The organism is Microcoleus sp. MON1_C1, assembly GCF_036701945.1.
In the GTDB taxonomy this organism is placed as follows: Bacteria; Cyanobacteriota; Cyanobacteriia; order Cyanobacteriales; family Microcoleaceae; genus Microcoleus.
The window spans coordinates 1-45,088 of the sequence record NZ_JAUBRO010000053.1 but is presented as its reverse complement, the minus strand read 5'-3'; the positions used below and the strand labels follow the sequence as shown (position 1 = coordinate 45,088).

Annotated in this window: 36 protein-coding genes and 1 tRNA gene; 17 read left to right on the top strand and 20 right to left on the bottom strand. The window is 44.6% G+C overall.

Translation table 11 applies throughout. The features are described 5' to 3' along the window. Window positions 1–364 precede the first annotated feature (364 nt). Window positions 365–1,318: a 7,8-didemethyl-8-hydroxy-5-deazariboflavin synthase subunit CofG gene (cofG, locus tag QUA62_RS24065; RefSeq protein WP_333407271.1), complete on the top strand. Its 954-nt coding sequence runs from the start codon at window positions 365–367 to the stop codon at window positions 1,316–1,318. A gap of 144 nt (window positions 1,319–1,462) precedes the next feature. Here cofG and QUA62_RS24060 read toward each other — a convergent pair whose 3' ends face one another. The 3 genes from QUA62_RS24060 to cpdA form a co-directional block, all read right to left on the bottom strand. Next, the gene (locus QUA62_RS24060; protein WP_333407270.1) at window positions 1,463–2,239 is read right to left on the bottom strand and encodes an SDR family NAD(P)-dependent oxidoreductase; all 777 of its coding nucleotides are present in this window, start codon (window positions 2,237–2,239) and stop codon (window positions 1,463–1,465) included. Window positions 2,240–2,404: 165 nt separating this feature from the next. Beyond that, window positions 2,405–3,883, bottom strand: coding sequence for an alpha-amylase (locus QUA62_RS24055; RefSeq protein WP_333407269.1), 1,479 nt, complete (start codon window positions 3,881–3,883; stop codon window positions 2,405–2,407). Window positions 3,884–4,071: 188 nt separating this feature from the next. Beyond that, window positions 4,072–4,851 (bottom strand): 3',5'-cyclic-AMP phosphodiesterase, encoded by a 780-nt coding sequence (gene cpdA / locus QUA62_RS24050; protein WP_333407268.1) that lies wholly within the window; start codon window positions 4,849–4,851, stop codon window positions 4,072–4,074. Between the two features lie 178 nt (window positions 4,852–5,029). Between cpdA and QUA62_RS24045 the strand changes: the two genes are divergently transcribed. Beyond that, window positions 5,030–5,100: transfer RNA gene (locus QUA62_RS24045), tRNA-Cys, on the top strand. Between the two features lie 226 nt (window positions 5,101–5,326). Here the strand turns inward: QUA62_RS24045 and QUA62_RS24040 are convergent. The 3 genes from QUA62_RS24040 to QUA62_RS24030 all read right to left on the bottom strand — a co-directional run bounded on the left by QUA62_RS24040 (window position 5,327) and on the right by QUA62_RS24030 (window position 9,679). Continuing rightward, window positions 5,327–7,834, bottom strand: coding sequence for a S8 family peptidase (locus tag QUA62_RS24040; protein ID WP_333407267.1), 2,508 nt, complete (start codon window positions 7,832–7,834; stop codon window positions 5,327–5,329). Window positions 7,835–7,853: 19 nt separating this feature from the next. Further along, window positions 7,854–8,864, bottom strand: a complete 1,011-nt coding sequence (locus QUA62_RS24035; RefSeq protein WP_333407266.1) for an ATP-binding protein — start codon at window positions 8,862–8,864, stop codon at window positions 7,854–7,856. Window positions 8,865–9,208: 344 nt separating this feature from the next. Continuing rightward, the gene (locus QUA62_RS24030; RefSeq protein ID WP_333407264.1) at window positions 9,209–9,679 is read right to left on the bottom strand and encodes a DUF4079 domain-containing protein; all 471 of its coding nucleotides are present in this window, start codon (window positions 9,677–9,679) and stop codon (window positions 9,209–9,211) included. 96 nt (window positions 9,680–9,775) lie between these two features. Here QUA62_RS24030 and QUA62_RS24025 point away from each other — a divergent pair, with 96 nt between their 5' ends. After that, window positions 9,776–11,257 (top strand): ankyrin repeat domain-containing protein, encoded by a 1,482-nt coding sequence (locus QUA62_RS24025; protein WP_333407262.1) that lies wholly within the window; start codon window positions 9,776–9,778, stop codon window positions 11,255–11,257. A gap of 348 nt (window positions 11,258–11,605) precedes the next feature. Here QUA62_RS24025 and QUA62_RS24020 read toward each other — a convergent pair whose 3' ends face one another. Both QUA62_RS24020 and purH read right to left on the bottom strand, forming a co-directional pair. Then, complete coding sequence (locus QUA62_RS24020; RefSeq protein WP_333407260.1) at window positions 11,606–12,541, bottom strand: 2OG-Fe(II) oxygenase; 936 nt, start codon at window positions 12,539–12,541, stop codon at window positions 11,606–11,608. Between the two features lie 229 nt (window positions 12,542–12,770). Then, entirely contained in the window at window positions 12,771–14,318 is a 1,548-nt protein-coding gene (purH, locus tag QUA62_RS24015; RefSeq protein WP_333407258.1) for a bifunctional phosphoribosylaminoimidazolecarboxamide formyltransferase/IMP cyclohydrolase, read from the bottom strand. Window positions 14,319–14,793: 475 nt separating this feature from the next. Here purH and QUA62_RS24010 point away from each other — a divergent pair, with 475 nt between their 5' ends. Further along, a complete protein-coding gene (locus QUA62_RS24010; protein WP_333407256.1) occupies window positions 14,794–16,686 on the top strand; it encodes a PAS domain S-box protein in 1,893 nt (630 codons plus the stop codon). 204 nt (window positions 16,687–16,890) lie between these two features. Here the strand turns inward: QUA62_RS24010 and glcD are convergent, their stop codons facing one another. The 3 genes from glcD to QUA62_RS23995 form a co-directional block, all read right to left on the bottom strand. After that, the gene (gene glcD, locus QUA62_RS24005; RefSeq protein WP_333407254.1) at window positions 16,891–18,366 is read right to left on the bottom strand and encodes a glycolate oxidase subunit GlcD; all 1,476 of its coding nucleotides are present in this window, start codon (window positions 18,364–18,366) and stop codon (window positions 16,891–16,893) included. A 69-nt stretch (window positions 18,367–18,435) separates the two neighbouring features. Continuing rightward, entirely contained in the window at window positions 18,436–19,320 is an 885-nt protein-coding gene (locus QUA62_RS24000; protein ID WP_333407252.1) for a DUF6671 family protein, read from the bottom strand. A 92-nt stretch (window positions 19,321–19,412) separates the two neighbouring features. Continuing rightward, complete coding sequence (locus QUA62_RS23995; protein ID WP_333407250.1) at window positions 19,413–19,805, bottom strand: transporter; 393 nt, start codon at window positions 19,803–19,805, stop codon at window positions 19,413–19,415. 123 nt (window positions 19,806–19,928) lie between these two features. On the opposite strand from QUA62_RS23995, the gene QUA62_RS23990 reads away from it, so the two are divergent. Continuing rightward, window positions 19,929–21,140: a glycosyltransferase family 2 protein gene (locus QUA62_RS23990; protein WP_333407248.1), complete on the top strand. Its 1,212-nt coding sequence runs from the start codon at window positions 19,929–19,931 to the stop codon at window positions 21,138–21,140. 143 nt (window positions 21,141–21,283) lie between these two features. Continuing rightward, window positions 21,284–21,415, top strand: coding sequence for a PIN domain nuclease (locus QUA62_RS23985; RefSeq protein WP_333407246.1), 132 nt, complete (start codon window positions 21,284–21,286; stop codon window positions 21,413–21,415). A 78-nt stretch (window positions 21,416–21,493) separates the two neighbouring features. Here QUA62_RS23985 and QUA62_RS23980 read toward each other — a convergent pair whose 3' ends face one another. The 4 genes from QUA62_RS23980 to QUA62_RS23965 all read right to left on the bottom strand — a co-directional run bounded on the left by QUA62_RS23980 (window position 21,494) and on the right by QUA62_RS23965 (window position 28,171). Further along, window positions 21,494–21,700 (bottom strand): type II toxin-antitoxin system HicB family antitoxin, encoded by a 207-nt coding sequence (locus QUA62_RS23980; RefSeq protein ID WP_333166080.1) that lies wholly within the window; start codon window positions 21,698–21,700, stop codon window positions 21,494–21,496. A gap of 18 nt (window positions 21,701–21,718) precedes the next feature. Continuing rightward, window positions 21,719–21,922: a type II toxin-antitoxin system HicB family antitoxin gene (locus tag QUA62_RS23975; protein WP_333407243.1), complete on the bottom strand. Its 204-nt coding sequence runs from the start codon at window positions 21,920–21,922 to the stop codon at window positions 21,719–21,721. Window positions 21,923–21,967: 45 nt separating this feature from the next. Then, window positions 21,968–24,055, bottom strand: coding sequence for a DUF262 domain-containing HNH endonuclease family protein (locus tag QUA62_RS23970; protein WP_333407241.1), 2,088 nt, complete (start codon window positions 24,053–24,055; stop codon window positions 21,968–21,970). A gap of 120 nt (window positions 24,056–24,175) precedes the next feature. Further along, a complete protein-coding gene (locus tag QUA62_RS23965; protein WP_333407239.1) occupies window positions 24,176–28,171 on the bottom strand; it encodes a magnesium chelatase subunit H in 3,996 nt (1,331 codons plus the stop codon). Between the two features lie 534 nt (window positions 28,172–28,705). Between QUA62_RS23965 and QUA62_RS23960 the strand changes: the two genes are divergently transcribed. The 3 genes from QUA62_RS23960 to QUA62_RS29500 all read left to right on the top strand — a co-directional run bounded on the left by QUA62_RS23960 (window position 28,706) and on the right by QUA62_RS29500 (window position 30,924). Beyond that, window positions 28,706–29,689, top strand: coding sequence for a calcium-binding protein (locus QUA62_RS23960; protein WP_333407237.1), 984 nt, complete (start codon window positions 28,706–28,708; stop codon window positions 29,687–29,689). Window positions 29,690–29,847: 158 nt separating this feature from the next. After that, window positions 29,848–30,507, top strand: a complete 660-nt coding sequence (locus tag QUA62_RS29505) for a hypothetical protein (RefSeq protein ID WP_445301710.1) — start codon at window positions 29,848–29,850, stop codon at window positions 30,505–30,507. 66 nt (window positions 30,508–30,573) lie between these two features. Continuing rightward, the gene (locus QUA62_RS29500; RefSeq protein WP_445301709.1) at window positions 30,574–30,924 is read left to right on the top strand and encodes a hypothetical protein; all 351 of its coding nucleotides are present in this window, start codon (window positions 30,574–30,576) and stop codon (window positions 30,922–30,924) included. Window positions 30,925–30,930: 6 nt separating this feature from the next. Here QUA62_RS29500 and QUA62_RS23950 read toward each other — a convergent pair whose 3' ends face one another. Further along, the gene (locus QUA62_RS23950) at window positions 30,931–31,143 is read right to left on the bottom strand and encodes a hypothetical protein (RefSeq protein ID WP_333287569.1); all 213 of its coding nucleotides are present in this window, start codon (window positions 31,141–31,143) and stop codon (window positions 30,931–30,933) included. Window positions 31,144–31,246: 103 nt separating this feature from the next. Between QUA62_RS23950 and QUA62_RS23945 the strand changes: the two genes are divergently transcribed. The 5 genes from QUA62_RS23945 (at window position 31,247) to QUA62_RS23925 (ending at window position 37,368) form a co-directional block, all read left to right on the top strand. Beyond that, window positions 31,247–32,233 carry a calcium-binding protein gene (locus tag QUA62_RS23945; protein WP_333407235.1) on the top strand — a complete coding sequence of 329 codons (987 nt, stop codon included), beginning with the start codon at window positions 31,247–31,249 and terminating at the stop codon, window positions 32,231–32,233. Between the two features lie 283 nt (window positions 32,234–32,516). After that, window positions 32,517–33,593 carry a calcium-binding protein gene (locus tag QUA62_RS23940; RefSeq protein ID WP_333407233.1) on the top strand — a complete coding sequence of 359 codons (1,077 nt, stop codon included), beginning with the start codon at window positions 32,517–32,519 and terminating at the stop codon, window positions 33,591–33,593. Window positions 33,594–33,801: 208 nt separating this feature from the next. Then, on the top strand, window positions 33,802–34,791 hold the full coding sequence (locus tag QUA62_RS23935) for a calcium-binding protein (protein WP_333407231.1): 990 nt from the start codon (window positions 33,802–33,804) through the stop codon (window positions 34,789–34,791). Window positions 34,792–35,112: 321 nt separating this feature from the next. Next, window positions 35,113–36,012, top strand: coding sequence for a calcium-binding protein (locus tag QUA62_RS23930; protein ID WP_333407229.1), 900 nt, complete (start codon window positions 35,113–35,115; stop codon window positions 36,010–36,012). A 321-nt stretch (window positions 36,013–36,333) separates the two neighbouring features. After that, window positions 36,334–37,368 carry a calcium-binding protein gene (locus QUA62_RS23925; RefSeq protein ID WP_333407227.1) on the top strand — a complete coding sequence of 345 codons (1,035 nt, stop codon included), beginning with the start codon at window positions 36,334–36,336 and terminating at the stop codon, window positions 37,366–37,368. 105 nt (window positions 37,369–37,473) lie between these two features. Here QUA62_RS23925 and QUA62_RS23920 read toward each other — a convergent pair whose 3' ends face one another. Beyond that, the gene (locus QUA62_RS23920; RefSeq protein WP_333407225.1) at window positions 37,474–37,950 is read right to left on the bottom strand and encodes an ankyrin repeat domain-containing protein; all 477 of its coding nucleotides are present in this window, start codon (window positions 37,948–37,950) and stop codon (window positions 37,474–37,476) included. 36 nt (window positions 37,951–37,986) lie between these two features. Here QUA62_RS23920 and QUA62_RS23915 point away from each other — a divergent pair, with 36 nt between their 5' ends. Further along, window positions 37,987–39,267 (top strand): lipid-A-disaccharide synthase, encoded by a 1,281-nt coding sequence (locus QUA62_RS23915; RefSeq protein ID WP_333407224.1) that lies wholly within the window; start codon window positions 37,987–37,989, stop codon window positions 39,265–39,267. Window positions 39,268–39,399: 132 nt separating this feature from the next. Here the strand turns inward: QUA62_RS23915 and QUA62_RS23910 are convergent, their stop codons facing one another. The 3 genes from QUA62_RS23910 to QUA62_RS23900 are packed head-to-tail and all read right to left on the bottom strand — an operon-like array spanning window position 39,400 to window position 40,834. Then, window positions 39,400–39,570, bottom strand: a complete 171-nt coding sequence (locus tag QUA62_RS23910; RefSeq protein ID WP_333407223.1) for a YqaE/Pmp3 family membrane protein — start codon at window positions 39,568–39,570, stop codon at window positions 39,400–39,402. A gap of 39 nt (window positions 39,571–39,609) precedes the next feature. Then, window positions 39,610–40,554 (bottom strand): fused MFS/spermidine synthase, encoded by a 945-nt coding sequence (locus tag QUA62_RS23905; protein ID WP_190662030.1) that lies wholly within the window; start codon window positions 40,552–40,554, stop codon window positions 39,610–39,612. Further along, complete coding sequence (locus tag QUA62_RS23900; protein ID WP_333407222.1) at window positions 40,544–40,834, bottom strand: hypothetical protein; 291 nt, start codon at window positions 40,832–40,834, stop codon at window positions 40,544–40,546. Before QUA62_RS23900 ends, QUA62_RS23905 begins: the two co-directional genes overlap by 11 nt. A gap of 335 nt (window positions 40,835–41,169) precedes the next feature. Between QUA62_RS23900 and QUA62_RS23895 the strand changes: the two genes are divergently transcribed. After that, complete coding sequence (locus QUA62_RS23895) at window positions 41,170–42,240, top strand: ATP-binding protein (protein WP_333407221.1); 1,071 nt, start codon at window positions 41,170–41,172, stop codon at window positions 42,238–42,240. Between the two features lie 79 nt (window positions 42,241–42,319). Beyond that, window positions 42,320–44,881 carry a primosomal protein N' gene (gene priA, locus QUA62_RS23890; RefSeq protein ID WP_333407220.1) on the top strand — a complete coding sequence of 854 codons (2,562 nt, stop codon included), beginning with the start codon at window positions 42,320–42,322 and terminating at the stop codon, window positions 44,879–44,881. Window positions 44,882–45,088 lie beyond the last annotated feature (207 nt).

The window sequence follows — 45,088 nt, the reverse complement described above, 5'->3', positions numbered from 1 at the left end:
ATTTGTTTATGATTGCTTTATTTTGTTTTCAATGTTCGTGACGGCTTTGTGTTCCGCCATGTAAATAAACATAAAGCTTTTATTTCCGTTTGTAAAGGAGTTTTAAGCACAGTTTTTCTTATATCCATTATAAGTTATAGTTATCATAAGCCCGAAAGCTTACTGTATAGGGAGTTTAAAAGCAGAAGGCGGAATTCGTGGACGATCGCCCACAAATGAAGAATACTCATAATCTACCTGGGCAACGAGATTCCGGGCTTGCGTCAGTGTTAAGATAGATGAAGGGTTGCGATCGCCAACCGCAAAACTCGCACTGCACAGATATATGTTGTTGCGTAAGTCCGATCGATAAAAGTCCCAAGGAATGTCCCGCACCGTCACCTACAGCCCTGCTTATACTCTGGTTCCCACTTACGAGTGTTTTAACCGCTGCACCTATTGCAATTTTCGGGTCGAACCCCTGCAAAGTCCTTGGCTGACACTACCAGAAGCCGAAAAACAGCTCAAGTTCTTGCAAACTCAAGGTGTAATTGAAATTCTCATCCTCAGTGGCGAGGTACATCCTCACAGTCAACGGCGAAAAGCTTGGTTGCAGCGGATTTACGAGTTGTGCGAACTGGCACTTGCTCTGGGATTTTTGCCGCATACTAATGTCGGACCGCTCAGCTTTGAGGAGATGGCACAGTTAAAACAGGTGAATGTATCGATGGGGCTGATGCTAGAACAGCTTGCGCCACATTTGTTACAAACTGTTCACCGACACGCACCGAGTAAAGTGCCGGCGCTGCGGCTGCAACAGTTAGAATGGGCTGGGGAATTGAAGATTCCGTTTACAACTGGTTTGCTGCTGGGAATTGGGGAAAGTGAGGCAGATTGGATTGAGACGCTGGAGGCGATCGCCCGGATTCATTCGCGTTACAATCACATTCAAGAAGTTATCCTCCAGCCACACAGTCCGGGAAATCAGCAAAGTTGGGACGGTGAAGTTTTTGATGCTACAAAAATGCCCGAAGTAATTGCGATCGCCCGCAGCATTTTACCATCTGAAATCAGGCTGCAAATTCCCCCAAATTTAGTTGCACAGCCAGACATATTGCTGGCTTGTTTAGAAGCAGGTGCTAGAGATTTAGGAGGAATTGGGCCGCGGGATGAAGTTAATCCCGATTATCCTCACCTGCAACACCAAACTTTAACAGAAATTTTAGCAGCATCGGGATGGCAACTCGTAAAGCGTTTGCCTGTTTATCCTCAGTACGATAAGTGGCTGCTGCAGACATTGCAAACTGCTGTCAAACAATGGAGAGTCAATCGATTTTAGATTTTAGATTTTAGATTTTAGATTGAAGAATTGAGCCTACTGATAAATCCGGGGGCTTGTGACCAAATTGCTTGATATTCAGTCATTAATTATGGGTAATGGGTAATTGGTAGCAACATTCTTTAAATTGCTGCTATAGAGATTTTAAATCAAAGAACCGCCACCATCAATCCAGACTTCAGTACCTGTGATAAAGCTGGACGCATCGGATACTAAAAATAAAACTAATTGGGCGATTTGTTCGCTAGAACCGGGGGTATTATCCGTCAAAGGAATCAGGTCTTGAAGGGAATCAGGCTCGAGTGGAATGTCATCAAGATGGCGCTTAACCGTGCTTTCCTCAATGGAAGTCTCCACCGCGCCCGGACATATAACATTGACTCTGATTTGGCTGGGAGCAAGTTCTAGCGCCAGCATTTTCGCTAAAGCTACTTGGGCCGCTTTGGTGGAAGCGTAAGCTGTGGCCCCAACTTTCTTGAAACTTCTGGTGCCATTAATCGACGATGTAATGACGATGGAACCTCCTTGTTTTTTCAGATAAGGAACAGCATACTTAACAGTCAAAAATGTTCCTCTGAGGTTGGTATTAATTGTCTTGTCCCACTCTTCGGGTTCTATCTCTTCTATGGGCGACCATACACCGTTAATACCTGCATTTGCCAACACAATATCAATTCTTTGATATTCATCAAAAATGGTTTGAAATGCCTGTTGCATTTGCATATAATCGGCCACATCTGCTGCAATAGCTAGCCCGCAGCCTCCTTCATCGACCAACTGGCGGACGGTTTCTTGCCCGGTTTCTAAAGTGCGATTGATAACAGCAACTTTTGCGCCTTCCTTGGCCATTAAAATTGCCGCTGCACGACCAATTCCCGACCCTCCGCCAGTAATAACGGCAACTTTTTGTGAAAGTTTCATAATTATTTTTTATGTAAAATCATATTATACACGATCGCACATTCTAAAAATAGGACTAAAGAGAGAGCTTTAGTCCTAACTATAGATAGATTTTAGTTATCAAAAATATGAAAGCAAAAAGTAAAAACATATCTTGCTTTTTACTTTTTGCTGTTAACACAGTCCTTACGGCTGCGGAACCCAGACAGAGACTGAACCGGCGTTACACCTAAAATCAGCCCAACCATCCTCATTCGTCGTGATCGGTTCTTGGATGTGTTCGGTGATGTCAATATAAGTTCGATTCGGCTGTCCGACTTCCATAAACTTAGTGCCATCGCCTCCGTTACTGAGTAGCACAGCCATGCCGCCTGGATGTTCTTCATTTCCAAGTCGCGTCCAGCCAATAGTGTTGGGGTGGTCGAAATAATCGTACTGATTGCCGTAGGAATAAGTTTGGCGCGCTAACAAGAATTTATCTACCATAAACTGATGTTGGTCTAACCAAATCTCGTATTCATTGCCATCATTTGCTTTATCCTTATAGTTAGCGCCGTAATAATCCGGGTAAAAAATGCACGGATATCCTTCGCGCCGCAGCAGGATTAAAGCGTAGGCAAGGGGTTTAAACCAAGGCTCGACAACTGATTCTAGGGATTGTAAGGGTTGGGAATCATGGTTGTCAACCAAGGTAACGGCGAGGGCTGGTTGCTGTTGGACGAGGGTGTTATCAAAAATTGTTCGCAAGTCGTAGCTATTGCCGGCCTTGCTAGCAGCGTGGAAGTTGTAGTGGAGGGGCGCGTCAAATAAGGAGACTTTACCCTCCGTTGCTTCGATGAAGTAGTGCAAAGCTTCCACTTCGTAAGACCAATATTCGCCGACGGCAAATAGGTCGCGTTGGGCATAGTGGCGGACGTGTTCCAACCATTCTTGGAAAAATTTTGCTGATACGTGTTTGACGGCATCGAAGCGAAAGCCGTCAACGTTTGTTGTATCGACATACCACTCACCCCAGTATTTTAATTCGCCGGTGACTTCTGGGTTGTCCATATCTAAATCGCAACCCATCAGGTAGTCATAATTACCTTTTTCTAAGTCTACTCCTTGATCGAATTCTTTGCCTTTTAGCAGGTAAACGGCATGGGTTTCTGTGTTGTAAATGTTGTAATCAATGGCGTCAAAATGCCACCAATGCCACTCCATGCTGGAATATTTTTTGTCGCGGCCGGGGAAGGTAAAATGCGTCCAAGCTTTGATTTTTTGATATTCGCCTACTGGGGCATTGCGGTCTTCGGGATGGAAGGGTGTAGCTTCGACTTCTTCTTCTGCATCGGCACCTAATTTGTGGTTGAAGACAACATCGGCATAAATCCGAATTCCTGCATCTTGTGCAGCTTTAATCGCGCGCAAATACTCATCTTTTGTCCCGTATTTCGTGGGTACTGACCCTTTTTGGTCGAATTCGCCTAAATCGAATAAGTCGTAGACGCTGTAACCTACCTCCTGGGCGCCGTCTGTTCCTTTATAGGCGGGTGGCAACCAAAGGGATGTAATGCCTATTTTGGCTAAATCTTTGGCAGATTCCGCTAGCTGATTCCACAGGTTCCCGTCAGCGGGGCTGTACCAGTGGAAATACTGCATCATCACGCCATTTAGTTCAGACATATATTTAGTTTTTCCTGTTTTGTAATGTTGCTAGATATATTTTTGTTCGTTGCCGAGCCCTCTAGCTATGCCTGCAATCTATAGCCAATAATTATCATAATAGATGGGGTTGGTCACAACAATCTATCTGTTGATGGATTGACAAAAAAATGTAAATTTGATATAAATTTTTAGGCTATCGAAAATTATTAAAAGGGTGGCAATACTTCGGCGACTCGCTCAACTCTTGTGCTCCAAGTACCGTCGATCGCCAATTCAAGCAATCTAAATCCGGGCGGGATTTCGTCAACTATAATCGGATGGCTTTTGGGTAAAAGTTGGATGCAGGTGCTGGGTGTCCCCAAGTAGGTAACTGAGCCCCGCTGTTGGTGGAATTCTTGGTGAATGTGGCCGCAGAGGACTATTTTGATTTGAGGGTATCGATCGACAATTGCTAAAAATTCATCGGCATTGTGCAGCATCATTCCATCCATGATTTCAGAGTCGATCGGCAGCGGGTGATGGTGCAAGGCAATGATAACAGGTCGATCGCCCGTTTGTTGCAGTTGAGAGTCGAGCCAATGCAAGCTTTCTGGGGAAAGCCGCCCGCCGTCGCATCCGGCTTCCACACTCGAGAGTAATAGAAATTGCCAGTTTCCTAGCATCCATGATTTTTCTGGGGAAAGGGGCGGTTGATTTAAGATTTCTGCCATGACTGGGATGTTGTCGTGGTTCCCAGGTATCCAGTAGGCGGGTATTCCGAGGGTGGCGATGAGGGAGACGAGGCGCTGGTAGGATTCGGGTGTTTCGTCTTGCGACAAGTCGCCTGTGAGTAGGAGTAAGTCGGGCGGCCGCTGTATCTGTTGCAAGCGATCGAGAACTGCTTGGAGGGTGCGGGTTGTTGAGAGGCCTTTCCATTCTCGATCGATCTCTGCAAACAAGTGAGTGTCGGTGATTTGGGCGACGAGTAAGGGAGAAACTGGTGTCATGGCTGGTGTTGCGGGCGATCGATGTAGTTCTAGAATACCTTCCTACAAGGGTTTTGGGGATATGGGAAAAAAGGGCGATTCCCTAGGGGATAGCTGCGCTTTACGAAATTTTTGACAGGTATGTTAAAATTTTCGAGATTTGGTGTACTATAAGAAAACGTCAAATTTCAGACGTAACGGCGGCATAGCCAAGTGGTAAGGCAGAGGTCTGCAAAACCTCCACCCCCAGTTCAAATCTGGGTGCCGCCTTTTTTAATTTTTGTTAGATGTGGGGCGATCGGCAAACCTTTCGAGGGTTGTGGCGAAATTTAATTCTTTAAGACTGAGGCAAAAAGCCGGTTTCTTAACCTGATTGCGTAATTTTAGGTTAAGGATGAGAACGAGAAACCGGCTTTTTTATGTTGATAGTGTGTCCCGGACTGTTCTTGTCTCTTATGCTATTTTTTCATGGTTACTCTCACTACTCCATCACCTGTTAAATTCTTCCTCGAATTCTCTCTCTTGGTTCTATCTGGTTTTTCATACGATTATATAAATCAACTGTAGGATCGGAATGACTAATGCAAGCAACTAAGGCATAACGTTGTATTTTAATTTCATCGGGTTTGGCCCATTTACGGTTACAACTTACAATTAGGGTCATGTTTCCTTGATCGTATTTTGTGGAGCGATCAAAAATTTCTACTTGCCCCCTTTGTATTGTTCCTTTTTTCCGCACAGTGGAACTAGGAGACAATGTGACTTCAATACCAGCGCCATGTTTTTCCTTTAACTTTGTTTTTGTGTTGTCTGGAGACTCATCAGGCAAACTTGTCTTGGTAGCCGTTTCATAAGCATTTCTAACAATTTCGCGATCGATGCCTTTAAAAAGGTCGAATTCCATCGTGACTCCTAGATATGAGTCTCCACGAGTCGGACGGGTTGGCGGGTCAAATGCGAGGGTAATGGACAATATACGAGTGCCTTGTTTCTTCAGGAAATCAGATGGCAACTGGGGAATTTCGTAAATATGAAAACTTCCTACTTTTATCGAAATATTATCCTCTGATAGAACAACATAGTTCTCGGCGGAATACATTGCACGTTGCAGTTCAGGCTGCCCATAACCATAGATTGCTAGCTGGTTCTTAATTGTTTTTGTCTTTTCACCCTGAGGCTGCCCACTTTTACATTGAAATTCGGGCGGAATTTCTTTAGGAAGAACCGCAGAATTGACAATCAGTGCCCGAATCAAATTAGAACTAGCATCCGGGTATTTTGTGAATAGTTGAGCAGCAAGGTTAGCAACACGAGGAGCAGCAAAGCTTGTACCACTGCATAGCTGAAACAAAGAACTGTAGTAATCTTTGGATAAAGTCCGAACAGAGACACCAGCTACATTATCTGAAAGTATATTGGTTTTAGGGGTTTTAGGTAGACCCAGACTTTCTCGACTTTCTCGATAACTGAAGTCTAATACTAAATCTCCACCAAAATCTACAACATCGGGCTTAATCATTCCATCCACTCCAAAGCCAGTTCTGGTAAATGGAGAAGGGTATCCTAGTAGTTTTGCGATCGCCTGACGACCGACATCAGAAGGTTCCGTGATGCTACCGCGACCAAATGATAAAGAACCAACGGTTAGTGCAATTGCTGAAGTTGCAGGATCGATGATTCGAGCGCTCTTTTTCAGCAGATAATTTGGGTAATCAGTCCGTAGTTGCTCATCGGATTTTGCCTCTTCATAAAAAGCATTTCCTGCTGAAATTACAAAAACAATATTTTTATCTTGGTATTGATAAGCAATTTCATCGATCTTTGCAGCTAATCGAAACTGCTTCAGACCATCTCTGTAAATTTGGTCAGCGTTACCCAGTGAGATATTGATTACTTTGCAATTGGGATACTGTTCAACAAAAGCACGAATGGCTTGATCGAGTTGAGTTTCTACGAGAAGATCCTCATCATATTGGTTGTCATCGTTTGTCACACGAGCAGAAAATAGCCAAGCTGTTGGATCAAACGAACGCTGTTTAATGCAATTCTCAACATCTCCATAGATAGCAATTCCAGCGACATTAGTACCATGTCCATTTACATCGTCAGGGCCACCTTTTATGAATTGCCGGTTTGCATCTGGGAATACTTCAGCTTCACCCAACACTGGAGCAATCAACGGATGACCACGCTGTACGCCAGAATCTATCACAAGAATGCCACAATTATCTTCAGGTGGGGAAACAACTTCTGGAAAACTAACAATTGGTAGATTATAATCAGCAGTGCTTTCAAATGCAGGTTGGGGAGGGCGATCGATTTCCTTAACAATTTCCACTTCTAGCAAAAGCTCTAAAACTTCATGAGTGACTTTAATGCGAGCTATACAGAGATATTCACCTATGTAGCGATCGCTCATTCTCATAGGAGCAGTATCACTGGACAAATATTCTAGTATTTCGGTAATACCATCTAAATACTTTCGCATTTCTTGGCGATCGCCTGTGTGCCACAGCTCCAAATCTAAGGGCGCAAGTTCATCTGATTCTACAGGCTTTAGCTCCAATAGACGACCAATGCGATCCTCACGTTCTAGAGGAACTACGTCATCAATTGCTCCTAAATATTCATATTTAGGCCCATCTTCTATTTGACTGTAATTTTCTAACCTTTTTTTGAACTCTGTTAGCTCATTATCAGATGAAAAAACCACAATAGCTTTGTTGGGTTCACGCGCTAAACAATTAAGTCCTGTTAAAGTCACCAAATCATCTGAAATATAACCTTGTTTAGCCATTTTTAGCTTAAAAATTAACTTTGGATCGAAACGAAAGGGATTCGTTTTTTCCTTGACAGGCTCAGTCAAGATGGAAATTTTACCCAATAAATGCTTACTATGTTCACTAATATTAGGGCGTTTGTTACCGCCAAATCCCGGGTTCGCTCGCCGAGGTAATTCGATGTTTATTCTAGGTAATTTCAAATGTTCAAACTTACTTACCATTAGGTCTAGACGTAAATAATTATTTTGAGTTGGCTATTATACTTTGTCTGTCTAAAAAACGCCCGATCGCCAATTCTAAATCATCAGCAGTCAAGGTACGTTCGCCTCGCAGAACCACAGCTTTAATCGCATCAGAGCAGATCCGCTCTATATCTGCTCCAGTAGCATTCTCAAGCCGAGCTGCAAAACTAGATATATCAATAGCAGTATAACGGATCGCAGACAGATAGCGACTCAAAAGAGCCGTCCGCAGTTCAACTGTTGGATTATCAAAGAAAATAACTTCATCAAAGCGTCGCCAAACTGCACTGTCGAGTAGCTTCTCATGATTAGTAGCTGCGACAAAGATACTTTGATTAGTCGCATTATCTATGAGCTGTAGTAAGCTATTCACTAGGCGTTTGACCTCACCGTGTTCATTTAAGTTATCGCGATCGCGGGCGATAGCATCAAACTCATCGAACAAAACAACCCACTCACCGTTTTCAATGTAGGTGAAAATTTTCTGAAGATTAGTTGCAGTTTGACCTAAGTAAGAAGAGAATACCGCTGTTAAGTTCACATAAACAAGCGGTAGCCCCAACGCACTGGAAAGGATTTTTGCGGTTTGAGTTTTGCCGCAACCAGGTGGGCCGCAGAAAAGCAATTTGTTTTTCGCCTTCAGGTTATAGGCGACAAGGATGTCTTGCTTGCGGTTTTCAAGGACAATTTCTTGAAGGATATCAACAATTTTTTCACTGAGTACGATGCGATCCCAAGTAAGATCGAATCGTTGTACATTAAGCAAGGAAAGTCCAGTATCCTTGTCTTTAGGAGGTTCAGGAAACTGATTCCAAGGTGCCAAATTAGCAGCTAGAGGTTTGGTGTATTCAGTCCCATTTAGAAGAAGCTTTTCTAGATCTCTAGCCAGTAAGACATGATTTTTATTTTTTTCTTCTTCAATAATTTCTCTAGCGGCAGCCAAAAACTCATCTCTTTCATTGTGAGAGAAGCTTCTGAATAGTTTCCTGAGGGTTTCGCCACGCGCCATATCTTGCAACAGGAGTTTAATACTCTACATACCTTCCTTAATTAAATATAGTCCATTTTTACTAAAAAGTCAACATTTTAAATACTGATTTTTATGTATTTATTTTGTGGTCGCTCCGAGGTTTTATTTAATATAATTAATAATTCAATTAATCTGAAGAAATTCTAGTTTATAGAGAATTGTCAGATTACCTTACCGCTATTTTATAAGGAATGATTAAAATTTGCTTTTCACTTGAAATAATTAACGCCTCGTCCTTATAGGTTAAATAAAAATAGGACAATTTAATTGCTAATCACTAATCGCCCCAAAGCAATTAGCAATTAGCAATCTTACCCAAATTATCACATTTTGCTGATAATTCTTTGCAGGATTTCCACGCCTGATACCGCTTGCCAGCCAAACAGCCCCAACAGCACAATATTCAGAAAGATGTGAGTGTTTCTCGCCCAATCATTGCCTTTTTGCATCAAAGGTGTCAGCGAGGCTGCGATCGCAATTATGGCCATCATTCCCAACCCTGCTAGCAAGTGCGGCCCGACAAATAGCTTGCCGTTGTTGATGTAGGTGACGGCCATCCCGACGATCGCAACCGTAACCATCAAGGCTAACAGCAAAGAACCCATCTGGTGGTGCTTGACGTTGAATTTGCCCTTAAGTAACTCTTTTTTGACTTCGCCTTCCGCACTTCTGGTACGTCGGATTTGAATGCCCAGATACAAAGCATAAAATGAGATAGCCAACAGTACCCACATTAAAATTGGGTGGATGAATTGGCTCCAAACTTTCACTGACTGAGGAATTTCGAGATTCATAGTGTTCTGAGGATTAGCAAACATACTTCATAAAACTTAGCATACCAGTCAGTCCGTCTCGTGCGACGGTAAAAATATACGGTATGAGAGACTATTATGCCTGCCACTAAACAAGACGCTGTATTGATTCAAGCCGCCAAGACTGGCAACATTATTCACGTCCAAGCTTTACTCGCTAAGAATGTTAACGCTAACGCCAAAGACTCTGAGGGGACGACGGCTTTGATGTTTGCTGCCCAAAAGGGCTATACAGAAATCGTGCGTACTCTACTAAACAATGACGCTAATGTCAACCAGGTGAGCAGGCGTTTTGGGCTAACGGCTTTGATGCTGGCGGCGGCTCACAAACAGGCTGACTCTGTGCGGCTGTTGCTGGCTGCGGGTGCTGATGTTAATGCTAAAAATGATGATGGAAGTACGGCTTTGATGGCGGCTTCTCTGAAGGGCGATATCAATGTTGTGCGGATGTTACTTGATGCTAATGCTGATGTAAATGTCCAAGATAAAGATGGAGATTCTGCTCTGAAAATAGCTGCTTTATCCGGTCATCTAGCTGTTGTAAAAGCTTTGGCAGATGCGGGTGCTGTTGCTGACAATTCTATGCTGTTTTTAGCTGTCCGTCAAGGAAGCGCTGAAATTGTGCGAATTTTGCTCAATTGTGGGGCGGATGCTAATGTTAAAAATCTAGAGAGCAAAACTGCTTTGATGCTGGCTGCGACAGCGGGAAATTTGGCTGTTGTCGAGGCGCTGTTGGCTGCTGGTGCTGATGTCGAAATTCCCGACAAAAACGGAGAAACTGCTTTAACTTTGGCTGCGGATGCCGGCAATACTGATGTAGTGCAAACTTTGCTTGGTGCGGGTGCTAATGCGAATGTGAAAAATGGAGATGGGGGCACGGCTTTGATGGCCGCTGCTGCTGGGGGAAATGCGGCGATCGCCCATATCTTACTCGATGCGGGCGCCGATATCAACGCTAAGGATAAAGATGATGAAACTGCTTTGAATTTAGCCGTGGTTGAAGGCTGCGAAGATGTCGTGGAATTGCTCTTAAACCGAGGTGCTAGTGTCGGTTCGAGAAATCGGTTGGGCGATACGCCTTTACTGGTGGCGGCTGTTCACGGCCATAGTGCGATCGTATCGGCTTTGCTGCAAAAAGTAAACTCAAATCCGGCTGATTTTCTGAATGCTAAAAACTTTGGGGAGACGGCTTTGACGCTGGCTGCGTTTCACGGACATACCGAGACGGTGAAAGCTTTGCTTGACGGCGGTGCCGATCCCAATGTCCCGGCGGATTTGGGGAAAACGGCTTTAATGAAGGCGTGCGATCGCGGTCATATTGCGATCGTCCAATTATTAGTCGAAAAAGGTGCAGATGTCAACTTGCTAGATGATTCGGGCGCAACTGCTTTAATGTGGGCAGCACATCGGGGTTATGCTGAGGCAGTAACAATTTTAATTGAGGCTGGTGCAGAACTAAACCACAAAAATCCGGGAAATTATACAGCTTTAATGCTGGCTGAGTTTAAGGGTTCTTCCAGTGTGGTGAAATTGCTCAAAAGTGCTGGAGCACTGGAGTAAGAATTAAATAGTTTTGAGTAAGGTAATTCTGTCATTCTGAGGGTAGGCTTTGGGAAGCGAAGAAGCTCAGATATCGGGACTTACGCATTGTAACGGTGTGGCAAGAATTTGAGATTCTTCGCTTCACTCAGAATGACAAAATTAGGTAATTAGTGCGTCCAAGACGATGAATTATATCAATTCCGGCTGCGCCGGAATGATATCAAATCCGCGCTTCATCGTCGGGGGTAAAGTCGAATCAAGCTGCCAACAAATAATTCGCGCAATTTTCATTTTTTGGACTCACAGTCAACAGTCAACAGTCAACAGTCAACAAGCATTCCGGTGCAACCGGAATCGATATTAACCTCAGTTTGCTTTGCGTACCCAGCCGTTAATAGTAAAGCGGCTATCAGCAAAAGCTTTTGAGGGACAGCTAACTCGCAAAACTTCGTGCATATAGCGACTTAGAAAAAATACAATGCTGTTATTGCGAGGCTCAACGGTTCTGAATGTCTTGTCCGCAACATAAAAATTGTTCTCGATTTTGCTGTCATAAATCTGCAACTCGCCACCTGAAAAACCCTTGGGTTCTCGATAGAAATAGTAAACGTAAGTAAAAAATCGGCTGGCGGTATCTGGCGAGCCACTGTCGTTGTGAAGTTTATAAAAGTTGTTGTCATTGTGCATGGTTAGCTGAGCTTCTATCTCACCCAGGGGAAATGACGGAATATTTAAACTTTTCAGCACGTCGGGGAGAATTGCTTTGATGCGATTAACCATCAGTTCCGAAAATTCGGGGAACGAGTGGAGTACCATCGAACGGCGGTAATCTTCGGCATTAGTTGAGGTGCTGGTACTCACAAATTCTGATTCTTTTGCTAAGACATATTTAATGAGTTTGTTCTTTTCGGCGGGGGTCAAAAAGTTGTCTATTTGGGCGTAGCGAGATATTAAATCGTCATTTACAGGCGGCGCAGGGGCGGGAATTTCTGCGGCGGGAATTTCTACGGGAGTTGCAGGCTGCTGCGGTTGCAGTTCCTGCAAGTAAATTGGGGGTTCGGTGACTAATCCCACTAGGTTTTCGCCGGGAAAAGAAAGGGCGGAACGACCTCCGTCTATAGGGATTTGAAATAAGGTGGAAAAACCGGGTGTTGGTTGAGTGCGATCGACTAATGTTTTGATCAGGCTGTGCAATAATGGTGTATCTGATTTGAGCGTGACGGTGCATTGATGTCCGCCAGTGAGCAGGATTTTGACTTTTATGTCTTGGGGTTTAATTTGCGGTTGAATTGTGCTAGTCATAGCCGTTAGTTATAGAAGAAAAAAGTTCGGCAACGGATTCGCAAGGGCGGATGTAACGGATGGATGGGAGAAGGAAGATGGAATATGGAAGATCGAAGAACAAAAATTCCATCATTGCTTGAGGGCGGGCTAGAAGCCCACCCCACAATAGAATTGACTCTTTGTGGAATAGGCATCTTCCCTGTTCGTGAGAGATAACTAAGATGTCATTACTACACTACGAACTTAATTAATGCAAGAAGTGGCGGATATCAGTGAAAACCATTGTGATTCCGAGTTGGTTGGCAGCTTGAATGGAATCTTGATCGCGCATACTTCCGCCTGGTTGGACGATCGCAATTATGCCCGCCTCAGCCGCAGTTTTGACTGAATCGTCGAAGGGGAAGAAACCGTCACTGGCCAAAATCGCTCCTTTGCTCTTCTCTCCTGCTTGTTCTAATGCTAGTTTAACTGAGCCGACGCGATTCATTTGTCCGGCGCCGACACCGATTGTAGTGCGATCGCGCGTCACAACGATCGCATTTGATTTGACGTGTTTCGCTACTTTCCAAGCAAACAGCAATTCTTCCAACTCTTGGGCCGTCGGCTGTTTCTCAGTAACAACCCGCCATTTGCTAGTTTCTTCTACTATATTATCTGAGTCTTGCACCAGCAAACCGCCTGCAATAACTTTAACAGTTTGTGGCGGCCCTTGAGTCAAATCTGGCAAAATTAATACTCGAACTTTCGCCTTTTTCTTGATAATTTGTTCGGCTTCTGGTTCGCACCCCGGCGCGACGATACATTCTAAAAATGTTTGAGTTAACGCCGTTGCGGTAGCAGCATCTATGGGGCGATTGAGGGCGACAATGCCGCCGAAAGCTGAGACTGAATCGGTGTCAAAGGCTTTTTGATACGCTTCAAAAATAGTTGTTCCCAAGGCTGTGCCGCAAGGATTTGTATGCTTCAGAATAGCGGCGGCGGGTGTGTCGGGGAATTCTACGATCAGCCGCCTTGCTGCTTCTAAATCTACTAAATTATTGTAGCTTAATTCTTTGCCTTGCAGAATGGTGCTAGTCGTCCAGCCTGTCGGTGTACTTCCGCTTTGATACCAGGTGGCGGCTTGATGGGGATTTTCGCCGTAGCGCAGAGTTTGCAACTCTTTTCCTGATAAATTAAACTGGTCTGGTAGCGAAGATGCTTCAGGGGATTGGCTGCTGCTGAGATAATTTGCGATCGCGCGATCGTAGTTTGCTGTATGTTTGAATGTTTCTAGCGCACATCTTTGCCGAAACTCTAAGGATGCTTCGCCGCCATTTTCCCGCAGTTCTTTTAAATAAGTATTGTACTGTTCGGGGTCGCACAACACTGTCAAATGAGCGTGGTTTTTGGCTGAGGCTCTCAACATTGCCGGCCCGCCGATATCTATCTGCTCAATTGCGTCTGCTAGAGTAACTCCTGGCTTAGAAATTGTCTCTTCAAATGGATACAAATTGACTACAACTAGATCGATCGCCCGAATTTGATTTGCTGTTAAGTCTGCGAGGTCTTCCGGTACATCGCGGCGTGCTAAAATGCCACCGTGGATTCGTGGGTGAAGTGTTTTGACTCGCCCTCCCAAAATTTCGGGAGAACCAGTATATTCCGCAACTTTGGTCACTGGGATGCCTGCTTCTTTGAGGGCTGTTGCTGTCCCGCCACTACTAATTATGTCAAATTCAAATTCTTCTACTAGAGTGCGCGCTAAGTCGATTAGTCCGCTTTTATTGGATGTGCTCAGAAGTGCTAGACGTGCCATTGGTTTGAAGTTGCGATCGCAAAAATAGATAGGTTATATTCTATATCACATCTGCCTGCAGGGAGATGATTTGGTAATGGCTAATTATGATTATTTTGGACGATTTAAAGATGAGTCCGCTCATTTTTAAGTATAATTTTTTTCAAAATTATATATTATTTTATACTGACCCGTGGCTTCTAAATATTTAGGACTTTTGCGTGGAACGGATTATTTTGTGAGTGGGAGGGGGATTGAAGCCATATCCAGCTTGCACCGTTCGTATCGCTACGTAAGTATCAATGTTGTTGAAATTACTTAATAAAAGTTAATAGATAATTATAGCGCGATTACTCAGGAATTTTAACGAAGTTTTAGGATGAATTAGAAAAGTAATGTGCTAGCATCGGGTGTAAATTGCGATCTCCCTAAATTTCCCGGAAAATTGGGCGATCGCAATAGCTTAATCGAAAAAATAACTTGGTAGGGTAGAAATATGTTTTTTCAAGAAGCCGATCCAGAAAATAAGGTCAGTAATATTAGCAGGAATCATAAAAAAAATGCTCACAATATGATTCACAGAACCGACTACCAACAGATTCCCAAAAAAAGAGCCGAGAATTCGACAGATGCCAACATTTCCGAAGCTTATAGTCTTAGTCTGTGCGAACTGCAGCAGATGGAGCGAGCAATGGAACAGCTAAAGCAGGATTTGAAAGCTAGCGAATCTCGGTTTCGGAATGTGATCGAAAAAAATGCCGACGGCATCGCAATCGTTAACAAGCGAGGACTTGTCTGTTTTGCCAACCCGTCAGCAGAAGCGCTGTTTAACTGCACGGCAGAGGAACTTCTAGGTCAAGCATTTTTTGGCAATTTAGTAGTAGAAGTTTCAGCTTGCGACCTTGAGATGGCGACGGATATTATTCCCCAAGTTGGAAAAACAGAAGCGCCAGGAACTCGCGTCGTGCAAACAGAAGTTGAAGCTATTCGCAAGCAAAAAGCAAATGCTGTAGTAGAAATGCGGGTGGTGGAAACGGAATGGGATGGAGAAATGGCTTATTTAGCTACGCTGCGGGACATTACCGATCGCAAACGTGCAGAAGAAATGCTTTGGTTGTACGATCGAGCTATAGCAGCTAGTAGCACCGGATTTACGATTTATGACGCCACTGACCCAGAACATCCAATTATTTATTGCAATCCCGCATTTGAAAGCATGACCGGTTATCGGCGGCAGGAAATTATCGGGAAAAACGGTCGATTTTTGCACGGAAGCGATACCGATCCGGCGGCAGTAGAAATAATTCGCCAAGCCTTGCAAACAGAAAGCGAATGCAAGGTAATATTAAAGAATTACCGCAAAGACGGAACCGCTTTCTGGAATTGTTTCTCAATATCTCCCGTGCGCGATCGCCTGGGCAAATTAACTCATTTTATTGGCGTACAGAGAGACATCACTGAGCGCAAACAAGCTGAAGAAGCCTTGCATATTTCCGAAGCACAAAGCAGAGAACAAGCCGCTCAACTAGCAGCTACACTTAACCAGCTCAAAGCCACTAATTCCCAATTAGTTCAAAGCGAAAAAATGTCTAGTTTGGGCTTGCTACTTGCCGGCGTCGCTCACGAAATTAACAACCCAGTCAGCTTCATTTACGGCAACCTCACTCATCTCACAAATTATACTCAAGACTTGTTTCACCACCTCGAACTTTACCAAAAGCATTATCCCGATCCAGTCGCGGAAATTCAACAGGAAAGAGAAGAAAATGAACTCGATTTTTTAGCTGAAGATTTACCTAAAATACTGTCTTCCATGAGCGTTGGTGTCGAACGGATTTGCCAGATTGTGCAGTCGCTGCGGAACTTTTCGCGCCATGACGATTCACAGATGAAACCCGTTAACATCCACGAAGGTATTGACAGCACGCTGTTAATTCTCAATCACCGTTTGAAAGGGAACGGAGAAAAGCCGCCAATTCAAATTGTAAAACAATACGGACAATTGCCGACTGTTGAGTGTTTTGCTGGGCCGCTCAATCAAGTTTTTATGAATATTCTCAGCAATGCGATCGATGCTTTAGAAGATGCGAACAATAGGCAAAATTGTCAACAAATGGTAGAAAATCCTAGCCAGATTAGGATTGGTACGGAAGTGGTCGGCAATTTTGTAGCAATTAAAATTGCTGACAACGGCCCGGGAATAACTGAGCAAGTCAAACAGCAGATATTCGATACATTTTTTACTACCAAGCCCATTGGTAAAGGCACGGGAATGGGATTGTCAATTAGCTATCAAATTATTGTAGAAAGACACAAAGGGGAATTATATTGTACTTCGGAATTGGGCAAGGGCACGGAATTTACTCTCAAAATTCCGATCGCACATTAGCGCAGAATGGGCAATCCGCGCTTTACCAACTTGATATACAGGCAAACAAGCGAGCGGGACGTTCGCACTCCTAAAAAACGAGAAAAATCGTTTTTTCTCGTTACCCGACTCTGGCTGGGAACGCATACTTAGAGGCTTTGCCTCCCCATTGTAGAGAGAATTATCAGGTGCTTTTTTGCTCACCTTACCCGCCTAAATAACTCATTAAAAAACCTCTGCACCCTCCAACTTCTTAAAAGTTTCAACCTTAGCCCTCGCCGCTTCCCCGCAAGTCTTCGGCGTCGGAAACATCTTCCCAGGATTCGCCAAACCTTTCGGATTAAACACCTGACGCACCCACTGCATCGTCTCCAAATCTACCTCCGAAAACATATCGGGCATAAAACACTTCTTATCAGCACCGATGCCGTGTTCCCCCGAAAGACTTCCCCCAACTTTCACGCAAAGCCTGAGAATTTCTCCGCCCAATTCTTCCACCTTTTCCAGCGCACCTTTTACCGAGTTATCGTACAGAATCAGCGGGTGCAAATTCCCGTCTCCCGCGTGAAATACATTAGCAATTCGATAACCGTATTTCTCGCTCAAACCCTCAATTTCTTTCAAAACATAAGCCATTTGGGTTCGCGGAATTACGCCGTCTTGCACGTAATAATCAGGACTGAGATGACCCGCCGCCGCAAAAGCAGCTTTCCGCCCTTTCCAAATTTTTAGGCGCGTTTCCGGGTCGCTTGCCGTGGTGATATTTCGTGCTCCGTTATGCTTGCAAATATCGGCAATTCGCTGTTTGTTTGTGGCAACTTCCACTTCTAAACCGTCGATTTCTATGAGTAGAATTGCCGCCGCATCGCGGGGATAACATCCAGTTGCCACCACATCTTCCACAGCATTAATGCTGATGTTGTCCATGATTTCCATGCCGCCGGGAATAATGCCAGCGCTGATAATATCGGAAACCGATTCGCCCGCTGCTTCTATACTGGAAAAATCCGCTAGGAGAACGCAAATCGATTCCGGCGCTTTGAGAATTCGCAGAGTAACTTCTGTGGCGATTCCTAAAGTGCCTTCAGAACCGACAAATACACCAGTTAAATCGTAACCGGGCATTTCGGGAATTTCGCCACCGACATCGACAATAGAACCGTCGGGAACTACCAATTTTAATCCTAAAACGTGATTCGTTGTGACTCCGTATTTGAGGCAGTGAACACCGCCAGAATTTTCGGCAACGTTGCCGCCAATCGAACAAACAATTTGGCTGGAAGGATCGGGCGCGTAGTAGAAACCGGCGCCGCTAACTGCTTGCGTTACCCAGTTATTAATTACTCCCGGTTGCACGACAACTTGCTGATTTTCTAAGTCTACTTTCAGGATTTTTCGCATCAGGGCAGTGACAATCAGCACGCAGTTTTCTACAGGCAAAGCGCCGCCAGAAAGACCTGTTCCTGCGCCTCTAGCCACCCAGGGAATTGAGTTGCGATCGCATATTTTGACCACTTGCGCCACTTCCTCGGTAGTTCGAGGCAATACCACCATGGCGGGGCGCTGGCGGTAGCTGGCGAGTCCGTCGCACTCGTAGACAATCAATTCTTCGCGGCGCTGCACCACCCCATTTTTGCCGACTACAGCCTCAAATTCTTTAATAACGGGTTTCCAGTTGCGTTGTGTTTCTATGGCTATCATTAGTGAATTTAATTAGGGAACTATCAATAATATTGTGGCAAGTTTTACTAAGTTTAGGCAATTATTTTTCTAAGGGTTGCAATATTGACACAGGGAAGGATCGGCAGTCTCTCGACCGTCGGGAAATACTTTTTCTTTAGTATAACCGCAGTTTTTGCATTTATAGATTGCCGATCGCACTAGCTGAGTCGGAAAATAGCAAAGTCCGCAGGGCAATCCGATTTTCGTCTCAGCAATATCGAATCCCGGCCAACCGCACTCCGGGCAGAATTGCTTAAATTTTTTAACTAAATCTAGAGTTGCATTTTCGATGTTTTTCATCCGAGTTGGATTGTACATCGCCCGCATATCTGTTTCAATGTGAACTCGGCCGATTGAGGATTTTTTTAAGCCTGCTGTCACCGCGTCAAAAAGTTGTTTTTCTGTCCTAAGGCCCTTGACAATTTCGCCGTTACCAAGTGCAGCGTCGCCAACTATAACCACCAGTGCGTGTTCGGGAAATCCAGCTTTTTTAGAAAAATCATCTGCTTCTTCTATACTGGAAACTAACTCGTGACTGTAGTTAGTTTCAACCGAGAAAGAGTCGCCGATGAGTTCTAGATTGTTGGCTCGATCTAATAAAATTACTATTTCTCTGTTAGCTGGCAGATACGGCATCATTGGGTGAGGGCCGAAAGTACCTTCGCTGGCAAAGGCAAGAGTTTCGCCCGCAATTTCTAGAGCTTTTTGTGCTTTCTGGCGAGCCGCGTCTATTTGAGTTCCTAAGCGTTTAACTTCTCTGGTGAAGGTGCCGAAAGTGTCTGTGTCAAGTTCCGCAGGTACTATGATTTTTACACCCAATTCTCGTTCCAAAACTGGAGCCATCACCCGTTCTTTTTGGTGCATGGTAGCAAGAACTGCGGTGCGATCGCTCAAGAATTGATGGGGATTCACAGGCTCAGAAATATTAGACATACAGCAGCATTATTTCTTAACAGAAGGCTCAAATACACCCTTTGACCTAAGTTATCAATTCAGCACTCAAGCGTCAATCTTAAAAGCGATCGCTAGTTGCCCCCAGTCACTCCCCCAACTTGACCTCTGAGTACAAAAATTACTCCAGTCATAATTAGCGCCACGCCTACCAACCGCAGCGGTGGCAAAGGCTCGTGAAATATAAGTTTGCCGCCTAAAACAGTAAATAGGTAACTAATTGACAGTAAAGGCGAGACTATGCTAAGGTTTGCCCGCGACAAAACTACAATAAAGCCGATGGAAGAAATTGCATACAAAGAAAGACCCCCTACAATCAACGGCTGAGTAGCCATGGCTATAATTTTTTCTATTAAATTAGCAGCGCCAATGGGCCCTAATATTTTAGCTCCTGCCTTCAGGCTGAATTGACCTGCGACGCCGCACAATATTGCAGCAAGCAATAACAGAAAAACGCTTCTATTCATAAGTTTACTAACCTATAGTACAATCAAAAATTGCTGTTACCAAAAACCTCAAAAACTTTAATTAAGTTTTGTTAGGTTTTATTCACCACTAATATTTTAAGCAGAGATACGGGAAAATCAAGTATGGTCGATCGCGATCGAGAGTTGAACAAATATATGGCAGAGCAGACCAACCCAAGCGGAGAATATACTCTAGAACTATCGATAGTCATGCCTTGTCTGAACGAAGCAGAAACTTTAGAAATCTGCATACAGAAAGCACTGAGGTCGCTGCGCGAACTTGATATTGCAGGCGAGGTCATCATAGCAGACAACGGCAGCACTGACGGTTCTCAAGATATCGCTACCAGAATGGGAGCAAGAGTTGTGCCCGTAGCAGCCAAAGGCTACGGCAGCGCCCTGATGGGAGGAATCATCGCAGCGCGCGGAGTTTATATTATCATGGGCGACGCTGACGACAGCTACAATTTTTCCAACCTCGGCGCTTTTGTCAACAAATTGCGAGAAGGTTTCGACTTAGTGATGGGAAACCGGTTTCAAGGGGGCATCAAACCGGGTGCAATGCCGCCGCTGCACAAATATTTAGGAAATCCGGTGCTGACATGGGTTGGGCGGCTATTTTTTGCAAGTCCCGTCGGCGATTTTCACTGCGGACTCAGGGGTTTTAGGAGAGACTCAATTTTGAAACTCGACTTGCAAACAACGGGGATGGAATTTGCTAGCGAAATGGTGGTCAAGGCCTCTGTATACAAGCTGCGGATAACTGAAATCCCAACCGTACTTTCTCCCGACGGCCGCAGCCGGCCGCCGCACTTGCGAACTTGGCGAGATGGCTGGCGGCACCTGCGATTTTTGCTGCTTTACAGTCCTCGGTGGCTGTTTTTGTATCCGGGTACTGCGCTGATGATTTGGGGTCTAATTGTTAGTATTTGGCTGTTGCCCGGTACTCAAAAGATTGGGAGTATCAGCTTTGATGTACACACGCTGCTGTATGGTGCGATCGCAATTATCATCGGTTTTCAAGCAGTAACTTTCGCTTTTTTCACCAAAATTTTCGCCATCAGCGAGAAATTCCTGCCCGAAGACCCCAAACTCAACAAAATATTTCGCTATGTCACCCTAGAGACAGGATTGATTGTCGGAGTCACGCTGATTTTAATCGGAATAGTTGGCTCGTTCTTGTCATTAACTATCTGGAGCGAAACAGCTTTCGGTTCTCTCGACCCTTCTAAAACTCTGCGTTTAGTTATTCCCTCGCTCACTTGTCTGACCGTCGGTTTGCAGATGGTTTTGTCGAGCTTTTTTCTCAGCGTGCTGGGGTTGAAGCGTAGGTGATAACATTAAAGTTACTGCCAACATTTTTCAAAACTAAGTTGCCATGCAGTGGAAGCTCAGGGCGATCGCACTTCCCTCGATTCTAAGTTGAATTAACTCCAGATATTGCTGAAACAGCGGCCAAACTGAGAGCAAGTTACAATTTGCGATCGCCCGATTCTATTCAAATGGCTACAGCTATCTGTGAGGGTGCTTCGTTTTTATTGACAAATGATGCACAGTTGCCTTCTTTGCCGGGGTTAACGGTGTTAGTGTTGGAGAATTTGAGAAATTGAGGGATTATTTTTGGATGGGAAGACAGGGGCGATCGCACTTTGGGAAGATAAGGGCGATGACCTGTGATTCTATTTCAACTACGCAAACATCAAGCGACCTTTCGGTTGAGGAATAGGACGACCCAGTGCGTTAGCCGTTTCTATCCACTCCTGCATAATAATCTCTAGATTTTGCAGTGCTTCTTGATAATTTTCCCCATCCGCAGCACATCCCGGCAATTCTGGTACTTCGGCAATAAATGCCTGGTCTTCCTCATTCCAGTAAATGATGACTTCGTACTTCATTAACGAATTTTAACTCACTCAAAAATGTCGAGCTGGTTCCTGTCCTAATTCTTTGCCAAACTCTAGATAATCATCGATCGAGTTTTGGAATTCTTGGCGCGATTCTTCAATATTTTGTGCTTTGAAAGTCACTACGTCATTAATGTCGAGGACTCGTCCGAAAAGAATTTCGGCTGCTAAATCTACTTCAATGTTAGCACTGTAACCTTTGTAAGTCATCATGGTTGTAATACTTCTTCCTTTTAACAAAACTCTAAATAATCATTCCTAATCACTGACATATTCGATACTCCAATCGTCTTCTGAGATCCCAACTGCTTCTAGAAAACGACGACAAAATTTTCTATGCTCCTTCGCAGATTTATTTATACCAACCCAACATCCATTTGTTAACTTCTGCCATTCATTTCCATCACTATTTTTATCCGGGCGATTCTCTTGGAAATGAGGTTTAAGTAAATTTCTAGCCTTTTCAAAGCGATCCGATCTATTTTTAATCACCCACTCACAGCATTGAATTGTAACTTGTCGCCAGGTTTGCTTAGGAAGTGGAATTTCGTCACCACAGATTTTAATCAACTTTGGCTTACCGGATGTGCGACTAGGAAATACTTCATGTTCTCCAAGAGATGGCCAAATTTCGATAAACTTAATGCTGAGAAAATTAGCTCGTTCGAGAATAGCTTTTTCATCCCATCGGTTAATACTTTGAGAAAAATAGTCACTATTAATTCGCAAAGCGTGTTCAGCCAGTTTTTGCTTTTTCACCAGAAATGATGAATTAGAAAGTTGTGAATTCCACTCAGGAGTAACTAAAGTTAAATTCCCCAAGGTATGTAAATAATCTTGGTAGATTTGTTGAAATTCACCTCCAAGTTCATTCTCCCAATCTTCGCTTGACGTTTGTGGCAAAATATGCTCAATAGTTGATTTTTGATCAAGGACAGTAAACCCACCTTTTCCCTTAGACAAGTGGCGATTAATTGTTTCTATAACAAGACATATTTTGTGAGTGTTTTTCTCATAAAGTTGACGGCTTTTAATTGATTGTCTAACATCATTATCATTAGGATATTGCTTGGCAATCAAAACTTTTTGCAAAGCTTCTGGCAAAGTGATTTCTTCATCTTCATTTTTCATTGCTTCTACATCTTTCCAAATGGAGGGGAACATTTTATTAAGATAGTTTGTTTGTTTTCCACAAATATACCGACGAACCAAATAATTTTCTAGTGATTTTAAGCATTCGATAAACTCCTCACGATCAATCTTTTGAGATTTATACTCATTATAGAGCGTTAATAAAAACGGATAAGCAGTAGAAAGGTCGAAAGTATTGAGGCGCAATAATACTATTTTAATATTTTCGTTGTCTTCATTGTCAGGTCGCAGTAGTTTGTCATAATATTCAGCAAATTTTAGGAGATTAGCAATTTCTAGGACAAATGCTTGGTCATCTAATTTTTTACAATAATCACGAAATCGTGCATAAATATGGGATTCGGCACAAAGATTTCTCGTTTCCATTGCTAAATAATGCCGAAGAAAAGCCGTTAATTCACCCATCCCTGATTTCCCAACTATTCGTTTTTCTTGCAATAATCCCTCAATTTTTTCCCAATATTTAGTAAAAGCATTTTCTTGCTGAGATGTTGGTAACATCATCGCCATATAGTTGCGGACTAAATCTGCCTGAGTTAACGGTTTGCCTTTGGCATTCAGACTTTCAAAAATATGATAAGGATTTTCATCTTTATTAAGTTCTATGAAAACAAGTTGAAAACAGTTCTGTAATACTGTAAAAAACTTACCAATATCTAGTTCACCTTCTTTAACTTTAGATTCGATTTCGGGAAGAAAATAATTATAAGCTTTAGGTATGCCAGATTCAGTAAATTGCTTATAATTTCCTTCTAAAATAATCGCTTGATAAGCTTGGCGATCGCCATATTTATTGGTTGGTAAAAGTTTAAAATAAACATCACCTTCGCCTTCTTCATCTGAATTGACTACAAATTTATTGATTTTCTTAGCAAGCTTTTGATCGGTGGGCTTGATAATATCCCGCAAAACAAGAAATAGTAAGGATAAGGTGGTCAAACGTTGCTGGCCATCAACCAAGTTAAAAGCTGTCATTATGCCGCGTGTTCCATCATTGATGACTACCAGAGATCCTATAAAATGTTCTGGTTCTTTTTCGGGATCGTATTCATCATAAATTGCGATCGCATCCTTTAATAACACTTCCCATTCAGTTTTTTCCCAACTATATTGGCGTTGAAAGTGGGGCATAACATAATGAATTTCACCACCGGAACTGAAAACTTTGGCAATTTTCCAACTATCTGCTTTCATTGCCAATCACTCCAAATATATCTAAAGATTTGTTCGTCACTTAAGCCACAGGTATCGCTACCAAGTGGAATATTCTAATCATAGTCAAGAGGCAGGCCCAAAAGCCTGCCCCAAACTATCCTACTCTACCCCCTCAATCCGGTCTTCCACCTCCTGATAAAGTTCACGCAATCTGTCCAAATTGTTCTCCGAAGTCTCCCAATAACCCCGGCCATTCACCTCAAGCAAAGTGCTGACAATTTTGCGGAAAGAATGAGGATTTAAGTTAAGCAAACGCTTCTGCATCTCCTCATCTTGGATAAACGTAGTGTTGACATCCTCATACACCCAGTTATCCACAGCGCCCGCAGTCGCACTCCATCCAGTCGTATTCACCAGACGCTTAGAAATCTCCCGCACACCTTCATAACCGTGCGACAACATCCCCTCGTACCACTTCGGATTCAGCAGCTTAGTCCGCGAATCTAAACGCACGGTTTCTGATAGCGTCCGCACCTGCGCGTTGGCTGTCGTTGTATCAGCAACAAAGGATGTCGGTTTCTTCCCATCTGCGCGCAAACTGCCGATCAATTTAGTCGGGTCGGAGTCGAAATAGTGCGACACGTCGGTTAGGGAAATCTCGGCAGAATCCAAGTTTTGGAAAGTGACTTCCGCAGTTTTTAAAGATGATTCAAAAATCTGCCGATCTTGTTCCATTGTTCCGGGATTGTCAGAAGAAAAGGCGAAGGATTTGCGAGTTAAGTACATTTCCTGCAACTCGGCTTCGCTTTCCCAAGTGCTGTTTTCCACCGCCAAGTTGACGTTAGATGAATAGGAACCAGAAGCATTGGAAAATACGCGGGTTGCTGCTTGTCGCAGGTTGATTCCCATTTCTTCCGCTTGCTTCAGGGCGTGTTTGCGGACGAAGTTCATCTCTAACGGTTCGTCGGCTTCCGCTGCCATTTTCACGGCTTTATCTAACAAATTCATTTGGTTGATGAACAAGTCGCGGAATACGCCGGAACAGTTAATTACTACGTCGATCCGAGGGCGTCCCAACTCTTCTAAAGAAAGCAATTCGAGTTTGTTTACCCGGCCCAAAGCGTCGGGAACTGGCTTCACTCCCACCATCCACATTACTTGGGCGAGGGATTCGCCGTAAGTCTTGATGTTGTCGGTTCCCCACAACACAACGGCGATCGTTTCTGGGTAATTTCCGCCGTTATCAACGCGCTGTCTTTCTAACAGCCGATCGACTACAAGCTTAGCAGACTTAACCGCCCCCGTTGTAGGGATTGACTGCGGGTCTAAAGCGTGCATATTCTTGCCCGTCGGCAAAACATCCGGGTTGCGAATCGGATCGCCACCGGGGCCAGGCAGAACATACTCGCCTTCTAAGGCGCGCAACAAAGCGCCTAATTCGTTGTCCGCACAAACTTGCTGCAAGCAGAATTCCAGATACTCAAACAGCGGTTTAATCGGTTCAGGATCGATTTTTTTGTAACCGGCGGCGTGCAGCGCATCAATCCAAGGTGTTTTCTTGCCCATGTTGAAGAAATTCAACTTAGAAACAAGGGAAACTCGGCCCTCAGCGTCGGTTTGTTCCTTCACCAAAGCGCCAACGGCATCCCGACAGGCCAAGGTGATGTTTTGCAGCAATTCGACATCACTTAAAATGCCTTTGTCGCTGTTAGTGTAAACTTCGCCGATATCGCGTCCCAGACTGTTAGCGATAATCCGTGGCAAGCTGATCAGCCCGTCTTCTTCGCGGTCTAAATTGGCGATATTCACCAAAGTTGCGATCGCCTCTTCCGCAGTCGGCGGCTTACCGATAACGTGCAAACCGCAAGGTAACAACCGCGACTCAATCTCCATCAACTTGCGGTAAACCAAGCCAACTAAATTGTCCCGTTCCTCCGAAGTCATTCCCGCAGCAACCCCTCTTTCTTGTTCCGGAGGTAGGGCGATATCTTTGTCCAAATTCACCAAACGGCATTTTTCGACGATCGCATCAACAATCGGCACACCGCGCCCAGTCTCTTTCAAAGTTTGATAAGAAGCAATTAACTCGCTGAGTTCCTGCAAACCTTTGTACAAACCAGCATTTTCAGCCGGAGGAGTCAGATAGCTGATTGTTTCAGCATAACTGCGGCGCTTGGCAATTGTTGCCTCGCTGGGATTGTTGGCGGCGTAATAATAGAGGTTAGGAATTTTGCCGATCAAACTGTCGGGATAACAATCCCCAGACATTCCCATCTGCTTACCCGGCATGAATTCTAGCGAACCGTGAGTGCCAAAGTGCAGCACCGCATCCGCACCCCAAATGCGCTCCAAATATGTGTAGTAAGCAGCAAAACCGTGGTGCGGGCTGGCGGAACGAGAGAATAACAACCGCATCGGATCGCCTTCGTATCCAAAAGTAGGTTGCACTCCGATAAACACATTGCCAAAATGTTTGCCGAAAATCAGCAAATTTTGTCCGTCGCTGTTCAAATGTCCCGGAGGCGGGCCCCAATTTTCTTGCAAGCGTTCCGAGTAAGGAGTGAATTCTTCGTATTCAGCTACGGACATCCGGTAAGCAACATTTAATTCCGGGCTTTGGTATTGGGCTGTTGCGTCGTGGATGACTTCTTGCATCAGTTTTTCGGCGGAATCCGGCAATTCTGGCAAGTCGTAACCGTTGCCTTTTAAGGCTTTCAATACTTGGTAAATCGAGCCGAAAACGTCCAAATAAGCGGCAGTTCCGACGTTGCCTTTGTCCGGCGGGAAACTGAAAACTGTGATCGCAACTTTTTTATCTAATTTTGGTTTCCGGCGCAGCATTGCCCATTTCATGGCGCGCTGGGAAATTGCTTCGATCCGGTCTTGTAGGGCGATCGCCTTGCCAGTTGCGCCATCACGTCCCGACAAAATAATCGGTTCGATCGCGCCATCCAACTCAGGAATGGCAATTTGCAAAGCAACTTGAATCGGGTGCAAGCCTAAATCGCTATTTTCCCACTCTTCCGTCGTTTGGAAAACCAGCGGCAAAGCCACCATGTAAGGGCAGTTTAGCTTTTTCAAAGTCTCGATCGCCTTCGGGTGATCTTGTTTCGCCGGGCCGCCCACCAGCGCAAAACCAGTCAGAGAAACGACCGCATCAACGATCGGCAGCGGCGCAACACCTTTGGTCCCAACTTCCAAGAAGAAAGTTTCGACTGGTTTCGAGAAGTCCAAACCGCCGGCAAAAATCGGCACCACCCGCGCCCCCATTGCCTCCAATTCCTGCACCATTGCTACGTAGTGCGCGTCATCTCCGGTGACTAAGTGAGTCCGCTGCAACACCAAGCCGATGCAAGGTGCGAGGGGGTCTTTGAGGTCAGCAGAAATATCTTTGCGGGCGTTGTACCAGGTGAGGTAGGCTTTTACATCCTCAAACATCGACGGTGCCAAAGGATGCCAAATTCCCATATCCGGGTAAACCACCGGATCTTGGAAAGTTAGCTGTTCCTGGCCTTTGAATACATATTTATGTGACAGCATCAGCAAGAAGTTTTCCAAGTTTTCTTGGGAACCTCCCAGCCAATACTGGAAACTCAGCATGAAGTTGCGGGCATCTTGGGCTTTGTCGATGGGCAAATATTTCAGCACTTTCGGCAAAGTTTGCAGCAGTTTCAGCATTCCGTCTTGGAAGGAACTCCCGGATTTTTCCTTCCGTTTTTTCATGAATTCGCCGATCGCACTTTTGCTTTGTCCCAATTGTGCCATCGAGAAACTGCCCATTTTATTGAGGCGCATCACCCCTGGCATCGACGGGAAGACGACGGCGACATCCAAGCTGTCGCGCAGCGGTTCAACTGCCGCTACCACTTTTTCTGCCAAATCTTCGATGAAAATTAGAGAAGCAATAAATACATTGGCATCCGCCACATCCCGCTTGAAGGCTTCGTAATTTTCCGGGCTGCGGAGTTCCTCGATCAGGTAGCCGCTGATTTCTATTGCCAAATTCGGATTTTTCTTGTTTATCGCTCGAACCGCTGCAGACAGGGCGCTTTGATACTGCGGTTCCAGTACGACATAGACCACCTTCATGAGCGATCGCCCCTGCAAGTTTTCCGGCACGACGTGGCGAATGGTGGGCTTGACGTGAGTGAACATCCGGTTAGGCTCCTTTAAGATGCTGTTTTCGGGAATCGGGAATTTTTTTATCCCATAAGCATTTTTACCAGAAAACGCTTGCCATTAGGCGATTTGAGCCTGCACATGACACAATTCGACAAATTTAGGGCAACTTTTCGTTACATTTTCTTCTAAATTCCTTGAGCAAATACTCCAATTTTTATTTACAAAAATTTACTTGACAAAATAGTAGTTATATGAATTCAAGTAAAGGATTGGATAAAAATAATTAAAAATTAACCAACGATTGAGAAAGAAATCCTGAAAAAAGTTTCAAGTTTTGTAGAAGTGATCAAACTTGCGATCGAGCAATTAACTGAGGGGAAAAAGGCATAATTTCTGAAAGCAGAATGTAGCCTTCGGATAATTGCTGCGTCATGAAGATTGACACTTTACCAGGAATTTAAAACCATTTCATAACGTCTGTTTTGTCTAAATTCCTGATTGGCGATCGAGTTGATGGATAGCTAATTGCTATAGAATCTCAAACTCATCAAAACTTTAGGGGGAAACATGGCTAACTACGCAATTTTCGACGAACAATTCTACCTCGCCTCATATCCTTGGATCAAACCAGCCATTGACGCAGGAGTCATCTCATCTGGGAGAGAACACTTTGAAAAATTTGGGCGAGAAGGCGGTCTAACTAATGTATCGCGTTATTTTGACGAAAATGCTTACCTTGCTGGCAATCCAGACCTCGCACCTTTCGTCCGCACAGTCAACCCAAACGCGCCTTTTGCGACCGGCCTCGATCACTTTATCCAGTTCGGTTACGATGAAGGACAGCGCCGCACCCAAGTATCACCCGAATACAACGAAACCTTTTATTTAGCAAACAACTCTGAACTTCAACCGTTTATTCAAAACGGAACTTTCAAATCAGGCTACCAGCATTTCATTCAATTCGGGACCAAAGAAGGTCGGTTTGGGACTTCATTTTTTGAACCGGAATACTTAAAAGAAAACCCCGACCTCGTGCCGTTTGTCAACTCTGGAACCTTGAAGACTGGTCGGGAACACTACTTCAATTTCGGCAAAAACGAGCCAAGCCGCGACGCAACTTTTGTTGGTAGCCGCAGCAACGATATTCTCACTGGTGTTGGTGTGGGGAATACCGAACTGATTGGAGTGGAAGTAGGTATCGACCCCAGCCGCAACCGCCAGTATGAAAGTTTTGGCACCAATGAATTCGATGTCCTGATTGGCAGTCCGGGAGCTGATATATTCGTACTCGGAGTTCCTGCTACAGCGGGGAATGTCACCCCGACACCGCTGTATTTGGGTAACGGTCAAGCTACGATTCGCAACTTTGACATCGAAAGCGATTTTATCCAACTGCAAGGAACTTCTTTAAACGGCTACAGCCTGACTCCGGTTGGCAACAATTTGTCAATCCAGCGTTTTGGAGATGTGCTGGGCGTGATTGAAGGAGGAGCAAGCTTGGGTTTGACTTTCCAAGAATCTAACGGTAATGGTACTTTCTTGATTGGATAATCATTGGTCATTAGTCATTAGTCATTAGTCATTAGTCATTAGTCATTAGTTATTAGTCATTAGTCATGAGCTAATGCTGATGATTAATGATTTTTTATTGGTGGTGGGCGCTGGTTCTATAAAAAAGTACGATCGTACTTTACTTTAAACAGCAACCTATGAATTACGCAATTTTTGACGAACAATACTACCTTTCGCAATATCCGTGGCTGAAACCGGTCATTGATGCAGGAAGCATCAAATCTGGAAGAGAACACTTTGAAAAATTTGGTCAAGCCGCCGACCTCACAAAAATATCGCGGTATTTTGACGAAGATACTTACCTTGAGGGAAATCCAGACCTTAAACCCTTTGTCCGCACATTCAACCCTAACGCGCCTTTTGCGACCGGACTAGACCACTTTATCCAATACGGTTACCAAGAGGGTCGCAGCCATGTATCGCCTGAGTATGACGAAGCGTTTTATCTCGCAACTAACCGAGGTTTGCTGCCGTTTATTCAGAATGGAACGTTTAAAAACGGCTACCAGCATTTCATTGAATTCGGTCTCAAAGAGGAGCAGTTTGGGACTTCATTTTTTGAACCGGGATATTTACAATTCAACCCCGATGTTCGGCTGCTTGTCGAATCGGGAGCCTTGAAAACTGGTCGCGAACACTACTTCAATTTCGGGAAAAACGAGCCAAACCTATCTGCTACTTTTGTCGGAACTTGCGGCAATGACATCCTCACTGGTGTAGGGGTGGGGTATACCCAATTAATAGGATTTCAATTAGGTTACACTACACAAAGTAATAAAATTTTTATCCACAGGTAATATTAGGAAAGTGACGGCAGCAATGAATTCGATACTCTAACTGGCGGTAGCGGCCGCGATATATTCGTGTTGACCCGTAGAACTCGCACTCTAGGGGGTGGTAGATCGGCGGTTTACACTTACCTGTCCTACATCGGGCCGGGTTTTGCTACAATTCGGAACTTTACGCAAGATCAGGATACGCTCGATATAGGGATTTCCTCAAATCAATTATTGGTATTTTTCATCAACAATAATCGAGATTTAGCTATTCAAAAGAAGGGCTTATTCGTCGTTAACAAGGGAGTTACCGAAACCACTCCCTCTGACACGATCGCTGTTATTGAAGGTGGCGGAAATCTCAAGTTGAATCTATTACCAGAAACTAGAGATAATCTATCTTTAGGCTCTAGAGGTAATCTACCTTTACTTGGATAGAAATCTCTAAGCTATTGGGGATTTGCCTGATTGCTGCTGGGGAGTACGATCGCACATTCGCAAAAATGGCGATCGCACTGTTGTGTTTGCCATAAAAATCATAAAACAGGCTTGACAATAATTACAGCAGGTTCCATGTTGCTCAAGTAAACCTCGAAAACCCAGAAGGGCGCGCACTGTTGGCACCGCCCTTACAACAGCCAATTTTTTTTGCTTCATTTACCTAAAAAGTGCTGTAACTTGACATACTGAGTTAGTAGAATTAGTAATAGTGGGTCAATTTTTACAGACAAGTAAGCAAACTAAGCTTGCAGCAAAACTTATGACTAATTATGAAATTTTTGACGAGCCATACTACCGGGCGCAATATCCTTGGGTGAAACCGGCTATTGATGCAGGAATTATAAAATCCGGCAGAGAACACTTTGAAAAGTTCGGTCAAGCCGGCGGCCTGACCAAAGTATCGCGTTACTTTGACGAAGAAACCTATCTAGCTCAAAATCCAGATATTGCTCCCTTGGTTCGCACGCCAAACAATCCAAACGCGCCTTTTGCGTCTGGTTTAGACCAATTTATTCAGTTTGGCTACGAACAGGGTCGCACCCGCGTGTCACCTGAATACAACGAAGAGTTTTATTTGGCAAATAACTCAGAGTTGCGATCGTTCGTTCAGAACGGAAATTTCAAATCAGGCTACCAGCATTTCATTCAATTCGGACTCAAAGACGGTCGTTTTGGGACTTCATTTTTTGAACCGGAATACTTAAAAGAAAACCCCGACATTGTGCCGTTTGTCAACTCTGGAGCCTTGAAAACCGGTCGGGAACACTACTTCAATTTCGGAAAAAACGAGCCAAACCGATCCGCTACTTTTGTCGGAACTTCCGGCAATGACACCCTCACAGGCGTTGGTGTGGGGAATAACGAACTGATAGGAGTGGAAGTAGGTATCGATCCCCAAGGCAATCGGCAGTATGAAAGCTTGGGATTTTATGAATCTGATGTCCTGATCGGCGGCCCTGGGAGAGATACATTCGTACTCGGAGTTCCTGCTACCTCCGGTAACCCCACATCCCGTCAACTCTATGCGGTTGCCACCGGTGTAGTTACAATTCGGAACTTTGATGAAGACTTGGACAAGATCCAGTTGGCAGGAAGTCCCGATCTCTACACAACACTTTCGGATGCTAACGAGCTCATAATCCTCAGCCCAAGATATGAAACAATTGGTATTATTCAGGGACCAGATTTATCTTGGTCTACAATTCAGCCAAAGGAAGACGGCACTTTCTACCTATTCCTTAAATAACTGGAACCTCGGTTATCTCTTTCTCGGTTAACATGGTAGGGTGCGTTAATAACGCACCCTACTGAACTCAGATTATAGCAGTTGCCAAATTGCTGTCGATAGCGATCGAGTTGTTCTTCTGCTGGCTCAGCTTTTGCTTCGGCTGTCAAATACCGAGAACCGTGTTCATCGTGCCAGTATCGAACAGTACCCTGACAGAAACTTGACAACTTTATTAATTAATTGTACGGTTCAGAAACCTGGTTTCTAAATATCAAAATCCTTAAATCCGTAGTATAAAAACATGGCTAACTACGCAATTTTTGACGAAAAATACTACCTTGCTCAATATCCTTGGGTCAAACCCGCCATTGATGCAGGAGTTATCAAATCTGGAAGAGAACACTTTGAAAAGTTCGGTCAAGCCGGCGGCTTAACCAAAGTATCGCGGTATTTTGACGAAGCTACTTACCTCGCTGGCAACCCAGACATCGCTGCCTTAGTCCGCACTCCCAACAACCCAAATGCACCTTTTGTGACCGGACTAGACCACTTTATCCAATACGGTTACGAAGAAGGTCGCACTCGCGTATCTGCTGAGTATGACGAAGCGTTTTATGTAGCAAATAACCGACAGTTGCAGCCGTTTATTCAGAATGGAACTTTTAAAAATGGCTACCAGCATTTCATTGAATTTGGCATCAAAGACGGTCAGTTTGGGACTTCATTTTTTGAAACAGAATACTTACAAAAAAACCCCGACATCTTGCCGCTTGTCAACTCTGGAGCCTTGAAAACCGGTCGCGAACACTACTTCAAGTTCGGAACTTCCGATCCAAACCGCTCTGCGACTTTTATCGGAACTTCCGGGAATGACATCATTACCGGTGCTGGGGTGGGAAATACCGAATTAATTGGAGTTGAAGTAGGTTATGTTACAAACAGTGATGGCTTTTCCATCCCCGGTCGAAATTATGAAAGTGAGGGCAGTAATGAATTCGATATTCTCACTGGCGGTAGCGGCCGCGATAAATTCATGCTCGGTGACCTTTTACCAGGCAGTGGTGGTAAGGGATTCAGTTCCCCAACCAGGCTCTATATCGGGCCGGGTTTTGCTACTATTCGGAATTTTACCCAAGGTCAGGATAGCATCCAGCTAGCATCAGGTAATTCTGACGGAGATCCCTTAGATAAATTCTTGGTATTTCCTATCAACAACAATCGAGATTTAGCTATCGAGACGAACGGCTTGTCAGTCTTGCGTCCAAATGGATCTTCCGAACTTAGTAGCTTTGACAGGATAGCTGTTATTGAAGGTGGCGGAAATCTCAATTTGAATCAATTACCAGGATCTTCTTTTTCCATACTTTTACTTGGGTAGAATTCTCGAAGCTATTGGGGATTTGCCTGATTGCTGCTGGGGAGTACGATCGCACATTCGCAAAAATGGCGATCGTACTGTTGTGTTTGCCCTAAAAATAATAAAACAGGCTTAACAATAATTAACTTCACATACTGAGTTAGTAGAATTAGTAATAGTGGGTCAAGTTTAACCGACAAGTAAGCAGACTAAGCTTGGAGCAAAACTTATGACTAATTATGACATTTTTGACGAACAATACTACCGGGCGCAATATCCTTGGGTCAAACCAGCAATTGATGCAGGAATTATAAAATCCGGCAGAGAACACTTTGAAAAGTTCGGTCAAGCCGGCGGCCTGACCAAAGTATCGCGTTACTTTGACGAAGAAGCCTATCTAGCTCAAAATCCAGAGATTGCTCCCTTGGTTCGCACCCCAAACAATCCAAACGCGCCTTTTGCGTCTGGTTTAGACCAATTTATTCAGTTTGGCTACGAAGAAGGCCGCACCCGCGTATCGCCTGAGTACAACGAAGAGTTTTATTTAGCAAATAACCGAGAACTGCTACCACTTGTTCAGAACGGAACTTTCAAAAATGGCTACCAGCACTTCATCAAATTCGGAAATAAAGAGGGCAGATTTGCGACTTCTTTTTGGGAACCGGAATACTTAATCGACAACCCCGACATCGCGCCGTTGGTCAACTCAGGAGCCTTGAAAACTGGTCGAGAACATTATTTCAAATTTGGGCAATTTGAACAGAGGCGCTCCGCTACTTTTGTCGGAAGCCCCGGCAATGATATCCTCACAGGCGTTGGTGTGGGGAATGTCACATTAATTGGAGTTGAAGTTGGAGAAAATCTTAACGGCACCCCACTGCCTGAAAGTGACGGCAGCAACGAATTCGATACTCTGATTGGCGGTACTGGTCGCGATACATTCGTGTTGGGCGAGGCTTTGTTCGGCAAGCTTTTTCTTGGAGTTGAAGAGTTCTACCATGGGCCGGGTTTTGCTACAATTCAGAACTTTACCAAAGGTCAGGATCGTATTCAACTCGGAGGGTCTTTCTTAGATCGCTACATTCTGGTTCCCACCAACAATCGAAATTTAGAAATCCAAACCAACGGCGGTGACACGATCGCTGTTATTGAAGGCGGCGGAAATCTCAGTTTAAATTTATTACCAGAATCAGGTACTTTTACATCTTTCATTGGATAGAAATCTTGACGCTGGTAGGGATTCACCTTTGTCTGCTGGGGAGTGCGATCGCACATTCGCAAAAATGGCGATCGTACTTTTGTGTTTGCCATAAAAATCATAAAACAGGCTTGACAATAATTACAGCAGGTTCAATCTTGCTCAAGTACACCTCGAAAACCCAGAAGGGCGCGCACTGTTGGTACCGCCCCTACAACAACCAATTTTTTGTGTTTCATTTACCTAAAAAGTGCTGTAACTTGACATACTGAGTTAGTAGAATTAGTAATAGTGGATCAAGTTTAACCGACAAGTAAGCAGACTCAGCTTGGAGCAAAACTTATGACTAATTATGACATTTTTGATGAACAATACTACCGGGCGCAATATCCTTGGGTCAAACCAGCCATTGATGCAGGAATTATAAAATCCGGCAGAGAACACTTTGAAAAGTTCGGTCAAGCCGGCGGCCTCACAAAAATATCGCGGTATTTTGACGAAGATACTTACGTGGAAGGAAATCCAGACCTCAAACCCTTTATCCGCACCCCCAACAACCCAAATGCGCCTTTTTCTACAGGACTAGACCACTTTATCCAATACGGTTACGAACAGGGTCGCAGTCAAGTATCACCTGATTATGACGAAGCGTTGTATCTAGAAAGTCGGCGAGATTTGCTGCCGTTTATTCAGAATGGAACTTTTAAAAGTGGCTACCAGCATTTCATTCAATTCGCAACCAGTGCGACTGTTTTCGGAACTTCCGGCAATGACATCCTCAGTGGTTCCGGGGTGGCGTATGTCGAATTAATAGGAGTTAAATTAGGTTTATTACCTGGAAACAACATCCCATGGTATGAAAGTAACGGCAGCAATGAATTCGATACTCTTATTGGCGGTAGTAGTCGCGATACATTCGTACTTGCCGATGTTCTCCGAAACTCCAAGTTGGGGGACCCGTTCGCACCCTACCAGTTCTACGTCGGGCCGGGTTTTGCTACAATTCGGAACTTTACTCAAGGTCAGGATACCATCCAGATAAGTCCGCCCTTAGAAAACATATTGATGTTTCCGATCAACAATAATCGAGATTTAGCTATCCAAACCAGGGGTTATTCCTTGGTTGAAAATGGAGTTACCATAACCCCTCCGTTTGACACGATCGCTGTTATTGAAGGCGGCGGAAATCTCAGTTTAAATTTATTACCAAAATCAGGTACTTTTACATCTTTCCTTGGATAGAAATCTTGACGCTGGTATCGGTTCACCTTTGTCTGCTGGGGAGTACGATCGCACATTCGCAAAAAGGGCGATCGCACTGTTTTGTTTGCCATAAAAATCATAAAACAGGCTTGACAATAATTACAGCAGGTTCCATGTTGCTCAAGTAAACCTCCAAAACCCAGAAGGGCGCGCACTGTTGGTACCGCCCCTACAACAACCAATTTTTTGTGCTTCATTTACCTAACAAGTGCTGTAACTTGACATACTGAGTTAGTAGAATTAGTAATAGTGGATCAAGTTTAACCGACAAGTAAGCAGACTAAGCTGGGAGAAATAATTATGACAAATTATGACATTTTTGACGAACAATACTATCTGGCGCAATATCCTTGGGTGAAACCAGCCATTGATTCAGGAATTATAAAATCCGGCAGAGAACACTTTGAAAAGTTCGGTCAAGCCCGCGGTCTCACCAAAGTATCGCGTTACTTTGACGAAGAAACCTATCTAGCTCAAAATCTAGATCTTGCTCCCTTTGTTCGCACCGCCAATAATCAAAACGCGCCTTTTGCGTCTGGTTTAGACCAATTTATTCAGTTTGGCTACGAAGAAGGCCGCACTCGCGTATCGCCTGACTACAACGAAGATTTTTATTTAGCAAATAACCCAGAACTGCTACCACTTGTTCAGAACAAAACTTTCAAAAATGGCTACCAGCACTTCATCAAATTCGGAAATAAAGAGGGCAGATTTGCGACTTCTTTTTGGGAACCGAAATACTTAATCGACAACCCCGACATCGCACCGTTTGTCAACTCAGGAGCCTTGAAAACTGGTCGAGAACATTATTTCAAATTTGGGCAATTTGAGCAGAGGCGCTCCGCTACTTTTGTCGGAAGCCGGGGCAATGATATCCTCACTGGTGTAGGGGTAGGGGATGTCGAATTAAAGGGAGTTGAAGTAGGCTCCCTTAACAGCACCGTAGGGACTGAAAGTGACGGCAGCAACGAATTCGATACTCTGATTGGCGGTACGGGTCGCGATACATTCGTGTTCGGGGAACCTTTAATAGGCAGTAGAGCGTTTTTTCGTGGATTTAAAACTTTCTACATTGGGCCGGGTTTTGCTACAATTCGGAACTTTACCCAAGGTCAGGATAGAATCGAAATCAGTGACTCTTCCTTAGATAGCTACATTCTGGTTCCCACCAACAATAATCGAGATTTAGCAATCCAAACGAACGGCTTGCCCTTCGATCAAAATGGAGTTAGCCAAACCAGCCGCGGTGACACGATCGCAGTTATTGAAGGTGGCGGAAATCTCAAGTTGAATTTATTACCAGAATCTTCTTTTGGGACACTTTTACTTGGATAGAAATATCGCAGCTATTCGGGATTTGCCTGATTGCTGCTTTCGGTGGGATAATTAATTGTACCCTCCAGAAACCGGGTTTCTCGAATAAACCCGGCTTCTAAGTCTTTAATGGCGAACGCGCGCTAGCTTCAAAACCTCAACCGCATCTTTGTGGCCCTCCGAAGACGCCCAAATTAACGCAGTCCAAGTATTATTATCCTTAGCTTTGATATCAGCTCCTTTATCGATTAAAAATTCCACAACTTGAGTGCGCCCGCTACCTGCTGCACTCATCAAAGCCGTCAAACCAAAATTAGTTTTAGCATTCACATCCGCTCCCGCCTCCAGCAAAAGCTGTACAATCTCGGTATGTCCGGCAGCAGCGGCACTCATTAACGGCGTCCACCCGTCATTGTCGTGACTGTTGACATCCGCACCAGCCCCCAGCAATTTGTTGACGATCGCCGAATTGCCAGCCTCAGCCGCCGTCGTCAAAGCAGTCGCACCTTCCTCATCTTTGGCATTGATATCTGCACGCTGTTCGATCGCACTTTCTACAGCCGCAACATCACCCGTCTTGACGGCATTAATTAAATCTGTCATAAAATCTCCGTTGCATCCTCTCAAATATTAAATCCTATGGCAGTAGATATTTTAATCCTCTCCAACGGCCCCGGAGAATTGGCAACTTGGGTGCGTCCCGCCGTGCAAGCTTTGCGCGAGCAATTGGGAAAGGCGGGCACTCAAGCGCGAATCTCTGTGGTGCTGTCCCCCTGTCCGCACGCCACCGGGAAAGAAGCAGAAATAGCCTGTTCCTACCCAGAAGTGGACAGAGTGCAGGCGCCGGAGCATTTTTTTCCATTCCTATTATCTGGCAAAACTGCTGAAAATTGGGATTGGCACGAAACAGGAGTTGTTTTATTTTTAGGCGGCGATCAATTTTTTACGGTTGTTATTGGCAAAAGGCTAAAATATCGCACTGTTCTTTATGCTGAATGGGACGCGCGGTGGTATCGCTGGATTGATAAATTTGCGGCGATGAAACCCGAAGTTTTTGCTAAAATTCCCGAAAAATATGCTAAGAAATTTACAGTTGTCGGAGATTTGATTTCCGAAGTAGCGAACGGGAAATCGGGCAGGGCGAGCACGGGGGCACCGCCCCTACGGACAATAGAATTAATTGGATTGTTGCCCGGTTCTAAAGCGGCTAAATTAGCTTTAGGTGTACCGTTATGTTTGTCGATCGCCCAATCCATCCACCGCATCCGCCCTGAAACTCGCTTTGTAATTCCCGTTGCTCCTACCATAGATGTGCAAACTCTAGCAGGTTTTGCCGACCCTGAACAAAATCCTTGCCTGCATTTATTTGAGAACGCTAGCGCCGAACTTCATTTAACAGAACGGCCGTTTTTGCAGACAGCAAATAACTTGCAAGTAGAACTTTGGACGCAGACGCCCGCCTACGATTTGCTATCAGAATGCAGCCTGTGCTTAACTACTGTGGGAGCGAATACTGCCGAATTGGGTTCGTTAGCCGTACCGATGATTGTTTTGATTCCGACGCAGCAATTGGATGCGATGAAAGCTTGGGATGGTTTGCCGGGATTGCTGGCAAATTTGCCGTTAGTCGGTTCAGCTTTTGCGACTGCGATTAATTGGCTAATCTGGCAATTGGGAAAGGGAAAGCTTTATGCTTGGCCGAATATTTGGGCACAGGAGGAGATTGTGCCGGAGTTAATTGGGAAGCTGGAACCCGATGCTGTGGCTCAATTGGCGATCGACTATTTGAGCCATCCTGATAAATTAGCACAAATGGGCGATCGTTTGCGTGCGGTTCGAGGAGAATCAGGCGCGGCAAAAAAAATTGCTGAATTAGTTTGTGAAGAAATTGAGGTGCAATCTAATTGTCATAAGAATTAGATTTTTTTATTTTTAACCGCAGAGGAACGCGGATGAATGCAGATTTAATCCAGATTAATTCGTGAAAACAGGCAAAAGAAAGTTTATTTTCTCTTGCCTGTTTATTATCCAAAAACTGGATTTGCCCTCAAGTTAAGCTCGATCGTGCTTAGCAATCACCCAAACAGCGTGAATGATACCGGGAATAAAGCCCAAAAACGTGAGAACCAGGTTGATCCAAAAATCCATACCGATGCCGACCGTCAAAAATACGCCCAGAGGGGGAAGAAAAATTGCAGCGACTATGCGAATTAAATTGCTCATCTCAGTTACTCCAAACGAGTTTTCTCTTTCAATTTAACTTCACTGACTGACAGAACCTTTCCCGAAAAACTTAGGCGGTGCTGCCATAGTGTAAACTTCGGTTTCAGCGGCGATTACCTGCCGTAAGTGACCGGGAACTTGCATCAACCCCAACAGTGTAATTCCGTCGAACATCCGCAACCCGCCAGTTGTTTTCTCGGCGAGTAATTTGTCAGTAGCTTCGGGATCGGGTCGCGTATTTATTTCTTGATTAGAAGCTACGGCAAAACCCCAAGGAGCTCCATAAGTAGAAATAAAGCTGGTGCAGGATTGAACATTGGAAAAAACAGATTTAAGGGTATTTACAATGCGAGCGTGCATTTTCATTTCGGCCGGAGAAACTGGGCCCGCTTGCACTACGAAATATCCGTTAGGTGACATTACGCTGCGAACTTTCTCAAAATACTCTTTGGTAAACAACTGGAAAGATGGGCCTTCTTCTATGGGATCGGACAAGTCAGAAATGACAATATCCCAATCATTGTCAGTTTTGTCTAAATAGTCCAAAGCATCGCCGATTACTACTTCGCAGCGGGGGTCGTCAAAGGCATTTTGGTGCATTTCTGGCAGGTGTTCGCGGCAAGCTTCTACTACTTCGCCGTCAATGTCGATCATCACGACTTTTTCAACTGTTTTCCAGCGCAGCACTTCTCTAATTGTAGCTCCTTCTCCGCCGCCGAGAACGAGGACTTTTTTGGGTGAACCGTGACAAATCATGGCTGGGTGCACCAGGGGTTCGTGGTACAGAAACTCGTCGCCTGTACAAGATTGCCACTTACCGTCTAAAACTAAGCCTTTGCCGTAAGTACCGGTCTGAACGACATACATTTCTTGATAGGCTGTTTTCTTGTAAGCGAGCACCGCGATGACGCCGTGAACGTAAATATCCCAAGGGGTAATGTACTCGCTCATCCAAAAATCGGCACGAACTTCGCTACCTGACATCAATTACTCTCCAAATATAAACTGCTGTGTCGATGTTGTCACAAGTAGTAGTTATTAGCACAAAATGGTGCGGGTGTGTGAGTACGATCGACACATTAAAGTGAGATTTCTCAGCAATGCTATAGTGTGATTGCGTTCTGGGAGAGAGCAACGAGCTTGTTACTTGAGATTGCTTGTGGGCGATCGCGCGCCCAGCCGATCGCACTTTTCCCGTCGCCCCGGAGTCGATCGCACTCACATTTAATATTTTCGCTTTGCATTGCCCACGGGTTTTGTACAAAGGTTGTCTGAATCGGGCAATTTTTCGCGCTGGGCCCGCCTTTATAAGTTTGCGATCGCCCTGCTTATTTATCAATAATCGGATGAAAAGCCCACAAATGCGAGTACAGGGAAGAAAAGTAGCGATCGGTTTTAACGAGATTTGTTATTAATATGTTGACATTTTGAATGTATCTTAGATAAGATTTTTAGATCGAGCAAACTAAAGGAAGTGTTGAATTTTCCGGACAAATTTGCCGAGGCGATGGTCGCCGAGATTATAACTAGGTAAAGGGTGCAATTAAATTTATTAATAAAACTGTTCATACACTATTTTTAGGTTCAAAATAATAGCCGATGGAACCAACAGACTGGGAAAACCGAATCAAAGAGCTGGAAAAGGAAAATCGAATCCTGCGGAAAAAACTCGAAACTTCGGAAAGCGAACGCAACCAATTAGAAGCCCTTAATCAAAAAAAAGAATCTTTGCTAAAAATAGTCACTGAGGAATTTAGAGATTCCGAAAATATTTTAAAAGCAAGAATGTCTACCCTAGAAAAAGCTCTGGAAAACCAGCAAACAATGCAGCTCAAATTGATCGAAGCCGAAAAAATGTCGGCTTTAGGAATTTTGGTAGCTGGTATCGCCCACGAGATCAACAATCCCGTCAACTTCATCTACGGCAATATTACCTATGTCAATGACTACGCTGGCGACATTTTAAAATTGCTCGCAATGTACCAGGATCGGTATCCCGAAACAGATGCAGAGATTGAAGCTTTTATTGACAAAATTGACCTCAACTTTCTGCGCGAAGATTTGTTGAAAACTCTTTCGTCCATGAAAGTGGGCTCCGAGCGCATCCGTGAAATTGTGCTGACTTTACGCAACTTTGCGCGGGTAGATGAAGCAGAAAAGAAACCAGTTAATATTCACGAAGGAATTGACAGCACATTGTTAATTTTGCAAAACTTAACTAAAGAAAAACCCGGTCATCCGGCTATAAAAATTGTTAAGAATTATGGACAATTGCCGAAAATTGAATGTTATGCGGGGCAATTAAACCAGGTATTTATGAACATCATTAATAATGCTGTTGATGCCGTGCGGGAGCGAGATCAAAAGCTTTCCATAGGGGAAATAGAAGCCCACCCCAGCCAGATTGTAATTACTACTTCTATTTTTTCCGAAAATTGGACGAGAATTAGCATCAAAGATAATGGTTTGGGAATGAATGAAGCTGTAAAAGGCAAAATTTTCAATCCGTTTTTCACCACAAAACCAGTCGGTCACGGAACGGGCTTGGGACTGTCAATTAGCTATCAAATTGTTGTGGACAAACACGGCGGGAGGTTGGAGTGCATATCCGCAATGGGAGAAGGGACTGAATTCGTGATCGAGATTCCGATCGCCAATTCCCGCAGCTAAGATCGATCGATCGAGCTAAACTGAGGGATAATGAAAACTCCCTTTGACCGCGGCTCCTCCTAGTTTGATGTGCAACCCTATGTCTACTGTCACTTTTGGTTTGTCAACCCCTATAGCGGCAGAGGCCGGGGCATCCTACGGCAGCAGCGAACCGCCACAGCGCCCCACAGTGCGGGCAGAGTGGATCGAGGTATTGGTGGACTCTCCTTTCAGGGTTGCGGGGGACTCGTCTGGGGAGGAAAATAAGTTATTTACCTATCGTTTACCTGCGGAACTTACCGTGCAACCAGGGGATATTTTGAGTGTACCCTTTGGCAGTCAACAGGTAGGCGCGATCGCAATTCGGTTCATTTCTCAACTGCCGCCAGACTTAGATGCGGCGCGGGTTAAAGATGTCGAAGATGTTGTCAGTACGGGATTTTTCCCACCGACTTACTGGGAATTGCTCGATCGCACTGCCACCTATTATTGCACACCATTAATTCAAGTAATTAGAGCCTCGCTGCCGCCCGGTTTGTTAAGCCGTTCCGTGCGCCGAATTCGCTTAATTAAGGACGCAATTTCTCCGAATGCCAATACATTTCTCAATCCCGCAGCCAGTCAAATTTTACAATTGCTGCAATCTCAAAAAAACGGCGATTACACTTGGCAATACCTCCAGCGCCAAGTTAAGGGAAGTTATCGGGGATTGAAAGATTTATTGAAACGCGGTTGGGTAGAAAGTTATTTAGAACCGCCCAATCCTCCAAAACCACAACTCAAACCGGCAGTGACATTAATTGCTAGTGCATTTGTCACAGATTTAACCAAGCGGCAACAAGAAGTATTGGAAGTTTTGCGGCGCGGTGGCGGTGAAATGTGGATGAACGATTTGCTGAGAATTTGCAGCGCGAGTTCTTCTGTTGTCAAAAATTTGGAACAAAAAGGTAGCGTTGTAATTGACCAAAGGGAAGTTCTCAGGGGCGATCGCGGAATTTCTCAATTGCCCGATGCACCAAAAACTTTAACTCATTTTCAAGCTCAAGCCTTAGCGTTTATTAACTCTTTTTCGGGATTCCGTCAAGTGCTGCTGCACGGCGTTACAGGTTCCGGGAAAACCGAAGTGTATTTGCAGGCGATCGCCCCCATCTTAGCCAGCGGCAAATCTGCCCTCGTACTCGTTCCCGAAATCGGCCTCACACCGCAACTTACCGATCGATTCCGCGCCCGTTTTGGCGAGAAAATTTGCGTGTACCACAGCGCCCTATCCGACGGCGAACGTTACGATACATGGCGTCAGATGCTGACTGGAACACCGCAAATTGTCATCGGCACGCGATCGGCTATTTTTGCGCCTTTACCTCACCTCGGCTTAATTATCCTCGATGAAGAACACGACAGCAGCTTCAAACAAGACCAACCAGCCCCCTGCTACCACGCCCGCACCGTTGCCAAATGGCGCGCCGAATTAGAAAATTGTCCCTTAATTTTAGGTTCCGCAACGCCAGCTTTAGAGACTTTTGTCGGGACGCGAAGAGATTATTACTCGTTACCAAATATCCATTATTTATCATTGCCCGATCGCATTTATTCGCGCCCGATGCCACCTGTGGAAATAGTCGATATGCGCCAAGAATTGCGGCAAGGAAACCGCTCAATTTTCAGTGCTTCCCTGCAAAATGCCCTCGAACAATTGCAAGCAAGACAACAGCAAGGTATTCTATTTATTCACAGAAGAGGACACAGTACCTTTGTCTCTTGTCGAAGTTGCGGCTATGTGATGGAATGCCCGAACTGCGATGTTTCGCTTTCTTATCACCACGTCGGCGAAGCAACCGCAGAAATATTGCGCTGTCACTACTGCAATCACACGGAACGACACCCTCAAAACTGCCCGGAATGCAGTTCTCCTTACTTCAAAAACTTTGGCAGCGGTACTCAGCGAGTCGAACAGGAATTAACGAGATTATTTCCAGAATTGCGGGCAATCCGGTTTGACAGCGATACGACTAGAAATAAGGGCGATCACCGCAGATTGTTAACGCAATTTGCCAATGGGGAAGCTGACATTTTGTTGGGTACGCAAATGCTGACGAAAGGGTTGGATTTAGCTGGAGTCACATTGGTGGGAGTTGTGTCTGCTGACGGGTTGCTGAACTTATCGGATTATCGGGCAAGCGAACGAGCTTTTCAAACATTAACTCAAGTCGCGGGCCGTGCAGGCAGAGGCGACGATCCGGGGCGGGTAATTATTCAAACTTACACTCCCGAACACCGGGTAATTCAAGCAGTTAGGCGGCACGAATATGCAGATTTTGTGGAAACAGAATTAGCAGAAAGAGCGGCGCTGAATTATCCACCTTCGGGGCGGCTGGTATTGTTGCGGTTGAGCAGTGTAGATGCGGCGGAAGTGGCGGTGACTGCGGTACAATTGGCGTCGGTTTGTCAGGAGTATATTGAGCGATTGTCTGTAGCGGGGTGTGAGTTGTTGGGGCCTGCACCTGCGGCGATTATGCGGGTAGCAAATCGCTATCGGTGGCAGATTTTGCTGAAGTTGCCTTTGGATGAGTCGGTGGATTTGTCGGATTTGATCGGATTGCGCGATCGCACGCCGCGTTCTGTTAGTTTAACTATTGATGTCGATCCGTTGAATTTTGGTTGAGGGTTATTGGTTGGGTGGGGGCGGGTTTTTGTAGATTGTTTATCAGCCTCAAATATTCTTGGTAAAACCCGCCCCTACCGGCCCATCGTAGGGGCGGGTTTCACCAACCATGTATGTCGGAAACCAACAATAGACCTCTTGCAAAAGTCATTCTGAAAGGTTAAGTTCATAGTTATAGATACCTGCAATCAGGTTGAAGCGTAAACC

Coding starts and splice junctions, on each gene's coding strand:
- QUA62_RS24030 (WP_333407264.1), bottom strand. CDS start 9,679: ATGAATCTCGAAATTCCTCAGTCAGTGAAAGTTTGGAGCCAATTCATC.
- QUA62_RS24020 (WP_333407260.1), bottom strand. CDS start 12,541: ATGACTAGCACAATTCAACCGCAAATTAAACCCCAAGACATAAAAGTC.
- QUA62_RS23930 (WP_333407229.1), top strand. CDS start 35,113: ATGACTAATTATGACATTTTTGATGAACAATACTACCGGGCGCAATAT.
- priA (WP_333407220.1), top strand. CDS start 42,320: ATGTCTACTGTCACTTTTGGTTTGTCAACCCCTATAGCGGCAGAGGCC.
- QUA62_RS23995 (WP_333407250.1), bottom strand. CDS start 19,805: ATGAATAGAAGCGTTTTTCTGTTATTGCTTGCTGCAATATTGTGCGGC.
- QUA62_RS23960 (WP_333407237.1), top strand. CDS start 28,706: ATGGCTAACTACGCAATTTTCGACGAACAATTCTACCTCGCCTCATAT.
- QUA62_RS24055 (WP_333407269.1), bottom strand. CDS start 3,883: ATGTCTGAACTAAATGGCGTGATGATGCAGTATTTCCACTGGTACAGC.
- QUA62_RS24035 (WP_333407266.1), bottom strand. CDS start 8,864: ATGGCGCGTGGCGAAACCCTCAGGAAACTATTCAGAAGCTTCTCTCAC.
- QUA62_RS23935 (WP_333407231.1), top strand. CDS start 33,802: ATGACTAATTATGACATTTTTGACGAACAATACTACCGGGCGCAATAT.
- QUA62_RS24025 (WP_333407262.1), top strand. CDS start 9,776: ATGCCTGCCACTAAACAAGACGCTGTATTGATTCAAGCCGCCAAGACT.
- cpdA (WP_333407268.1), bottom strand. CDS start 4,851: ATGACACCAGTTTCTCCCTTACTCGTCGCCCAAATCACCGACACTCAC.
- QUA62_RS23925 (WP_333407227.1), top strand. CDS start 36,334: ATGACAAATTATGACATTTTTGACGAACAATACTATCTGGCGCAATAT.
- QUA62_RS24060 (WP_333407270.1), bottom strand. CDS start 2,239: ATGAAACTTTCACAAAAAGTTGCCGTTATTACTGGCGGAGGGTCGGGA.
- QUA62_RS23920 (WP_333407225.1), bottom strand. CDS start 37,950: ATGACAGATTTAATTAATGCCGTCAAGACGGGTGATGTTGCGGCTGTA.
- QUA62_RS29505 (WP_445301710.1), top strand. CDS start 29,848: ATGAATTACGCAATTTTTGACGAACAATACTACCTTTCGCAATATCCG.
- QUA62_RS23950 (WP_333287569.1), bottom strand. CDS start 31,143: ATGAAGCAAAAAAAATTGGCTGTTGTAAGGGCGGTGCCAACAGTGCGC.
- QUA62_RS23895 (WP_333407221.1), top strand. CDS start 41,170: ATGGAACCAACAGACTGGGAAAACCGAATCAAAGAGCTGGAAAAGGAA.
- QUA62_RS23965 (WP_333407239.1), bottom strand. CDS start 28,171: ATGTTCACTCACGTCAAGCCCACCATTCGCCACGTCGTGCCGGAAAAC.
- QUA62_RS24010 (WP_333407256.1), top strand. CDS start 14,794: ATGTTTTTTCAAGAAGCCGATCCAGAAAATAAGGTCAGTAATATTAGC.
- QUA62_RS23905 (WP_190662030.1), bottom strand. CDS start 40,554: ATGTCAGGTAGCGAAGTTCGTGCCGATTTTTGGATGAGCGAGTACATT.
- QUA62_RS23940 (WP_333407233.1), top strand. CDS start 32,517: ATGGCTAACTACGCAATTTTTGACGAAAAATACTACCTTGCTCAATAT.
- QUA62_RS23945 (WP_333407235.1), top strand. CDS start 31,247: ATGACTAATTATGAAATTTTTGACGAGCCATACTACCGGGCGCAATAT.
- QUA62_RS24040 (WP_333407267.1), bottom strand. CDS start 7,834: ATGGTAAGTAAGTTTGAACATTTGAAATTACCTAGAATAAACATCGAA.
- QUA62_RS24000 (WP_333407252.1), bottom strand. CDS start 19,320: ATGTCTAATATTTCTGAGCCTGTGAATCCCCATCAATTCTTGAGCGAT.
- glcD (WP_333407254.1), bottom strand. CDS start 18,366: ATGATAGCCATAGAAACACAACGCAACTGGAAACCCGTTATTAAAGAA.
- QUA62_RS23975 (WP_333407243.1), bottom strand. CDS start 21,922: ATGATGACTTACAAAGGTTACAGTGCTAACATTGAAGTAGATTTAGCA.
- QUA62_RS23990 (WP_333407248.1), top strand. CDS start 19,929: ATGGTCGATCGCGATCGAGAGTTGAACAAATATATGGCAGAGCAGACC.
- QUA62_RS23980 (WP_333166080.1), bottom strand. CDS start 21,700: ATGAAGTACGAAGTCATCATTTACTGGAATGAGGAAGACCAGGCATTT.
- cofG (WP_333407271.1), top strand. CDS start 365: ATGTCCCGCACCGTCACCTACAGCCCTGCTTATACTCTGGTTCCCACT.
- QUA62_RS23910 (WP_333407223.1), bottom strand. CDS start 39,570: ATGAGCAATTTAATTCGCATAGTCGCTGCAATTTTTCTTCCCCCTCTG.
- purH (WP_333407258.1), bottom strand. CDS start 14,318: ATGGCACGTCTAGCACTTCTGAGCACATCCAATAAAAGCGGACTAATC.
- QUA62_RS23915 (WP_333407224.1), top strand. CDS start 37,987: ATGGCAGTAGATATTTTAATCCTCTCCAACGGCCCCGGAGAATTGGCA.
- QUA62_RS23970 (WP_333407241.1), bottom strand. CDS start 24,055: ATGAAAGCAGATAGTTGGAAAATTGCCAAAGTTTTCAGTTCCGGTGGT.